The 41662-nt window shown below is 74.5% G+C and carries 29 protein-coding genes and 1 pseudogene; 9 read left to right on the plus strand and 21 right to left on the minus strand.

Annotated features, from left to right (window positions below; all coding sequences use genetic code 11):
• The 6 genes and pseudogenes from C3486_RS37445 to C3486_RS25610 all read left to right on the plus strand — a co-directional run.
• A pseudogene (locus C3486_RS37445) lies at positions 1-616 on the plus strand (hypothetical protein); the annotation flags it as partial.
• 81 nt (positions 617-697) lie between these two features.
• Positions 698-4012, plus strand: a complete 3315-nt coding sequence (locus tag C3486_RS25590; RefSeq protein ID WP_103835122.1) for a non-ribosomal peptide synthetase — start codon at positions 698-700, stop codon at positions 4010-4012.
• Positions 4009-5406, plus strand: a complete 1398-nt coding sequence (glyA, locus tag C3486_RS25595; RefSeq protein WP_103835123.1) for a serine hydroxymethyltransferase — start codon at positions 4009-4011, stop codon at positions 5404-5406. Before C3486_RS25590 ends, glyA begins: the two co-directional genes overlap by 4 nt.
• Positions 5403-6092, plus strand: coding sequence for a DUF2461 domain-containing protein (locus C3486_RS25600; protein WP_103835124.1), 690 nt, complete (start codon positions 5403-5405; stop codon positions 6090-6092). The genes glyA and C3486_RS25600 overlap by 4 nt, the downstream gene beginning before the upstream one ends.
• Positions 6089-7198, plus strand: coding sequence for a low specificity L-threonine aldolase (locus tag C3486_RS25605; RefSeq protein ID WP_258052988.1), 1110 nt, complete (start codon positions 6089-6091; stop codon positions 7196-7198). The genes C3486_RS25600 and C3486_RS25605 overlap by 4 nt, the downstream gene beginning before the upstream one ends.
• Positions 7195-7776: a GNAT family N-acetyltransferase gene (locus tag C3486_RS25610; protein WP_103835125.1), complete on the plus strand. Its 582-nt coding sequence runs from the start codon at positions 7195-7197 to the stop codon at positions 7774-7776. Before C3486_RS25605 ends, C3486_RS25610 begins: the two co-directional genes overlap by 4 nt.
• Positions 7777-7849: 73 nt before the next feature.
• Here the strand turns inward: C3486_RS25610 and C3486_RS25615 are convergent, their stop codons facing one another.
• From C3486_RS25615 to C3486_RS25685, 16 genes are all read right to left on the minus strand, one after another.
• Complete coding sequence (locus tag C3486_RS25615) at positions 7850-9010, minus strand: acyl-CoA dehydrogenase family protein (protein WP_103835126.1); 1161 nt, start codon at positions 9008-9010, stop codon at positions 7850-7852.
• The gene (locus C3486_RS25620) at positions 9007-10197 is read right to left on the minus strand and encodes an acyl-CoA dehydrogenase family protein (RefSeq protein WP_103835127.1); all 1191 of its coding nucleotides are present in this window, start codon (positions 10195-10197) and stop codon (positions 9007-9009) included. Before C3486_RS25620 ends, C3486_RS25615 begins: the two co-directional genes overlap by 4 nt.
• Positions 10198-10206: 9 nt before the next feature.
• Positions 10207-11661, minus strand: coding sequence for a condensation domain-containing protein (locus C3486_RS25625; RefSeq protein ID WP_103835128.1), 1455 nt, complete (start codon positions 11659-11661; stop codon positions 10207-10209).
• A complete protein-coding gene (locus C3486_RS25630) occupies positions 11661-14693 on the minus strand; it encodes a non-ribosomal peptide synthetase (RefSeq protein ID WP_107501224.1) in 3033 nt (1010 codons plus the stop codon). The genes C3486_RS25625 and C3486_RS25630 overlap by 1 nt, the downstream gene beginning before the upstream one ends.
• Positions 14597-15016, minus strand: a complete 420-nt coding sequence (locus C3486_RS36810) for a hypothetical protein (RefSeq protein WP_107501225.1) — start codon at positions 15014-15016, stop codon at positions 14597-14599. Before C3486_RS36810 ends, C3486_RS25630 begins: the two co-directional genes overlap by 97 nt.
• On the minus strand, positions 15009-19133 hold the full coding sequence (locus C3486_RS25635) for a non-ribosomal peptide synthetase (RefSeq protein ID WP_103835130.1): 4125 nt from the start codon (positions 19131-19133) through the stop codon (positions 15009-15011). The genes C3486_RS36810 and C3486_RS25635 overlap by 8 nt, the downstream gene beginning before the upstream one ends.
• A 184-nt stretch (positions 19134-19317) precedes the next feature.
• Positions 19318-20619, minus strand: coding sequence for an MFS transporter (locus C3486_RS25640; RefSeq protein WP_103835131.1), 1302 nt, complete (start codon positions 20617-20619; stop codon positions 19318-19320).
• 107 nt (positions 20620-20726) lie between these two features.
• Positions 20727-21770 (minus strand): winged helix DNA-binding domain-containing protein, encoded by a 1044-nt coding sequence (locus C3486_RS25645; RefSeq protein ID WP_103835132.1) that lies wholly within the window; start codon positions 21768-21770, stop codon positions 20727-20729.
• 13 nt (positions 21771-21783) lie between these two features.
• Complete coding sequence (locus C3486_RS25650; protein WP_103835133.1) at positions 21784-22428, minus strand: 4'-phosphopantetheinyl transferase superfamily protein; 645 nt, start codon at positions 22426-22428, stop codon at positions 21784-21786.
• Complete coding sequence (locus C3486_RS25655; protein WP_181138691.1) at positions 22428-26375, minus strand: non-ribosomal peptide synthetase; 3948 nt, start codon at positions 26373-26375, stop codon at positions 22428-22430. Before C3486_RS25655 ends, C3486_RS25650 begins: the two co-directional genes overlap by 1 nt.
• Positions 26372-27598: a cytochrome P450 gene (locus C3486_RS25660; RefSeq protein WP_103835135.1), complete on the minus strand. Its 1227-nt coding sequence runs from the start codon at positions 27596-27598 to the stop codon at positions 26372-26374. Before C3486_RS25660 ends, C3486_RS25655 begins: the two co-directional genes overlap by 4 nt.
• Before the next feature lies 1 nt (position 27599).
• Positions 27600-27872, minus strand: coding sequence for an MbtH family protein (locus C3486_RS25665; protein WP_103835136.1), 273 nt, complete (start codon positions 27870-27872; stop codon positions 27600-27602).
• 33 nt (positions 27873-27905) lie between these two features.
• Complete coding sequence (locus C3486_RS25670; RefSeq protein WP_103835137.1) at positions 27906-28655, minus strand: thioesterase II family protein; 750 nt, start codon at positions 28653-28655, stop codon at positions 27906-27908.
• Between the two features lie 4 nt (positions 28656-28659).
• Positions 28660-30435: a non-ribosomal peptide synthetase gene (locus C3486_RS25675; protein ID WP_103835138.1), complete on the minus strand. Its 1776-nt coding sequence runs from the start codon at positions 30433-30435 to the stop codon at positions 28660-28662.
• On the minus strand, positions 30432-31943 hold the full coding sequence (locus C3486_RS25680) for an aldehyde dehydrogenase family protein (RefSeq protein ID WP_103835147.1): 1512 nt from the start codon (positions 31941-31943) through the stop codon (positions 30432-30434). Before C3486_RS25680 ends, C3486_RS25675 begins: the two co-directional genes overlap by 4 nt.
• A 111-nt stretch (positions 31944-32054) precedes the next feature.
• Positions 32055-33065 (minus strand): BTAD domain-containing putative transcriptional regulator, encoded by a 1011-nt coding sequence (locus tag C3486_RS25685; RefSeq protein WP_103835139.1) that lies wholly within the window; start codon positions 33063-33065, stop codon positions 32055-32057.
• Between the two features lie 181 nt (positions 33066-33246).
• On the opposite strand from C3486_RS25685, the gene C3486_RS25690 reads away from it, so the two are divergent.
• The 3 genes from C3486_RS25690 (at position 33247) to C3486_RS25700 (ending at position 36833) form a co-directional block, all read left to right on the plus strand.
• Complete coding sequence (locus C3486_RS25690; RefSeq protein ID WP_103835140.1) at positions 33247-34851, plus strand: tryptophan halogenase family protein; 1605 nt, start codon at positions 33247-33249, stop codon at positions 34849-34851.
• Positions 34852-34963: 112 nt separating this feature from the next.
• Complete coding sequence (locus tag C3486_RS25695) at positions 34964-35566, plus strand: flavin reductase family protein (RefSeq protein ID WP_103835141.1); 603 nt, start codon at positions 34964-34966, stop codon at positions 35564-35566.
• The gene (locus tag C3486_RS25700) at positions 35553-36833 is read left to right on the plus strand and encodes a cation:proton antiporter (RefSeq protein WP_181138692.1); all 1281 of its coding nucleotides are present in this window, start codon (positions 35553-35555) and stop codon (positions 36831-36833) included. Before C3486_RS25695 ends, C3486_RS25700 begins: the two co-directional genes overlap by 14 nt.
• On the opposite strand, the gene C3486_RS25705 is transcribed toward C3486_RS25700, so the two are convergent.
• From C3486_RS25705 to C3486_RS25725, 5 genes are all read right to left on the minus strand, one after another.
• Positions 36830-38389 carry an MFS transporter gene (locus tag C3486_RS25705; RefSeq protein ID WP_103835142.1) on the minus strand — a complete coding sequence of 520 codons (1560 nt, stop codon included), beginning with the start codon at positions 38387-38389 and terminating at the stop codon, positions 36830-36832. The two genes, C3486_RS25700 and C3486_RS25705, sit on opposite strands and share 4 nt — an antisense overlap.
• A gap of 48 nt (positions 38390-38437) precedes the next feature.
• The gene (locus tag C3486_RS25710) at positions 38438-39145 is read right to left on the minus strand and encodes a tRNA-dependent cyclodipeptide synthase (RefSeq protein ID WP_103835143.1); all 708 of its coding nucleotides are present in this window, start codon (positions 39143-39145) and stop codon (positions 38438-38440) included.
• A 7-nt stretch (positions 39146-39152) separates the two neighbouring features.
• A complete protein-coding gene (locus C3486_RS25715) occupies positions 39153-39935 on the minus strand; it encodes a 2OG-Fe(II) oxygenase (protein WP_103835144.1) in 783 nt (260 codons plus the stop codon).
• 295 nt (positions 39936-40230) lie between these two features.
• Positions 40231-40515 carry a chaplin gene (locus C3486_RS25720; protein WP_103835145.1) on the minus strand — a complete coding sequence of 95 codons (285 nt, stop codon included), beginning with the start codon at positions 40513-40515 and terminating at the stop codon, positions 40231-40233.
• A gap of 178 nt (positions 40516-40693) precedes the next feature.
• Positions 40694-41662: aldehyde dehydrogenase family protein (locus C3486_RS25725; protein ID WP_146075057.1), on the minus strand; the 969-nt coding region annotated here is incomplete at its 5' end.

Below are 41662 nucleotides of genomic sequence, written 5' to 3' on the forward strand. Positions count from 1 at the left end.
GCTGATCACCGGCCGTACCGCACTGCCTTCCGTGGGCGGCGCGCACACCGTCGCGCTGGACCCGCTGGACTCCCGCTCCTCGCTCGAACTGCTCGCCTCGGCCGCGGGCCCGGACCGGATCGCCGCCGCGCCCGGCGCCGCCGCCGCGATCGTGGAGCACTGCGCCGGGCTGCCGCTGGCGCTGCGCATCGCCGGCATCCGGATCGCGGCACGGCCGCACTACGCGCCGGACCGGCTGGCCCGGCGGCTCGCCGACCCCGCGACCCGGCTGCGCGAGCTGCACTCGGGCGAGCTGGACGTGCACACGGCGCTGCAGGCGTCCTGGCGGGCGCTGGAGCCGGGTGTGCGGGACGCCTTCCCCGCGCTGGCCGCGCTCGGGGCCGCGCCGTTCCCCGCACGGGACGCCGCCCGCTCGCTGGCGGTGCCGGAGGCGGACGCCGAACGGCTGCTGGAAGCGCTCGCCGACGCGGCGCTGCTGGAGGTCAGCGGCGCCGACGAGTGGGGGCAGCCCTGCTACCTCTTCCACCCCCTCGTCCGGCTGTTCGCGCTGTCCCTGCCGGACCGGCCCGCGGCCCCGGCGCCGATGCCCGCCTCCCGGCACGTAACCGGCGGCTAACCGGCGCCTCCTAGCCTCGCCGCGCCCGCCGGCCTGCCGCCCGGACCGGAACCCCCTGAGACCCGTGAGTGGAGTTGGACCATGACCGACCTCTTGCAGACGCCCGAGGGCCGCTTGCAGCCCCGCGAGGGCAGCGCCGCGCCCTTTCCCATGACCGAGACGCAGCAGGCGCTGATGATCGGGCGCGGCGAAGGCGTGGAGCTGGGCAGCATCGGCTGCTACGGCTACTTCGAGTGGGAGCGCGCGGGGCTGGACCCGGAGCGCCTGGCCACCGCGTGGCGCCGGGTCGTGGCCCGCCACGACATGCTCCGCGCGATCGCGAGCCCGGACGGCACCCAGCACGTACCGGACGAGGAGCGTCCGTACGGCATACCGGTGCTGGACCTGCGTGCGCACACTCCGGAGGAGGCGGCGGAGCGGCTCGCCGCGCTGCGCGAGGAGATGAGCCATGTGGTCTTCCCGGTCGGCAGCTGGCCGCTGTTCGACCTGCGGATCGTCCTGCTGCCGGGCGAGGGGGACGTGGGCCGGGTGCACTTGGGCATCGACCTCCAGGTGCTGGACGCTTCCAGCGCCTTCCAGGTGCTCTTCCCCGACCTGATCGACCTGTACGAGGACCCGGACGCGGTGCTGCCCGAGCCGGGGATCACGTTCGCCGAGTACGCGCGCTGGCGCGCCGAGGTGCTGCCCGGTACCGAGGAGTTCCGTACGGCCCGTGAGTACTGGCTGGCGCGCGTCCCGGACCTGCCGCCGGCCCCGGCCCTGCCGGCGGGCGGCCCGCAGGACGGCGGGGTCCGCTTCGACCGGCGGGAGCACCGCCTCTCCCCCGCCGACCGTGAGCGGTTCGCGGACCGGGCTCGGGAGGCCGGGGTGACGCCGTCGGTGCTGCTCACCGCGGCCTTCGCCGAGGTGGTCCGGTGCTGGGCCGAGGAGCCGGACTTCACCCTCAACTACCCGGTGTTCCAGCGGCCCCCGGTGCACGAGGGCATCGGCGGGGTGCTCGGGGACTTCACCAACGCGGTGCTGCTGGCCGCCGACGGCTCGGGCAGGACCTTCCTGGACCGGGCGCACGCGCTCCGCGACCAGCTGGCCAGGGACATGGCGCACGGCGCGTTCAACGGCGTACGGGTGCTGCGCGAGCTGACCCGGCAGCACGGCACGGGCGCGCGGTCCGCCATGCCCGTCGTGGTCACCAGCCTGCTCGACCACGAGGTGCGCAGGCCGGTGACCGACCTGGGCCGGGAGGTGTACTCGATCTCGCAGACGCCGCAGGTCTCGCTGGACGTCCAGCTCCGCGAGCTGGACGGGGAGCTGCGGGTCATCTGGGACTTCGTGGACGGTGCGTTCGCGCCCGGCTTCATCGACGCCGCTTTCGGCGCGTACGTCTCGCTGCTCCAGCGGCTCGTGGCCGGTCCGGAGGCGCTGCGCGCCGAGCGCTTCGACCTGATCCCGCCGGCCGAGCGGGAGCTGCGCCGCCGGGTCAACGACACGGGCGCGCAGATCCCGTACGTGACGCTGCACGAGCTGTTCGCCGAGCAGGCGGCGCGCACCCCGGACGCGGAGGCCGTGGTGGCCGCAGGGCGTCGGCTGACCTACGCCGAACTGGCCGCCTACGCCTGGCGGATCGGCCGCACGCTGCGGCAGCACGGCGCGGCGCCGGGCGAGCTGGTCGCCGTCGTCATGGAGAAGGGCTGGGAACAGTACGCGGCGGTGTACGGCATCCTCGCCGCGGGCGCCGCCTACCTGCCGCTGGACCCGTCCGTGCCGCCGGAGCGGCTGCGCCGGCTGCTGGCGGAGGCGAAGGTGGACAAGATCCTCACCCAGTCGCACCTGGAGCCCCGGCTCGGCTGGCCGCCGAGCGCCCACCGCTACCGGGTGGACCTGGACTTCGAGATCGGCAGCGCCGAGCGCCCCGCCACCGCGCAGAGCCCGGCGGACCTCGCGTACACCATCTTCACCTCGGGCTCGACCGGCGAGCCCAAGGGCGTGATGGTCGACCACATCGGCGTGGTCAACCTGATCCGCGACGTCGCCGAGCGGTTCGGGGTCGGCGCCGGGGACCGGCTGCTGGCCATCTCCGGGCTGCACTTCGATGCCTCGATCTACGACGTGTTCGGCGTGCTGACGCAGGGCGGCACCGTGGTGGTCCCGCCGCCGTTCGCGCACGCCGAACCGGACGTGTGGGCCGACCTGGTCGCCGCCGAGCGGGTCACGCTGTGGAACTCCGTACCGGTCCTGATGGAGCTGCTGGTCGGCGAGGCGGAGGTGCGGGAGCGGCGCGGCGGCGGCCGGCCGCTGGAGTCGCTGCGGCTGTCCGTACTCTCCGGCGACTGGATTCCGCTGACGCTGCCGGACCGGCTGCGCGCGCAGGCGCCGGGGATCGAAGTGGTGGGCTCGGGCGGGCCGACGGAGACGATCTGCTGGTCGCTGTTCCAGCCGATCGGCGAGGTCGACCCGGCCTGGCAGAGCATCCCGTACGGCAAGCCGATCACCAACCAGAAGTACTACGTCGTCGACGCCCGGGCGTACGAGCGGCCGCTCGGCGTGGTCGGCGAGATGGCGGTGGCCAGCGACGTGGGGCTGGCGCGCGGCTACTGGAACGACGAGGAGCGCACCCGCAGCCGCTTCGTCCACCTGCCGGAGACCGGCGAACGCGCCTACCTCACCGGTGACCTGGGCCGTTACCTGCCGGACGGCAGCATCGAGATCCTCGGCCGGGACGACTTCCAGGTGAAGATCCAGGGCCACCGGGTCGAGCTGGGCGAGATCGAGGCGGTGCTGCGCCGGGACGAGCGCGTCGAGGCGGCCGTGGTGGTGGCCCCGGCCAGTGCGCACGGCGTCCGCCGGCTGCACGCCTTCGTCGTCGCGGACGGCCCGGAGGCGGCGGAGCCCGTGCTGGCCCGGCTCGCCGAGCAGCTGCCCGCTTACCTGGTCCCGTCCGGGCTCACCGTGCTCGACCGGCTGCCGCTCACCCGCAACGGCAAGGTCGACCGGCTGCGGCTCACCGCCGACGCCGGACACCAGCAGCCCGCCGGGGACGCCGAGCGGCAGGACGGGGACGAGGAGCCGGGCAGTGCGCTGGAGCTGGTGCTCTGCGCGGCCGTCGCCGACGTCCTCGGCCTGGACCGGGTGGGCCCCGGTGACAACTTCTTCAAGCTGGGCGGCGATTCGCTCAGCGGCACCCGGCTGGCGGGGCTGCTCAAGGACCTGCTGGGCGTGCCGGTGCCGGTCAAGACCGTGTTCGAGAACCCGCTGCTCCGGGACCTGGCCGCGAAGACCGCGGCGGACGAGCGGTACGGCGCCGAAGCCGTCGCGGCCGCCGAGGCGCTCACCGCGCTGGAGGCGGACGAGGAGGACACCGCGAGCACCACGGACGAGTCCGAGAAGGGACAGTCATGAGCCTCACCCTGCCCCCGCCCGTCACCGGGCCCGCCGGGGCCGCCCCGGCGCCCGCCGCCGGCCCCGCGCCCGGCCCGGATCTGATCGGCTTCGCCGGCCGGGCCGCGACCGGGCTGCGGGACGCCGACCCCGCCCTGTACGCGCTGCTGACCCGGGAGACGGCCCGCCAGAACGACACGCTCATGATGGTCGCGGCCTCCAGCGTGGCCGACCCGTCCGTACTGGCCTGCGGCGGCAGCGCGCTGGGCAACCTCACCGCCGAGGGCTTCCCCGGCGCCCGCTACCACGCGGGCTGCGGGGTGGCCGACGAGATCGAGCGGCTGGCGATCGACCGGGCGTGCGCGGCCTTCGGCGCGCGGGACGCGATCGTGCAGCCGCACTCGGGCTCCTCGGCGAACCTCGCCGTCATCACCGCACTGCTGAACCCGGGTGACACCCTGCTCGGCCTCGACCTGGACTGCGGCGGCCACCTCACCCACGGCTCCCCCGCCTCGGTGACCGGCCGCCACTACCGGGCCAGGGGCTACCGGGTGACGCCGGACGGCTTCCTCGACTACGACCGCATCCGCGAACTGGCCCTCGCGCACCGGCCGAAGCTCATCGTCTGCGGGGCGAGCGCCTACCCGCGCACCATCGACTTCGCGCGCTTCCGGGAGATCGCCGACGAGGCCAACGCGTATCTGCTCGCCGACATCTCCCACATCGCGGGGCTGGTCGCGGCCGGGCTGCACCCCAGCCCCGTCGACCACGCCCATGTGACCACCACCAGCACCTACAAGCAGCTCTACGGGCCGCGCGGCGGGCTCATCCTGCTCGGCCGCGACGCGCGCATGCCGGGGCCCGAGCGCGGCACCCTCGCCGCGACCCTGCGCCGCGCCGTGTTCCCCTTCACCCAGGGGACACCCGACCTGGCGTCGGTGGCGGCCAAGGCCCGTGCGCTGGACTTCGTGGCGGGCCCCGGCTTCGCCGAACTGGCCAAGCGGCTCCAGGACGGCGCCCAGGCGATGGCCGAGCGGCTGTCCGAGCGCGGGCTGCGCCTGGTCACCGGCGGCACCGACACCCACATGGTCCTGCTCGACCTGCGCGGCACCGGCGTGACCGGGGACGCCGCCGAGACGGCCCTGGAGTCCTGCGGCATCGTCGTCAACCGCAACCGGGTCCCCGGCGACACCACCCCGGCCCGGGTGACGGGCGGCCTGCGGCTGGGCAGCAACACCCTGGCGGCGCGCGGCATGGACCGCACGGCCACCGCAGAGTGCGCGGGCCTGGTCGCCGACGTCCTGGACGCGCTGCGCGTACACGGCGGCACGCTGCCGGACGCGGTGCGCGACCGGGTACGGGCCCGGGTGTCCGCGCTGTGTGCCCGCCATCCCCTGCCGGGGTACCCGTCGTGACCTTCACCGGCTTTCCGCCCGCGGCGCTGCGCCTGTACGCCGACCTCGCGGCCGACAACACCAAGGAGGCGTGGCGGCTGCGCCACCGCGCGGTGTACGAGCGGGACGTACGGGCGCCGATGGACGCGCTGGCCGGCGAACTCTCCGCAGCCTTCGGGGAGTTCGCCGGGCCGGACGGGGTGCGGGTGCTGGGCCCGGTCCGCGACACCCGGATGTCCCACGACAAGTCCCCGTACAAGACCTACCAGGGCGCCTACCTCGACGTGCTGCCCTGCCTGGGGTTCTGGCTGCATCTCGACCGGGACGGGCTGTACGTCTCCGGGCGGTACTACCCGTACGCCGGCGCCGAGGTCGCCCGGTACCGCGCCGCCGTCGAGGAACCGGACGGCGGCGCCGAACTAGCAGTCATCGTCCGCGATTTGGAGGCGCGGGGCTTCGTGATCGGCGGCGACCGGCTGAAGTCGCGGCCGCGCGGGGTACCGGCCGACCACCCCCGGCTGGACCTGCTCCGGCACCGCAAGATCGACGCTGGCCGCCGCTACGGGCCCGGCCCCGACGTCCACACCGCACGCGCCGCCGAGGTGGTGCGGGAGACCTGGGAGCTGGTCCGGCCGCTGCTGGACTGGGTGGCGGACCGCAAGCTCACCCCCGAGCCCCGCGACCAAGGAGCTGACGCACCGTCATGACCAGCACCGGCATGACCAGTGGCATCGTCGACCTGCGCAGCGACACGGTGACCCGGCCGACCGCCGGCATGCGGACGGCGATGGCGTACGCGGAGGTCGGGGACGCCCTGTTCGGCGAGGACCCCACCGTGCGCGCGCTGGAGGAGCGGCTGGCCGGCATGTTCGGCTTCTCCGGCGCGCTGTTCGTGCCGTCCGGGGTGATGGCCAACCAGATCGGCCTGCGGCTGCTGGCCGGCCGCGGCGAGGAGCTGGTGTGCGACGCCGAAGCACACATCCTGGCGCACGAGGAGGCCGCGCCCGCCCGGTACGGCGGCATCCAGACCCGCACCGTGCCGGCCGGGCGCGGCATCGTCACGCCCGAGGCGCTGGCCGGGGTCCTGCGGGCCGGGAACGCGTACACCCTCGGCACCCGCGCGGTCGAGGTGGAGCAGACCCACACCCGCGCGGGCGGCACGGTCCAGCCGCTGGAGACGCTGCGCGCGGTGCGGGCGATGACCGCGGAGGCGGGCGTCGCCGTGCACATCGACGGCGCGCGGATCTGGAACGCCGGGGCCGCGACCGGGACGCCGTGGGCCGAGTACGGGGCCGCGGTGGCCGACTCGCTGTCCGTCTGCCTGTCCAAGGGGCTGGGCGCGCCGGTCGGTTCCGTCCTGCTGCTGCCCGCCGAACGGCTGCCCGCTGCGCGGAAGCTGGCGCACGGGCTGGGCGGCGGCATGCGGCAGGCGGGCGTCCTCGCGGCCGCGGGGCTGTACGCGCTGGACCACCACGTGGCGCGGATCGCCGAGGACCACGAGAACGCCGCGCTGCTGGCCGCGGGGCTGCGGGACGCCGGGTACGCCGTGCGCCCGCCGGAGACCAACATCGTCCTCGTCGAGGCGCCCGGCGCCGGGGACGTCGTGGCACGGGCGGCCCGGGAGGGGGTGCTGGTGACCGCGCCCGGTCCCGGAACGGTCCGGCTGGTCACCCATCTGGACGCAGGACGACAGGCGTGCCGGCAGGCCGTCGGCGTCCTGGTGGCGGCGCTGCGAGCGGCCGGCACCGGGGCGCGACGGACCGCCGGCACGGAACACACCGCGACACCGGAAGAGAGCACAGAAGCGGCATGACTGTAGAAGTACGACCCGCCACGGCGGAGCGCTGGGACGACCTCCGGGCCGTCCTGCAGCCCAAGAAGAGCGCGCACACCTGCTGGTGCATGGCCTGGCGGCTGACGACCGGCGACTACGGGCGGATGTCGGCGGACGAGCGGGGCGCGCACCTGCGCTCCCTGGTGGAGTCCGCCGACCCGCCGCCCGGGGTGCTGGGCTACGTGGACGGCGAGGTGGCCGGCTGGTGCAACGTCGCGCCGCGCAAGCACCTGGACCGGCTCGCGTCCTCGAAGACGATCACCCCGGTGGACGAGGTGCCGGTGTGGTCGGTGACCTGCTTCGTCGTACGGAAGGACTTCCGCGGCAAGGGCGTGGCGACGGCCCTGCTGGAGGGCGCGGTCGAGCACGCGCGGGCACACGGCGCGCCGGCCGTCGAGGGGTATCCGGTCGACCCTGAAGGGGACCGGGTCAATCCGACGCTCGCGTACGTCGGGACGATGGAGATGTTCGAGCGGGCCGGCTTCCGGCGGGTGAAGAGGACCGAGGCCAAGAGCGACAAGCGGCACCGCTGGGTGCTCCGCCGCGACCTGGTCTGACGGGTCCGGCGCCGGGCACGGCAGGAGGGGGAGGGACGTCCGCACCGCGGGCGCCCCTCCCCCTCCGTGGTGTTCAGGCGGTGTGCGCCGCGGTCTCCCACAGGTGCGCCGGCCGGCCGCAGCGCAGCGCCTCCCAGGCGGCCCGGCGGTAGCACCCGGCGACCAGTCCGTCGCGCACCAGCCCGGACGCGCCGTGCAGGTGGATCGCGTCGCGCGTCACGTCGAGGGCGGTCTCCGCCGTCAGCGCGATCAGTCCGGCCGCCTCGCCCGGGGTGAGCCGGTCCTTGTCCAGGTCCCGGGCCGCGTCGCCGACCGCCCAGCGCACCGCGTCGAGCCGGGCGAGCAGCCCGGCCACCCGCAGCCGCGGCGCCTGGTGCTTGACCAGCGGCTGGCCGAACTGGCGGCGGCCACGGATGCGGTCCACCACTGCGGTGAGCGCCGCGGCCGTGAGGCCGGCCAGCAGCGCGGCCTGGTGGACAGCGGCCCGCAGCCCCACCCGGGCCAGCGCCTGCTCGGCGGCGAGCCCGCGCAGCAGCACCGCTTCGGCGGGCAGCCGGGTCTCCTCGAAGACGGCGCCGGAGACCGCTCCCCCGCCGTGGTCGCGCAGCGGCCGTACCTCGACGCCGGCGGCCGGCAGGTCCACCAGCGCGGCGCACGGGCCGTCCGGTCCGCTCGCCAGGACCAGCAGCGCCCCGGCGCCCACTCCGGCGGCGAACGGGCCGCCGGTGCCGGTGAGGACGATGCCGCCGGTGCTGCCGTCGGGCTTCCAGGTGACGCCGGGCGGCACGGTGCCGCGCGGGTCCGGCAGCCGGCCCGGTACGGCCAGCGGGTGCTCGCCCGCGCGCACCCGGTCCAGCAGCGCGTCGGCCGCCTCCGGCGCCGCGGGCCCGAGACCGGCGAGCAGGTCCACGGCGAGCAGGGTGTCGGCGAGCGGTACGGGCTGCATGGTGTTGCCGGCCTCCTCGCACACCATCGCGAGGACGGCCTGGCCGAGGTCGAGGCCGTCCTTGTCGATGGGCAGCGCGAACTCCCAGGCGCCGACCTGGGTCAGCGCCTCCCAGGCACCGGCGGGCGTGTCGCCGCCGGCCTCCAGGCCCTGCCGCACGGTGAGCCGCAGCTGCCGGAAGAGCGCGTCCTCGTCCTCGCGCTCCCGCCAGCGCTCGGCCGCCCCTCCGCCCGGCGTCGTGGTGTGCTGTGGTGCCGCGTCGTGTGCCGCGGCCTCCGGTGTCGTCACGGCCGTACCTCCGCCCCTGAGTCGAGACGCAGCCGGGCCAGCGTCTCCAGCATCATTTCCGCGGTGCCGCCGGAGATCCGCATCCCGGGTGCTTCGCGCAGCGCCGCGTCGAGTGGGTGTGCCACCCCGTCGACCCGCGGGTCGTCGAGGGTCATGCTGCGGTCGCCGTCGAGTTCGGCGGCCCACCAGGCCACCTCGGCGGCGAGTTCGGTGGTGTACCACTTGGCGGCCGCGGCCTCGTCCTCGTTGAGTTCGCCCCGGTCGAGGCGGGTGAGGACGCGGCGGACCAGGGTGCCGGCGGCGAGCAGCCGGGCGTTGAGCTTGGCGAGCCCGATCTGGTCGTGCTGGCCCGCCTCCAGGCGGTCGCCGTGGCCCTCCAGCCGTTCGACGGCGGCGCGGTACCAGCGCAGGGCCTTGACGTAGTAGTCGAGGCCGGTGCGTTCGAAGGCCAGCGTCTTGACGACGATGGCCCAGCCCTGGCCCGGCTCGCCGACCACGTCGTCGGCGGTGACGGCCACGCCGTCCAGGGTGACTTCGTGGAAGGCGTCGTCGCCGATGCCGGGGATCGGCCGGATGGTGACGCCGGGCTGCGCGAGCGGCACCAGGAACAGGCTGAAGGCGTCGTTCTCGCCGCGCGCGAGGCAGAGTCCGTAGTCGGCGAGCCCGGCGAAGAGCGAGTGCACCTTGGTGCCGTACAGCTTGTGGCCGCCGTTGCCGTCGGCCACGGCGCGGGTGGAGAGGATGTTGAGGTCGGAACCGGCCTGCGGCTCGCTGAAGAGCACGCAGCCGAAGGCCGTGCCGGCGGCGAAGCCCGGCAGGTGCCGGGCCTTCATCTCCGGGCTCGCGACGTTGAGCAGGGTGGAGCCGACGATCTGAACGGTGAGGGTGTGCAGCAGGTCCGGCACGTCGTGCATGGCCAGCTCCTCGACCAGCACGGCGGCGGCCACCTGGCTGACGCCCCGGCCCCCGTACTCCTCGGGCCACTGGGGCGCGAGCAGGCCGGCCCGGCCCAGGGCCAGGTGGACGGGCCGGGGGTCGCGGGTGCGCCGGGCCTCGGCGACCGGTGCGGAGACGAGGACGTCGTGCACCTCTTCCCGCAGGGCGCGCATCGGCGTGCGGGGCACGTCCGGGCCGGATCTGACGAGGCCGCAGTCCGCCGGCGCGCGGTAGAACTCGGTGGTGAGCACGGCAACTCCCTAGTGCCGGGTGCGGACGGGGGCGGCGGGCTCGGCGACCGCCCGGTCCAGCACCGCTTCGATTCCGGTGAGCAGTCCGCGTACGTCCTCGGGCGCGGCGGCCCGCCGGTTGTACTCGGCTGTGCCGCCGATCTCGCCGTCCCGCTCGGTCAGGCCGATGCAGGCGAGCGCGGCGGCGGGGTCCGGGCTGTAGAGCTCCAGGTGGCGCGCCGGCGGTCCGGGCAGCTGGCGCACCTCGATCCCGGGCAGGCCGAACGGGACGGCCGGGTAGTTGTGGAGGGCGAACAGGACCCGGTACGGGGGAGGCGTCCCGGTGCCGAACAGCGCGTCGACCGGCAGCCGTTGGTGGCCGAGCGCCTCGGCGACGGCGGCGCGGGTGCGGTGCAGCAGCGCGGGGAAGGACGGGCCGCCGGACAGGTCGATGCGGATCGGTACGACGGTGGTGAACTGGCCCACCGCGCCTTCCAGTTCGGTGGCGAAGCGGCCGGCCGCCGGAGTGCCGATCACCGCTTCGTCGCGCCCTTCGTACCGGGCGAGGACCACGGCGAGCGCGGTGAGCAGCGTCATGAACGGGGTGGCTCCCTCGGCGGCGCCGAGTGCGAGCCCGGCCTCGACGACCGGCCGGCCGAGCCGGACCGGGAAGTGCCCCCGTGCGAACCCGCCGGGCGCGCGCGGCGCCGCCGGGAGGTCGGCGAACGCGGCGCGCCGGTCCGCGAGTTCGGCGCTGCCCTCCGGCCCGGCCAGCCAGCGGCTCTGCCAGTCGGCGTAGTCGGTGAGCTGGAGCGGCGGCGGGGTGAGGCCGCCGGTGCCGTCGCGGTACCCGGCCGCGAGGTCGGTGAGGAACACCCCGGAGGACCAGCCGTCGAAGACGGCCAGGTGGGAGGCGAGGAGCAGCACGTGGTCGCCGGGCCCGAGCCGCAGCAGCCGGAAGCGGGTGGTGCGTCCGGACTCCAGGTCGAGGCCCGCGGCGGCGCCTTCGGCGATCTCCCGCCGGACGTGTGCGGTGCGGGCCTCCTCACCGTACCCGGAGAGGTCGGCGCGGGTGAGGCGCAGGTCCGGCTCCTGTGCCACGTGCAGCTCCACGGCCCCGGTGCCGGTCGCGGCCAGCCGGGTGCGCAGTGCTTCGTGGCGGCGCAGTACGCCGGTGAGCGCGTCCCGCAGCCGGTCCTCGTCCAGGTGGCCGGTGAGGCGTACGGCGTGCGCACCGGTGCCCGGTGCGTCCGGTGTGCCGTCCGCTCCCCGCTCGGCCGCGCCGCGTTCCCGGTGCCACAGCCGGGTCTGCAGCGCGGTGGCCGGGACCGGCCCCGCGCCGGAGCGCGGGGCCGGCCGGGCGGGCACGGGGCGGCGGGCGGCGAGCAGCAGCCGGGCGAGTTCGCGGCGGGACTCGGGCAGGGCAGCGAGCGCCGCCTCGACGCCCGCGTCTCCGGGCGGCGCGGAGCCGGCCGGTCCGGTCATCACTGGCCGTCCGGCGTCTGCAGGGAGCCGAGGAGCGCGGCGGCCTCCTCGTCGCTCAGGTTCTCGATCTGCTCGAAGACCGCGAGCAGCCGGTCCTGTTCGCCGGCCTCCTCGGCCTTCGCGGCGCGCACCAGGTCGGCGAGGCCCGCGACGGTGGGCCGGCCGAAGAAGTCGGCGAGCGCGATGTCGATGCCGAACACGGCGCGCACCCGCGACACCACGATGGTGGCCTGGAGGGAGCTGCCGCCCAGTGCGAAGAAGTCGCCCTCCACGTCCGGCTCCGACCACTCCAGCATCGGGGTGAGGATGTCCCGGCAGATCTGCTCCTCGATGGCGTCGCGGGGCGGAGTGCCGCCCTGGGCCGCCTGGTCGGCGGGGAGCGGGAGCGCGGCGGTGTCGACCTTGCCGTGCGGGGTGAGCGGCAGTTCGGGCAGGACCACGACGACCGGCACCATGTAGCCGGGCAGCCGGGCCGCTGCGTACGCGCGCAGGCCCTCGGCGTCGGCGACCTCGGAGGCGTACGCGCCGACCTGCTCGACCGTGACGTAGGCGACGAGCATCCGTTCGCCGCCGGCGGCGGGCCGGCCGACGGCGACCGCCTGCTGCACGGAGGGGTGGCCGGTGAGGACGGCCTCCACCTCGCCCGGCTCGATGCGGTGGCCGCGCAGCTTGAGCTGGCGGTCGGTGCGGCCGAGGAAGTCCAGGTTGCCGCCGGGCAGCCAGCGCACCAGGTCGCCGGTGCGGTAGAGGCGTGCGGTCTCGGGGCCGTCGGCGAAGGGGTTGTCGACGAACCGCTCGGCGGTCAGCTCGGGCCGGCCGAGGTAGCCGCGGGCCACGCCGGGCCCTGCCACGCAGAGTTCGCCGGGCACGCCGGGCGGCACCGGGCGCAGCAGCGCGTCCAGGACGAACGCCTGGTGGCCGGGCATCGGGCGGCCGATGGGCGGGTTGCGGTCGTAGCTGCCGGTGCAGTCCATCAGGGTGACCGCGACGGTGGCCTCGGTGGGGCCGTAGCCGTTGACGAAGCGCCGTTCCCCCTGCGTCCATTCGGCGACGAGCCGGCCGGGGAACGCCTCACCGCCGACCGACACCAGCCGCAGGTCCGGCAGCCGGGCCTGGTCCAGCAGCGGCAGCAGGGCCGGCGGCAGCTCGGCGACGGTCACCGCGTCGGCGCGCATCCGGGCCTCCAGCAGGGCCGGGTCGCGGCGCTCCTCGTCGGTGGCGACGACGAGTTCGCCGCCGGCCAGCAGGGTGGCGAACACCTCGAAGACGGAGACGTCGAAGGTGAGCGGCGCGAACTGCAGGACGCGGTCGCCGGCGCCCATCTCGTACGCCGTGGCGATGGTGCGGGCGAAGTGGGTGACGGAGCGGTGCTCGATCATCACGCCCTTGGGCGTGCCGCTGCTGCCGGAGGTGTAGAGCACGTACGCCAGGTCGCCGGGGGTGGCCGTCGGGGCGAGCGAGGGCACCTCGCGGACCGGTGCGGCCGAGCCCGCCTGGACCCGCTCCAGCGGTACGGGCAGTTCGGTGTCGTCGTCGACGAGGGCGTGCCGCACCCCGGCGTCGGTGAGGACGGTCCTGGTCCGCTCGGCGGGCGCGGCGGGGTCCACGGGGACGTAGTGGGCGCCGGCCTTGAGGATGCCGAGGAGTCCGGCGACGGCCGCCGGGCCGCGGCCGACGCGGATCGCCACCGGGTCGCCGTGCCGTACGCCCCGGTCGCGCAGCCGGTGGGCGATCGCCTCCGACCAGCGGTCGAGCGCGGCGTAGTCGAGCCGGGTGCTGCCGTGCCGGACGGCGACCGCGTCCGGGGCGATGGTGGCCCGCTCGCGGAACGCGCGGTCCAGGGTGGTGGTCCAGGCGGCCTCGTCGACCGGGCCGCCGCGGGAGAGTTCCCTGGCGTGCCGGGAGGCGGCGGGCTCCTCGACCAGGGACAGCTCGCCGACCGGTACGTCGGGGTCGTGGGCGACCTGTTCCAGGATGCGCTGGAAGCCGGCGAGGAGGGCAGCGGCGGTGCCGTGCCGGTAGAGGGAGGTGTTGTACTCCAGCGACAGCTCCAGGCCGTCGTTCTCGCCGACCAGGAAGCTCATGTCGAACTTGGCGGCGCCGTCGTGCAGCTGGTCCATCGCGAACTCCACCCCGGCGGCCTCGGCGCGGTGGGTGCCCCAGCGGCCGAGCGAGGTGAACTCGATCTGGAAGAGCGGGTGCCGCAGCGGGTCGCGTACCGGCCGGACGGCCTCCACGACCTGCTCGAAGGGCAGCTCGCTGAGGGTGAAGGCGTCCATGACGGTGCTCGCGGTGCGGCCGACCAGCTCGCGGAAGGTGAGCCCGTCGGTGACCTCGGTGCGCAGCGTGATCATCTGCACGAAGCAGCCGATGACGCGTTCCAGGTCGGGGTGCGGCCGGGAGGCGCTGGCGGTGCCGACGACGATGTCCTCGCTGCGGGTCCAGTGCCGCAGGGTGGCGTTGAAGGCGGCGAGCAGGGTGGTGAAGACGGTGGTGCTGCTGCTCTCGGCGACCTCGGTCAGCCGGTCGAGCAGCTCCTGCGGCAGGTTGATCTTCAGGCCGCGCCCGTCGGCGCGGGTCTCGGGGCTGCGCGGGTGGTCGGGCATGACCTCGGTGGCCTGCGAACCGGCCAGCAGCTGCCGCCACTTGTCGGCCAGCGCCCTGCCGTGTTCCTCGTTCTCCAGCTTGGCGCGCTGCCAGGCAGCGAAGTCGGCGTATTCAACGGCGAGTTCGGGGCATTGGGGACGGCGGCCGGCGGCCGCCTCGGCGTAACGCGCCGTCAGCTCCTCGGTGAAGATCCGGGTGGAGCCCGGGTCCCAGACCACGTGGTGGACGACCCACAGCAGGACGTGCCGGTCGTCGGCCAGCCGCACCAGGTGGGCCCGTACGGGCGGGGCCGCGGCCAGGTCGAAGGGGGCGGCGGCGCAGCTCTCGGTCAGCTCGCGCAGCTCCCGGTCGGGGTCGTCGCTGCCGGAGAGGTCGGTGGTGAGGACGCCGAGGACGAAGCCGGGTACGGGCTCCTGCCAGGGCACCCCGTGACCTCGACGAGTCTGCTGTGCAGCACCTGGTGCCCGGCGACCACGGCGTTCAGCGCCTCGTGCAGCGCGGCCCGGTCCAGCTGTCCGGCCAGCCGCACCGCGAGGGCGATGTTGTTGCGTGCCTTGCCGGCGCCGAGCCGGTCGACGAACCACATCTGCTCCTGCTGGAAGGAGGTGCGGGAGCGCGGCCCGTGGTCGGCGCGCGTGAGCTCGATGCGGCGGCCGACGCCGGCGGTCATCTGGTTGCGCATCCGGCCGAGGAGGCGGGAGCGCTGGCCCTGGGGGAGCCGGCCGAGCCGTTCGGCGAGATCAGACATGGGTTCCTCCGTTGCTGTGCAGGTCGGCGAGTAGTGCGGCGAGCCGGTCCGGCAGGTGTTTGGCGAAGTAGTGGCGGCCGCCGGGGAGTACGGCGAGCCGCAGGTCGGCGGCGTACCGGCCCCAGGCGCGATGCCCCTGCTCGAATCCCTCGGTGGCGTCGTCGGCGTCACCGATGACGCAGGTGAGCGGGGTGGCCAGCGGCGGGTCGAAGCCGTCCGGGGTACGCGCGAAGAAGCGGGCGGCCTCGGTCATGTCGTGCCGGACCATCCGGAGTACGGCGCCGAGGTCGCGGTCGTCGAGCACGCCGTCGAAGCCGTCCATGGCGGTCAGGTAGGAGACGAGGTCGTCGTCGCTGGAGACGCGTTCCATCTCCAGCGCGTACTGCGGGTCCTCCTCGGGCAGCGCTGCCGCGAGGTGGAGGGCGACGGGCCGCTCGCCCCGCCGCTCCAGGACGCGGGTGGTCTCCAGCGCGGTGACCACGCCGGCGCAGTGGCCGTACACCGCGTACGGTCCGCCGACGGTCCGGGCGATCTCGGCGGCGGCCAGTTCGGCGAACTCCGCCACCGGCAGCATCGGTCCGGGCCGCAGCGGGTCGTGGCCGGGCGGGGAGACCGCGAGCAGTTCGATGTGCGGGGGCAGGTGGGCGGCGAGCGGCTGGTAGGCAATGGCGTCGCCGCCACCGTGCGGGAAGCAGACCAGGGTGAGCGTGGTGGTGCCGGCGGGGCGCTCGGGCGTGAGCCGGTGCAGCAGCCGCTGCGGTACCGGGCCGTCCCCGGCGGTGCCCGCGAGTTCGGCGGCGCGGGCGGCGAGCCCGGCCGGGGTGGGATTGCTGAAGAGGTCCACGACGCGCAGGCCGGCGGCACCGTCCTGCGGAAGCGCGGCGGCGACGGCCCGTACCGCGCGCACGGCCGCGAACGAGTCCCCGCCGAGGGCGAAGAAGTCGTCGTCGGGGCCGACGCCCGGGACACCGAGCACCTCCGCCCAGACGGCGGCGATCCGCTGCGCCGGCCCGGCGGGCGGCGCCGTCGTCGCGGGGCGATGGCCGTCAGCGGCCTCCGTGACCGGCCGTGCAGGCGCGGCGGGGCCGGGCTGCGGCGCTGCGGCCGTCAGTGCGGTGCGGTCCACCTTGCCGTTGGGGCTGAGCGGCAGCCGGTCCCGTACCACCAGCTCGGCGGGCACGCAGTGCGGCGGCAGAACGGCGGCCAGCGCGGTCCGCAGTGCGGGCAGGTCCAGCTCGGCGCCGTCGTGCGGGACGAGGTGGCCGACGAGCCGCGCCGCGTCGGCCGTCCGCCGGGCGACGACCACGGCCTCGCGGACGCCGGGCTGCTCGCGCAGGGCGCTCTCGACCTCGCCGGGCTCGATGCGCAGCCCGTTGAGCTTGATCCGGAAGTCGGTGCGGCCGAGGAGTTCGATGGTGCCGTCGGCGCCGTAGCGGGCCAGGTCGCCGGTGCGGTACAGCCGCTCCGTACGGCCGGGCTCCAGTTCGACGTGGACGAACTTCTCGTCGGTCAGCTCCGGCCTGTTCAGGTAGCCGCGGGCCAGGCCGACGCCGCCGAGGTGCAGCTCGCCGGGGACGCCGGCCGGGACGATCCGGTCGTGCGGGTCGAGGACGAAGGCCAGCTGGTTGGCCATGGGCCGGCCGTACGGCAGCTTGGTCCAGCCGGGGTCGACGCGGCCGACCCGGTACTCGACCGAGTGGATGGACGCCTCGGTGGCGCCGCCCAGCGCGACGAACGTCAGCTCCGGCGCGAAGGCGCGGATCCGGTCCGGCTGCGCGACGGGTATCCAGTCGCCGCCGAGGAAGGCGGTGCGCAGCTTCGGCAGCGCGGGCCCCTGCGCGTGTTCGAGCTGGTCGACGAGGAGGCCGAGCAGCGCGGGTGCGGAGTTCCACACGGTGACGCCGTGGCGTACGAGGAGGTCGGCCCAGTGTGCGGGGTCCTTCGCCGCGGCCGGGTCGGGCAGGACGAGGGTGCCGCCGGCCGCGAGCATGCCCAGCGTCTCGTAGACGCTCATGTCGAAGCTCGGCGAGGACAGCGCGAGCACCGCGTCGCCGGGCCCGATGCCGTACGACCTGTTGAGGTCCAGCAGGTTGTTGACCACGCCCCGGTGTTCGAGCGCGATGCCCTTGGGGGTGCCCGTGGAGCCCGAGGTGAAGATGACGTACGCCAGGTCGCGGGAGGTGACGGGCGCGGCGGGCCGGGTGGCGGGGTACTCGGCGAGCGCGGCGCGGTCGGCGTCGAGCAGGACCGTGGTGGTGTGCGGACCGGCCGGGAGCCGGCCGGTCAGTTCGGCGTCGGTGACGACGATGGGCGGTGCGGCGTCGCGCAGCAGCAGGGCCAGCCGCTCGGCCGGGTAGTCGGGGTCCAGTGGGACGTAGGCGCCGCCCGCCTTGAGCACGGCGAGGATCGCGGTGACCAGCCCCGGGCCGCGGCGCAGGCAGAGCGCGACCGTGCGGCCGGGCCCCGCTCCCGCCTCGATGAGCCGGTGCGCGAGCCGGTTGGCGCGCTCCTCGATCTCCCGGTAGGTGACCGCCCAGCCGCCGAGGCCGCCGCAGAGGACGGCCGGCGCGTCGGGCCGCCGGTCGGCGTGCTGCTCGAAGAGGTGGTGCAGGCAGGCGTCCTGCGGGAAGGGGGCGCGGGTGGCGTTCCAGTCGTGCAGGGCGGCGCGGCGCTCCGCCCCGGTGAGCAGCGGCAGTTCGGACAGCGGTGCCGCCGGGCGGGCGACGGCCCCTTGGAGGGTGGTGAGGAAGTGGCCGAGCAGCCGGTCGACGGTCGCCGCGTCGAAGAGGTCGGTGGGGTACTCCACCAGCGCCCGCACCGCCGTGCCGGTGTCGTGGACGCTGATCATGAGGTCGTACTTGGTGGCGCGCGAGGCGAAGTCGATGGGCTCGGTGGTGAGCCCGGTGAGCCCCGGCGCGGTGTCCGGGGTCTCGTCCAGGAGGAACATCACCGAGGTCAGCGGCGGCCGGCTGGGGTCGCGGGGCAGCCCCACTGTGTCGACGATGAGGTCGAACGGCAGCTCCTGGTGGGCGTAGGCCTGGAGCGTGGTGCGTCGGGTGGCGCGGACCAGCTCGGCGAAGCCCGGGTCGCCGCCGGTCCTGATGCGCAGCGGCAGGGTGTTGACGAAGAAGCCGATCAGTTCACTGAAGGCGGGGTGGTCGCGCCCGGAGACGGAGGTGCCGACGACGATGTCGTCCTGGCCGGTCCAGCGGCGCAGGGTCGCGGCGAAGCCGGCCAGCATCGTCATGTAGAGCGTGGCACCCTCGGCCTTGCCGAACTCCCGCAGTCTGTCGATGAGTTCCGGCGGCAGGTCGAGGTAGCGGGAGGCTCCGGCGTAGCCGAAGACGGGCGGCCGGGGGCGGTCGGTGGGCAGGTCCACCGGTGTCGCGCCGGCCAGCTCCGTGCGCCAGAAGGAGGTGAGCCGGTCCAGCCGGTCGCCACTGATGCGGCGGCGCTGCCAGGCGGCGAAGTCGGCGTACTGAAGGGAGAGTTCCGGCAGCGGCGCGGTGATGGCGCCGGCCCGGGCCGCGTAACCGCGCTCCAGTTCGGTCGCGAGCAGCCGCATCGACCAGCCGTCGGTGACGATGTGGTGCAGGTTCAGCACCAGGACGTGGTCGTCGGGCGCGAGCCGGCCGAGCGAGGCGCGCAGCGGCGCTGCGCCCGCGAGGTCGAAGGGGGCCGCGGCGTCCGAGGCGTAGAACGCTCCGACGGCCGCCTCGTCGGGCAGGTCGGTGACGGGCAGCGGCAGCCGGAAGCCGGCCAGCACCCGGGGCTCCGCCTCCTCGGCACCCGGCCGGTCGGCGTAGACGGTGCGCAGCACTTCGTGCCGGTCGACGATCTCCTGGAGCGCGCCGTGCAGCGCGGCGACGTCGAGGGGGCCGCGAATGCGGGTGGCGACCGGCACGTTGTAGGCGGGAGAGCCGGGCTGGAGCTGGTCGATGAACCACAGCCGGCGCTGGGCGAAGGAGAGCACCGGCGGCTCGGCGGGGTCGCGGCGGGCCGGTTCGGTGTCCTCCCGCGCGGCGGCACCGCTCCCGTTGCGGCCGGCGAGGGCCTGGAACAGTGCCCTGCGGGCCTTCGGCAGTGCGGCTATGCGTTCGGCGAGGGACTCGCTCACCTTGAGCCTCCGTGCGTGTTCGGGAGCGGGACGGTGCGAGGGGATGGCGGTGGGGCGGGGCACGGGGATGCGTGCGGCGGGGCCCGCGCGGGCGGGTGCGGGTGTCCCCGGCGGGGACCTCGCGTACGGGGTGAGCGGGCGCCGGCCGGCACCCACTCCCCCGCGAGCGTCGCGCGACGGGCGGTCAGGCGGTGATCTTGGCGCCGTCCTCGTGGCCGCCCGTGGGGGTGGCCTCCGTGGCGGTGCCCTCGCCGTCGGCCTCGCCGCCGCCGGGCATCTCCTTGATGCGGGCGACGGGCCCGGCCAGCAGGGTCAGGCCGCCCAGGACGGCGACCGCACCGGCCACCGCGAGGCCGGCGGTGAGGCCGACCGCCTCGCCCAGCGCGCCGCCGGCGAAGTAGCCGAGCGACAGGGCGCCGTACACCGCGGAGAGCGCGGACCCGCTGACGCGGCCCATCTGCTCGTTGGGCGTGACGCCTTGGACCAGGCTCAGGACGTGGATGTCGAACATCGGGGAGACGAAGCCGATGACGGCCTGCACCACGATCAGTCCGACGAACCCGGCGGTCGCGCCGCCCGTCGGCACGAGGATGTAGCCGGCGCCGAGCACCACGGCGGTCAGGACCAGGGTGCGGCCGAGCGTGAGCTTCTTGGCGACGACCTCGGAGAGCACCGCGCCGACGATGACGAAGACCGACATCACGGCGAAGGCCGCGCCGACCTGGCCGGGGCTCAGGTTCAGCGTCTTGTACGCGTAGACCACCAGCAGCGCGTCACCCATCGCGGCACCGAGGTTGACCACGACGTTGGCGGTGAACAGGCCGCGCAGGACCGGGTTGCCGAAGAGGGTGCGCAGCCCCTCCTTCAGCTCCGCCTTGGCGGAGGCCGCCCGCTCCTCGGTCCGCTCGCGGGTGTCACGGTGGCGGATGACCAGCAGGGCGACCAGCGAGACCAGGAAGGTGAAGGCGTCCGTGGTGATGGCGCGCGCGGCGCCGAGCAGCTGGATGAGCGCGCCGCCGGCACCGGCGCCGACGGCCTCGGCGACGCTCCGGCTGATCTGCAGCTTGGTGTTGCCCTCGACGAGGTTCTCGGTGCCGATCAGCTGCGGCAGCCAGGACTGGTAGGAGACCTCGAAGAAGGTGGTGAGGCAGCCGGTGACGGCGGCCACGATGTAGACGTGCGTCATGCTGACGGAGTCGAGCGCGAACGCCAGCGGGATCGTGGCCAGGGCGACGAAGCGCCCCAGGTCGGCCACGATCATGACCGTGCGGCGCGAGACCCGGTCCGCCACGAGACCGGCGATCGGCGCCAGCAGCACGAAGGGGAGGAAGCGCAGCGCGCCGAGCACGCCGACTTCGAATGCTCCTCCCCCGAGAACCACGACCGCGAGGGTGGGGAGCGCCAGCAGCGAGATCTTGTCGCCGAAGTTGCTGACGGTCTGCCCGAACCAGAGTCGATTGAAATCGGAATGCCGACCGAGTGCCATGAAGACGCCCTTTTCTGTGGGGGACGGAATTGTCGGACGGCACCGAAACTAGGCAGCGGGGGTTAGCGGCCGGTTATGCATCCGGCGGACTGGAGAACGGTCGTGGACTACGCATGAGAAGCGGTATAGAAACGCGTGATGTCCGCGCTCTCCCGGGCGATGCCGGCGGCCACCGCCGGGTCCCAGGGCGCGTTTCCGGGGAACGGCTCGACGGTCACCGCTCCCCCGCGCCGGTCGCGCGACCAGGTGCCCACGGCCAGCCCGTCGACCATCACGGTGGCCCGGATCTGGCCGCCGCCGGGCCAGACCAGGCGCTCGTGTTCCGCCGGTACCGACAGTTCCCGGCTGCGGTAGCCGACCAGGTAGTTGTCGTACGCGGGCAGCAGCCGCACATCGGGCTCGTCGCCGCTTTCGAGTGCGGGCTGCGGGCTGTCGGGAACAGCGGCCCAGGCCCTCTTGCACGTGCCGGTCTTCAGCCCGGACCAGTGGGCGAAATCCGCTGCGGTCGCGGGTCCGTGAGCGGCACGGTAGCGGCGGGCCAGTTCGATTTCGGCCGCTTCCCCGGTGAATGGGAGGGGGCCGGTGGCGGGCAGCCAGTCGTCGAGCAGGACGAAGGCGGCCTCGCCGTCGCGCTGCGGCCCGTGACAGATCCGGCCGGTCAGCGCGGCGCGGCGGATCAGATGGAAGGCGGCCTGGCCCTTCGGCGGCACGCCGAGGGTGGTGAGCCGGTCGGTGAGCTGCCCGCGGGTCAGCGGACCCTCGCCGTCCAGTGCGTCCGCGATGAGTTTTTCCGCCCGTTTGCACAGCGCCTCGTCCAGACCCAGTTCCCGCAGCCGGCGGGCGCCGAGCGCGAGGAAGACGGGCCCGAGGAGGGCGAGCAGCCAGCGCGCGTCGGCGGCCGGTACGTACTGCAGGGTGCCCCGCATGAACCAGCCGCGTACCAGGGTGCGTTCGGTGTCCGTGGCCCGCTGTACCGCGTCGGCGGTGAGTCCTTCGGCGCGTACCCGCAGGCCGAGGGCCGCCGCGGTGAGGTCCTGGGCCTGGACGGCGAGGACCCGGTCCAGGACGGCGGCGGCCGACGGCTCCCGGTGTCCTCCCCCGATGGCCTGTGCCTGCGCCCTGAGCAGCCGGTCGGTCGTTCCTTGTGCCACGTGTCCCGTTCTTTCAGTCGAGCAGCGTCAGCCGCAGTTCCCCTTGGGCCGCCGCACAGCCGACGACGGCCCCGGCGGCCCAGTCCGTCAGCCGCCACGCGCCCCAGCGGGGCGGTTCCTGTCCGTACACCGGAAGGTCGAGGCGGCTCAGCTCGTCGAGCGTAGCCACCCCGACCTTGACCAGGGCCTCCTTCCGGACCCACTGGCGGAGGAAGGCGCGCTGCGGCCGGTCCTGCCGGCACACCGCCGCCAGTTCCCGCTCCGTGCACGCCCGCTGGGCGAGGCGCCGGTCGAGCGGGCCGCCCGGGTCCGTCTCCACGTCGATGCCGACCGGGCCGGGGGCCGCCGCGGCGGCGACCCAGCCCTTGGTGTGCGCGAGGCTCACGCCGAGGTCCGGTGCCTCGGCGAGCCGGGGCCGGCCGTGCGGCCGGCCGCACTCCCCGCAGCGCTGCACGACGGTGAGGGCGTGTGCCGGGCTGCCGAGCAGCCGCCCGGCGCAGAGCCGGACCAGGGCGTGGGCCGCCACGAAGTCGTCCCGGTCGCCGGGTGACCGGAAGGCGTCGGCCCGCGCCCGTTCGGCCGGGGTCAGCAGCTCCCCTGCCGGGCCCGCCGCCGCGAGCACCGCGGCGGTCGGCCCGGCCAGCGCCACGCCCGCCATCAGGGCTTGCGGCGCAGCACCGCGTAGTAGCCGGGCAGCCGCAGCGCGTCGGCGTCCGACTGCGGGTCGATGGCGTGCAGCTCGATGGCCTCGTCCTCGATCAGCTCCCACTCCGTGTCCGGGAAGGCCTCGGCCAGTTCGGGGCGGGTGAAGCGCTGCGAGTGCCGGACGCCGGCCGCCTCCAGCGGGCCGACCAGGTCCTCGGCGCGGCCGCGCTTGCCGCCGACGAAGCCGAGGTAGCCGAAGGAGTTGCTGGAGTAGTCCGGCTCGTGGACGATCAGTGTCCCGCCGGGGCCGAGCAGCCGCCCCGCGACGTCGGCGAGCCGGGCCCGTGCCGCGCCGTCGAGGACGTGGAAGACGCCGCGTACGAAGATGTTGTACGGGCCCTCGCCCAGCTCGGCGGCCTGGCCGGCGTCGGTCATGTCGAGCGCCAGGTAGCTGACGTTCGCCAGGTCGGCGCCGCGTTCCGCGGCCTCGCGGCGGGCGTGTTCGATGGCGCTCGCGGAGACGTCCACGCCGACGACGCGCGGGTAGTGCGGGGCCAGTTCGCGGCTGTAGCGGCCGTTGCCGCAGCCCAGGTCGATGACCGGGAGGCGGGTGTCGAAGTGGCGTGCGGCCCGGCCGAGCAGCCAGTCGAACTCCGCGCCGCTGTCGGCGTCCCAGATGACGTCGCCGCCCCGCCCGGTCCGCTCGATGCCGGCCCAGTAGCGCTCCCACGCGTCGCCGGTGTCGCGCTCCTCCGCCTGTTCGGCGGCGGGCGCCTCGCCGGGCGGCGGCACGTGCCGCTCCCAGGCGTCCTCCTCGCCCAGCGCCTCCAGGAGGGCCACGAACTCGGCGAACATGGCGTCGATCAGGCCGTCCGGGTGGACGGCGGGCAGGAAGTCCCAGTTGAAGGTGAGTCCGCCGGCCTTCTCGAAGACCTGGAAGTCCAGCGAGACCTGCGGCGTCTGGGAGATGCCGTAGACCGGGACGCCCAGCTCGGTCTCCTCGTGCTGCGGCGGGTGGCCGGCGAGGCTCGTCATGACGACGGGCATGGCGGGCGCGAGGGAGCCGCGCAGCTTGGTCAGCTCGCGCAGCACCTGGACGCCGCTGAAGTAGCGGTGCTCCAGGTCGGCCCAGAGCCGCCGCTGGAGGTCGCGGGCGCGCCCGGCGAAGGTGTGCTCGCGCTGTTCGACGGCGAGCAGCAGCGTGGTGGTGGTGTCCGCGAGCAGCGCGTTGACCTGCGGGTGCAGCGGCAGCCTGTTGAACAGCGGGAAGTTGATGGTGAACCGGGGCTGCCCGGCGGCCCTGCCCAGTACCTCGGCGTAGGCGGCGGCCAGCACGCCGGAGGGCGTCACCTCGCGGGCGTGCGCGCGCTCCTGGATGCGGGCCCACAGTCCGGCGTCCACGACGTGGCTGCGCCGCTCGAAACGGACGGGCAACTCCGGTGCGTCAGCCGGGCGTTCCGGCAGTTGGGGGGCCGGCGGGAGGGTGGCGAGGCGGTCGCGCCAGTACCACTCGGAGCGGCGGTACAGCTCGCTGTCGCGCAGGGAGCTGCCGACGGCGAGCACGTAGTCGCGGAAGGTCAGCTCCAGCGGTTCGGGGTCGGCGTCCGGCTCGGTGTAGAAGGTGACCAGGTCCGGGACGAGCACCTGGAAGTAGCTCCAGGCGTCGGCGACCAGGAAGTCCAGCGAGAGGTGGATGCGGGCGCGGCCGCCGCCGAGCAGGCTGATCCGTACGTCGAACAGCGGCCAGCTGTCGGCGTCCAGCACCTGGTGCGACAGCCGCTCGCGCAGCGCCGCCAGCTCGGCCTCGCGGTCCGCCTCCGGCAGGGTGCCGAGGTCGGTGACCGGGATGTCGTAGGCGGGGATCTCCTCGTACACCTGCTGGGTGCCGTCGGGCAGGATGCGGGTGCGCAGCGCGTCGTGGCGTTCCACGAGGCGGTGCCAGGCGCGCCGGAAGCGGGGGACGTCCAGCCGCTCGCTCTCCCACTCGAAGTAGCCGTGGCAGCCCACGTTGCCCAGCTCGACGAGGCCGCCGCGGCCGATCCACAGGGCCTGCTGGCTCTCGGTGAGCGGGAAGGGCGCGAAGCGGTTCTCCGGGTCGGGGACGATGGCCGGGAGGCCGCCGAAGCCGTCGCGGGCGCCGGTGCGTTCGGCGGTGAGGAGGGTGGCGAGTTCGGCGACGGTGGGGCGGGCCGACAGTTCGGACAGGCTCAGCTCGGTGCCGTACCGCCGGCGGATCTCGTCGATCAGCTGGAAGGCGAGCAGGGAATGCCCGCCCAGCTCGAAGAAGTTGTCGTGGATGCCGATGCCGGTGCTGCGGAAGATCTCGCCCCACAGGCGGGCGAGGGAGTCCTCGACCTCGTTGCGCGGCGCTTCGTACCCGGCGGCGGTGTCCTCGTCGGTGCCTGCGGGCTCGGGCAGCTGCCGGCGGTCGACCTTGCCGTTGGGCAGCCGGGGCAGTGCGGGGAGGACGACGATCGCGCCGGGCACCATGTAGTACGGCAGGGTGCGGGCGACCTCGGCGCGTACGGCACCGGGGTCGGGCTCGGCGCCCTCCTCGGGCGCGACGTAGGCGAGGAGCCGCTTGTCGTTGGGGCCGCGCTCCTGGGTGACGACGACGGCCTCGGCGATGCCGTCGAGGCGCGCCACGTGGGTCTCGACCTCGCCCAGCTCGACCCGGAAGCCGCGGATCTTCACCTGGGAGTCGGAGCGGCCGAGGAGTTCCACGGCGCCGTCCGGGCGACGGCGGGCCAGGTCCCCGGTGTCGTACAGCACCGGGTGCGGGTCGCCGTCGACCACGTTCTCGCGGAACGCCGCCGCGGTCAGCTCGGGCCTGCCGTGGTACCCGGCGGCGAGGCCGGCGCCGGAGACGTGCAGCCGGCCGACCTCGCCGTCGGGCACCGGCCGGTCGTCGGCGTCGAGGAGGTGGACGCGGAGGTTGGCGATCGGCACGCCGACCGGCACCTGGCGGGCGGCGCGCACCTCCTCCGGCGTGGCCTGGCTGGTGAAGTCGATGCCGGCTTCCAGGTCCAGGCAGGTGAGCACGTTGGTGGTCTCGGTGGTGCCGTACGTCATCACCACCCGGAAGGGGGTGTCGGCGGGCGGCCAGCTGTGCACCCGCTCGGCCGTCGTCACCATGATCCGCAGGTCCGCGTCCGCCGGCCAGGCCAGGCCCCAGACGGGTTCGGCGAGCGCGGCCACCAGCATGGTGTGGGTGATCCGCTCGCGGACCAGCCAGTCGCGGATCTGCCCGGGGGTCTGGGCCCGGCCGGCCTCGGGGATGTGGATGGCGGCGCCGGCCGGGAGGTAGGCCAGCCACTCCATGATCTGCACGGCGAAGCCGGGCGTGGACAGCCACGAGGCGCGGTCGCCGGCGCGTACCCCGTAGGCGCGGCGGGTCCAGTGCACCAGGTTGGTGAGCGCACCGTGCCGCTCCAGGACGGCCTTGGGGGTGCCGGTGGAACCGGAGGTGTAGATCAGGTGACTGATGGTGTCCGGGCCCGTGGGCACGCCGGTGGGTGTGGCGGGGCGGCCACGGCCCGCGGTGGCGGCCTCGGCGCACGCCACCCCTTCCGGTATCCGTGCGGTGAGTTCGGCGGGGGTGAGGACCAGCAGCGGCGCTGCGTCGCCGATCATCGCGGCGAGCCGGTCGTCGGGGTTGACCGGGTCCAGGGCGACGATCGCTGCGCCGGTCTTGAGGATGGCGAGCGAGCCGAGCACGTAGTCGGCGGAGCGCGGGTAGCACAGCCCGACGCGCTCGCCGGGCCGCGCGCCCCGTTCGATCAGCGCGTGCGCCAGGCGGTTGGTGGCCGCCTCCAGCTCGGCGTACGTCCAGGAGCGGTCGCCCTGGACGAGGGCGGGCGCGTGCGGGGTGCGGGCGGTCTGCTCGGCGAGCAGTTCCGGGTAGCCGGTGCCGGGGAACGGGGTGTCCGTACGGTTGAAGTCGAGGAGTGCGGTGGTCACAGCGCGGCCCTTTCTGCTCCTGTGAAGGCTCGGCTGCGCAGCAGCCGCACCGGGAGGCTCTTGATGCCCCAGGTGAAGTTGGACGAGTTGAAGACGGCGGGACCGGTGAGCTCGAAGCCGTCGAGCACGGCGAGCAGCTCGGTGAGCAGCGCGCCGAGCTCGAAGCGGGCCAGCCGGGCGCCGAGGCAGAGGTGGCGGCCGTGCCCGAAGGCGAGGTGCCGGTTGGGGTGCCGGTCGACGCGGAAGGTGTGCGGATCGGTGAAGACGTCCTCGTCGCGGTTGGCCGAGACGTTCCACAGGGTCACCCGGTCGCCCGCCGCGACGGGCACTCCGGCGATCTCGGTGTCCCGGACGGCGGTGCGCAGCGCGTGCACGCCGGGTGTGGTCCAGCGCAGGATCTCCTCGACGGCGGGCGCGATGCCGGCGGGGCCGAGGCGGCGCAGCAGCTCCCACTGCCCGGGCTGCTGCGCGAACATGTGCACCGCGCCGGCCGCTGAGTAGCGAGTGGTCTCGTTGGCGCCGGAGAGGACGCCGTTGCAGTTGAAGACGATCTCTTCGTCGCTGAGCGGACGCGCGGTGCCGTCGCCCTCGTCGACGAGGGTGTCGTGCGCGATGTCGCTGATCAGGTCGGTTCCGGGGCGGGCCCGGCGCTCCGCGAGCAGTTCGATGAAGTAGAGGAAGATCTCGGAGTGCGCGGTGCTGCGCACCGCCTCGTCCGGGGAGTCGAAGGCGTCGGTGGTCAGCGCCCCGATCCACGCCCAGTCCGCGCGCGGGATGCCCATCATCGCGCAGACCACCCGGTTGGGGAGCTGCTTGGCGAGGTCGATGAAGTCCAGTTCGCCCGACTCGGCCGCCTCGGTGACCAGTTCGGCGACGACCGTCCGGACCAGGGCCTCCAGCCGGGGCATCCGCTGGGGCCCGAACGCCTGGGAGAGCGCGCGCTTGAGCCGGGTGTGGTGCGGTACGTCGGAGACGATGAGCATGCGCTGGGCGACGGCGGCCACGGCCGCCGGGTCGCTGCCGAGCCGCATGCCGTGCGCCGAGCTGAAGGTGTCGCTGTCCGCGTACACCCGTGTGATGTCGCGGTGCTTGCTGAGCACCCAGAAGCCGTCGCCGCCGGGCTCGGGGTTCCGGTACACGGGTGCGTTGGCCCGCAGCCAGGTGAAGGCGGACCAGAAGTCGTTGCGTGCGAAGGGGGCCGGGTCCAGCAGGTCGATCCGCATGTCAGGCGCCTCCGCCCGGTCTTCCGGCGGGGGCCGCCGGGCGGTGTGGCGCGGCCCGCAGGCTCAGCGGCCGGGTGTCGGTCCAGTGCGCGTCCACGTGGGCGGCGCACTCGTCCTCGGTGCCGGTGAACCCGGCCGGCGTCCAGCCGTCCGGCAGCTCGCGCACCGCCGGGTACAGCGCGTACTGCTCCTCGTGGTTGACCAGGACCTGGTAGGTGGTGGGCACGGTGTCCTCCGGGCTCGGGCGGGTGGAACGGGCGGTGCGGGCGGCCATGACGGTGCGTCAGCCGGGGTTTCTGGCGGTGCGTCAGCCGGTGTGCGGCAGGCCGTCGGCGGTGCCGCCGAGGAGCCCGGCCAGGTGGCGCAGTACGGGCTCGGGGCGGCGCAGTACGGCGTGGTGGCCCCCGGCCGCGGTGTGCCGGTGGAAGCCGGCCGTGGTCACCTCGGCCCAGCCGGCCAGCTCGGCGGCGCTCACCGTCTCGTCGGCGTCCGCGCCCCAGGCGTGCACGGGCACATCCAGGCGGGCGCCGGGCACATGGGTGTAACTCAGCGACAGCCGGGCGTCCTTGCGGAGCATGGCCACCATCAGGGCGCGGGTGTCCTCGTCCAGGAACGCGGGGTCGATGCCCGCCGTGTCGAAGAGCTTGTCGAGCTCGTCGTCGTCCTCGACGATGCCGCGCCCGGCGCCGTGCCAGTGGCCGGGCGCCCGGCAGGCGCTGACCACCAGGGCCCGGGGCCGGACCCGGCGGGCCACTTCGTAGCCGAGCAGTCCGCCGAAGCTGTGGCCGAAGACGACCAGCGGCCGGCCGGGCCCGACGGTGCGGCGCAGCTCGTCCGCCACGGCCTCGACGGCCTCGTCGAAGGTGTCCGGCATCGGCTCGCGCCAGCGGTTCTCGCGGCCCGGCAGCTGGACGCCGTAGACCTGGGCGATGCCCTCCAGCGCGGGCTGCCAGGCGCGGAACTGCTGGCAGCCGGCGCCGGCCGGGGGCAGGCACAGCAGTGCGGGCAGGGTGTGGTCCTCGGGCCCGGTGGGCCAGGTGGAGATCCAGGTGCCCATGGCGTCAGGCTCCTTCCGCTGCGGTGCCGGCCGCCGGCGCTTCCGGTGCCGCGGCGAGCCGGTCGAGTGCGGCGGCGAGCGCTGCCACGGTCGGCTGGGCGAGGAGTTCGCCGAGGGTGACCCGCAGCCCGGTGGCCCGGCGCAGCTCGGCGACGGCGCGGGCCGCGGCCAGCGAGTGGCCGCCCAGCGCGAAGAAGTCGGCCGCCGGGCCGGGCACGTCGCGGCCCAGGACTTCGGCCCAGACGGCCATCACCTGGCGTTCGCGTGCGGTGCCTGCCGCGCTCCCGGGCTGTACGGGCGCCGCGAGTTCGGCGGCCAGCGCCGCGCGGTCCGCCTTGCCGGTGGCCAGGGTGGGCAGCCGGTCGAGGACCCGTACGGTGCCGGGCACCGCCGCCTCCGGCAGCAGGCCGCGGCAGTGCTCGGTGACGCGGGCCGCGAGCGTGCGGGGATCGGCGCCGGGCGCGGCCAGCACGCCGAGGCCGAGGGCCTGGCCGCCGGGCAGCGGGCAGCAGGCAGCGGCGACGACCTCGGGGAGCTCGGCGGCGACCCGCTCGACCTCGCCGAGTTCGACGCGGTGGCCGCGCACCTTCACCTGGTCGTCGCGGCGCCCGCGGTACTCCAGTTCGCCGTTGGGTCTGCGCACCACCAGGTCGCCGGTGCGGTACATCCGGGCGCCGCCGCCCTGGAACGGGTCGGGCAGGAAGCGGGCCGCGGTGAGTCCGGGGCGGCCGCGGTAGCCGCGTGCCACGGCGGGTCCGCCGAGGTACAGCTCGCCCTCCTCCCCCGCCGCCACCGGGCGCAGCGCGTCGTCGAGGACGTAGGCCCGGTAGCCGGGCAGCGGCCGTCCGATGGCGGTCACGTCATCACCTCGCTCGCTGTCGGCCCAGGTCGCCGCGATGGTCACCTCGGTCGGTCCGTACACGTTGAGCAGCCGGCGGCCGTCCGCGAACCGTTCGGCGAGCGCGGCCGGGCAGGCTTCGCCGGCGACCACGACGACCTCGGCGGCGCCGAGCCCCGCACCGTGCGCGGCCAGCAGCGACGGGGTGAGGGAGGCGGTACGCAGCCCGGCGGGGAGGGCCTCGCGGCCCGCTGCTGCGGCCGCGCGGAGCCCGGGGAGTGACAGGTCGGCCAGTGCGACGCCCTGGCCGTGCACGAGGTAGAGCAGCGTGCACCACAGCCAGCCGTCGAAGGCGGGCGAGACGGCGTTGAGGCCGAGGCCGCCCGCGGGCAGGCCCAGTCCGGCGAGCGCGCCGAGGAAGGTGTCCAGGCCACGGTAGGTGACCTCGACCCCCTTGGGGCGTCCGGTGGTTCCGGAGGTGTAGATCAGGTAGGCGCAGCTCTCGGGCGCCGGTGCGGTCACCGCGAGCACTGCTGAGGCGGACGGGCCGCAGTCGGCGGGGGCCAGGGTGCGGAGGCCGGGGAGGGCGAGTCCGGCCGGTGCGCCGTCGGCGAGCAGGACCTCGGCACCGGCGTCCCGCAGCACGTGGCCGAGGCGTTCGACGGGGTGTGCGGGGTCCAGCGGTACGGCGGTGGCACCGAGGCTCCAGACGGCGAGCAGCGCGGGCACGCTGTCGCGGGACCGGCCGAGCAGCAGCCCGACGGGGGTCTCGGGGCCGGTGCCGGCGGCGGCCAGCGCCGTGGCGATCCCGGCGGTGCGTGCGGTGAGTCCGGCGTAGGTCAGGGTGCCGTCGGCGGCGCTGACGGCGGTGGCCGCCGGCTGTTCCCTGGTCCACCGGTCCAGCGCGGCGAACAGGGGCGGGGGCGCGGTCGTCACGGTCATCGGTCGCTTCTCTCCTCCGCCGCGGCGCGTGCGGGCTCGGTGGCGCGCAGCCGCGGCCCCGTCACCTGTCCGCCAGGCCCCTGGGGCAGCTGCATCGACTTGGTCTCCAGGAAGGACGCGAGGCCGGCGGTGCCGCACTCGCGGCCGAGGCCGGACTGCTTGAAGCCGCCGAAGGGCGCGGCGGGGTTGAACTGGCCGCCGTTCACGTCGACCAGGCCGGTGCGGAAGCGGCGCGCGATCCGCTCGGCGCGGCCGGTGTCCGCCGACCAGACGGCGCCGTGCAGCCCGTAGCGGGTGCCGTTGACGATCCGTACGGCCTCGTCCTCGTCGTCGTACGGCATGACGCACAGCACCGGACCGAAGATCTCCTCCTGGCCGAGGACGCCGTGCGGGTCCACGTCGGCGAAGACCGTGGGCCGGACGTAGTACCCGGTGGTCAGCCCGGCGGGGCGGCCGGGGCCGCCGTGCACCAGCCGGCCGGCGCCCTCCTCGGTGCCGCGCCGGAGGTACGCGGTCACCCGGGCGTGCGCGGCGGCGGAGACGAGCGGGCCGAGGTCGGTGTCCGGGGAGCGCGGGTCGCCGGTGACGTAGCCGTCCATCGCCTCGGCCGCGATGCGGACCGCCTCGTCCTGCCGGTCGCGGGGCACCAGCAGCCGGCTCCACTGCAGGCACGTCTGGCCGGTGTTGAAGAGCACCTGGTCGACCGTGGCGCGCACGGCGGCGGCCAGGTCGGCGTCGGCCAGCACGAGGCTGGCGTTCTTGCCGCCCAGCTCCAGGTGGACGCGCTTGATGCCGTCGGCACCCAGCTCGGAGACCGCGCGCCCCGCGCGGGTCGAGCCGGTCAGCGACACCACGTCGACCAGCGGGTGGCCGGCCAGCGCGGCGCCCGCCGTGGGGCCGGTGCCGACGACCGTGTTGAAGACGCCGGGCGGCAGATCGGCCTCGGCGACCGCCTCGGCGAGCAGCCGGGCGTGCAGCGGGGTGAGTTCGCTGGGCTTGTGCACCACGGCGCAGCCCGCCAGGAGCGCGGGCAGCACCTTCTGCACGGTGAGCAGCAGCGGGGTGTTCCACGGGGTGATGCAGGCGGCGACCCCGGCGGCCTCGCGCACCACCAGCGAGTGGCCCACGCGCTCCTCGAAGGCGTAGGAGGCGGCCGTCTCGACGCAGTGCGCCGCCATGCCGAGCGCGAGCCCCACCTGGGTCGCCCGCGCCATCCGCACGGGCGCGCCCACCTCGGCGGTGAGCACCTCGGTGAACCGCTCGGCGCGCCGCTCCAGTTCCGCGACGACCCGGCGCAGCAGCCGGACCCGTTCGCGTACGGGGGTGGCGGCCCAGCGGGGGAACGCGGCGGCCGCGGCGCGTACGGCCCGGTCGGCGTCGTGCGCGGTGCCCGCCGGGACGGTGGCGAGCGGCGTCTCGGTGCTCGGGTCGGTCACCACGAGGCAGCCGTCGGCGTCGGAGGCGGTCCAGCGGCCGCCGATCCACTGGTCGTGGTAGCGGGGCGGCAAGGGGGGCGGGCACGGCCCGGCCCGGTGTGCGCCGGGGTCGTGCGGCGCGGTCAGCACGGTCACGTCGGGGTCCTCACAGGGTCACGGGAGCGCGGTCGCGACGGCGCCGCGTCACGGGTGGACGGGAACGGCCGGCGGCCGGGCGGCCGCGCGGGCGGGGGCGGCGGCCCGGCCGTCCGGCCTGGTGCGCCGCGCGGGGCGGAGCCGGTCGGCGGGCCAACCCGGGAGCGGGACCGGCCAGGCCGGTACGGGTGCGGTGGCCCGCGGGGCGGTGCTCAGCGGGCCACGGGCGGCGGGCGGTGCGGCGGCGGGCCGGGCGGCGGGCAGCAGGGTGCGCAGCAGCAGTTCGGTCTCGCGGCCGGGTGCCACCGCGAGTTCGTCGCGCAGCCGGCGCGCGCACAGCTCGTACCAGCTCCGCACCCGCGCGAGCTCGCCGCGTCTGCCGTGCGCGGCCATCAGCGTGCGGTAGGTCTCCTCGTGGTGCCGGTCGATCTCCAGCGTGCGCCGGCAGACCTCGATCAGCTCGCCGAAGTCCTCGCGGGCCGCGGCGTCGGCGCGCAGGACGGCCAGCGCCCGCAGGGCCAGGGACTTGAGGTATTCGCGCTGCTCGACGACCCAGTCGGCGGTCTCGCCGCGGAGGAAGTCGCCGCCGTAGAGCGCGACGGCGGCCCGCAGCCGGGTGCGCGCCAGCGCCGTCTCCTCCCGTGCGGCGGCGCGCAGCCCGGCGTGCACCAGCTCCTGGAAGCGGTCCACGTCGGACCACAGGTCGGGCACGTCCAGGACGTAGCCGAAGTCGCGGTAGGACAGCCGGATGCCGGAGGGGCCGGGGCGGTCGGGGTGCGCGTCGAGCACCCGGCGCAGCGCGTGCGCCGCGACCTTCAGGGAGCTGCTGCCGGCGGACCGGTCGGCGCCGGGCCAGAGGACTTCGTAGAGCCGCTCGCGGGTGAGGGTGCGGCCGCGGTGGACGACCAGGTACTGGAAGAGGCCGCGGGCCTTGCCGGCCCGCCACTGCCCGACGGGGCTGCCGTTGACGGTCAGGCGGAAGTCGCCCAGGAACCGGATGTGCACCTTCGCCGCGCTCGTGGACACGTCCGTGTGCCGCGCGTCGTCCCCCGTGGTCATCGCTTCCTCCCGGAAGTCGCTCGCAGGCCGTTCTGCCTGCGGCGAGTGTGTTCCGGGCCTCTACAGGCGCCCTATACCGGACGGACGCGGCGCGTGTAGGTCCGGCATAGGGCGGACGGCCACCGTTCTTGGCACGACCACCCCGACCGGCGCCGTATCCGGCCAGAAATGAGGCTGTTCCATGACCAGCACCGACACCCGGCTCAAGAAGGTCGTCATCCTGGGCGGCGGTACGGCCGGCTGGATGACCGCCGCGTACCTCGGCAAGGCGCTCCAGGGCACCGTCGACATCACCGTGCTGGAGGCGCCGGCCATCCCGCGCATCGGTGTCGGCGAGGCCACCGTGCCCAACCTGCAGCGTGCCTTCTTCGACTACCTCGGCATCGCCGAGGACGAGTGGATGCGGGAGTGCAACGCCAGCTTCAAGATGGCCGTGCGCTTCGTGAACTGGCGCACCGACGGGCAGGGCGAGGCCGCGGCGCGCGAGCTGCCGGACGGCCGGCCCGACCACTTCTACCACCCGTTCGGCCTGCTCCCCGACTACGACCAGACGCCGCTGTCGCATTACTGGTACCTGCGCAAGCACGAGGGCCGCACCACCGAGCCGTTCGACTACGCCTGCTTCCGCGAGCCCCCGGTGATGGACGCGATGAAGGCGCCGCGCTGGCTCGACGGCCGCCCCGCCACCCGGTACGCCTGGCACTTCGACGCCCAGCGCGTCGCCGACTTCCTCCGCCGCTTCGCCACCGAGAAGCAGGGCGTGCACCACGTGCAGGACGAGATGACCCGCGTCGAGCAGGACGAGCGCGGGTACGTGACGGCGCTGCACACCAAGGCGGGCCGGGTGCTGGACGCCGACCTCTTCGTGGACTGCTCGGGCTTCCGCGGCCTGCTCATCAACAAGGCGATGGACGAGCCGTTCCTCGACATGAGCGACCACCTGCTGTGCGACAGCGCGGTCGCCACGGCCGTCCCGCACGACGACGAGGAGAACGGCGTCGAGCCGTACACCTCCGCCATCGCCATGTCCTCCGGCTGGGCCTGGAAGATCCCGATGCTGGGCCGGTTCGGCACCGGCTACGTGTACTCCAGCAAGTTCACCGAGCGGGACGAGGCCACCGCCGAGCTGTCGCGGATGTGGGGGCTGGACCCGGAGGAGACGGAGTTCAACCACATCCGCTTCCGGGTCGGCCGCAACCGCCGTGCGTGGGTGAAGAACGTCGTCGGCATCGGCCTGTCGTCCTGCTTCGTCGAGCCGCTGGAGTCGACCGGCATCTACTTCATCACCGCGGCGATCTACCAGCTGGCCAAGCACTTCCCTGACAAGACGTTCAACCAGGGCCTGATCGACAGCTTCAACCACGAGATCGAGGTGATGTTCGACGACACCCGCGACTTCATCCAGGCCCACTTCTACTACGCGCCGCGCAACGACACCCCGTTCTGGCAGGCCAACAAGGAGCTGAAGCTCGCCGACAACATCAAGAAGAAGATCGCCGCGTACAAGGCCGGGCTGCCCATCAACTCGCCGATCACCGACGAGTCGACCTACTACGGGAACTTCGAGGCGGAGTTCCGCAACTTCTGGACGAACGGCAGCTACTACTGCATCTTCGCCGGCCTCGGCCTGGAGCCGGACGCGCCGCTGCCGGCGCTCGCCCACAAGCCCGAGTCCGTGGCCGGTGCCGAGCCGCTCTTCGAGACGGTCAAGCGGCAGCAGCAGAACCTGCTGGAGACCCTGCCCAGCACGTACGACTACCTGCGCCGGCTGCACGGCCAGGCATGACCCCTCGGGCGCGGCAGAGCGCCCCTCCCGGGCCGCCCGGCAGACCGGCTTCCCGCCGGCTGCCGGGCGGTGCTGCACCAGCCGCTGCTCCAGCCACCCACAGGAGTCAGACATGCCCCCTTCCGCGCCGCACCGCGGGGACACCGGGACCCAGCCGGTCGATCCGCGCCCCTTCATGGCCGCCTTCCCCACCGGCGTCTCGGTCGTCACCACCCTCGGCGCCGATGCCGCCCCGCACGGCATGACCTGCAGTTCACTGGCGAGCGTCGCCCTCGATCCGCCCACGCTGGTGGTGTGCATACGGACCGCGAGCCCGACCCTCCAAGCGCTCCTCGCGCACGGCAGGTTCGCGCTGAACCTGCTGCACGAGGGGGCGCGGGCCACCTCGGATCTGTTCGCCTCCGGTGCGCCCGACCGCTTCGACCGCACCGAGTGGCGGCTGCCGCTGGGCGCCGGCGGCCCCCATCTGACCGCCGACGCACACGCGACGGCCGACTGCGCGGTGGCCGGCACCGCCGGGTTCGGCGACCACACCGCCGTCTTCGCCGAGGTCGGCCGGGTGACGGTACGGGAACCGGCGCAGCCGCTGCTGTACGGCCGGCGCCGCTACGCCCGCTGGTCCGACGCCGCCGCGCTGCCGCAGCCCGCGCCCGCCACCGGGGCGGGCCCGCGGCCGGTGCCGCCGCCCGGAGGAGCCGCCCGTGTCCGCGGCTGACCCGCTGCCCGCGCTGCTGATCGCCGTGCCGGCGGTCATCCTGGCCTGTCAGGCGGGCTCGGTGCTCTTCCGCCGGCTCGGCCAGCCGCCGGTGGTCGGCGAGATCGCCCTCGGCATCCTGCTCGGCCCGTCCCTGCTGGGCTGGGTGTGGCCGGGGGCGCAGCACTGGCTGTTCCCGGACGCCGTGCTGCCGTTCACGTCCGTACTCGGCCAGCTCGGGCTGCTCTCGTTCATGTTCCTGGTCGGTCTCGAGCTGGACCTGGGCGCGCTGCGCGGGCACAGCCGCGTCGCGCTCGCCGTCAGCCAGGCGGGCATGGTGCTGCCGCTCGGGCTCGGAGCGCTGCTGGCGCTCGGGATGTACGGCCGGTTCGCGCCGGACGGCGTCGGCCGGCTGCCGTTCGTCCTGTTCGTCGCGGTGGCCATGAGCATCACCGCGTTCCCGGTGCTGGCCCGCATCCTCGTCGACCGGGGCCTGTACGGGACGCCGGTCGGCGCGCTCGCCATGGCCTGTGCCGCGGTGGACGACGTGACCGCCTGGTGCCTGCTGGCGCTGGTCGTGGCGCTCGTCTCGGCCGGCTCCCCGCTGGCCGCCGTGGTCACCGCCGCGCTGGCCGCGGTGTTCGTGCTCGTGATGTTCCGCGTGGTGCGGCCGCTGCTCGTCCGGTGGGCCGCGCGGCTGGGCCGGGCGGGCGACGGGACCGTCCTGGTCGGGCTGTTCAGCGGGCTGAGCCTGTCGGCGCTGGCCACCGACCTGATCGGGGTGCACGCGCTGTTCGGTGCGTTCCTGTTCGGGGTGATCACGCCGCGGGGTACGCCCCGTATCGATGCCTCGGCCGGCCGGCTGCGGGCCGTCGCCGTCCCCGTGCTGCTGCCGCTGTTCTTCGTCCATACGGGGCTGCGCACGGACATCGGCGGGCTGGCGGCCGATCCGGCGCAGTGGGGCTGGGCGGTGGCCGTGCTCGTCGTGGCGATGGCCGGGAAGTGGGGCGGTGCGGCCGGTGCCGCGCGGCTCTGCGGGCGGCCCTGGCGGGAGGCGCTGTCCATCGGGGCGCTGATGAACTGCCGTGGCCTGACCGAACTGGTGGTCCTCACCATCGGCCTGGAGCTGGGGGCCATCGGCCCCGGGCTGTTCACGGTGCTGGTGCTGATGGCCCTGGTCACCACGGCGGTGACGGGCCCGGCAGTCAGTCGCCTCGGCCGGGTGCGGGTGCCCCCGCCGCCGGAGCCGGCCGGCCCCGTGCCCGTCACCACGTCGTCGGGTGTCTAGCGCACCGCCTCCTCCCGCTCCGCGGCTCCGGCGGGTACGGCGTCGGCGGCGCGCGAGCGGCTGCGGCCGAGCAGGGCCAGGGCCAGGAGCGCCGCCAGCGAGGCCGCCGTCACCCACCACATCGCGGCCTGGGTGCCGTGGGTGAACATCTGGTGGAACAGCCGGGTGAGGTCGCCGTCGCCGAGGGAGGTGTGCTGCCGCAGCAGGGTGACCGCGTGCTCGGGGTCGGCGGCCACGTCCCGGACCCACGTGCCGGACGGGACGTGGCGGTCGGCCAGTGCCGCGGTCAGCGCCGCCTCGGCCTGCCACCGGTACAGCACGATGCCGGCCGCGAGGCCGATGGCCCCGCCGAGGTTGTGGAAGGTCCACGACGAGCCGACGACGTGGCCCGCGCGGCTTTCCGGTACCGAGGACAGCGCGGACACGGTGGCCGGGCCGAGGATGCACGCCCAGCCGACGCCCATCGCCACCAGCGCGGTGCACAGCAGGGCCAGGGAGCTGCCGGCGCTCAGCTGCGCGAAGAGCACGCCGGCCACGGTGAACGCGGTGAAGCCGACGGCGAGGAGCCGCCGCGGGCCGTACCGGTCGGTCAGCCGCCCGACGAACGGGGACAGCGCGGCCATGACGGCGGTGCACGGCAGCAGCAGCGCGCCGGTCGCGTAGCCGCCGTAGCCCCGGACGTCGCTCAGGTACAGCGGCAGCAGGAAGAGCACGGTGGCGTAGAAGGCCGCGAGCGCGAAGTCGGAGACGATCGCACCGAGGAACGCGCGGTGCCGGAAGAGCCCGAAGTCGATGATGGGGTCGGCGGCCCGGCGTTCCACCGCGTAGAAGGCGGCCAGGGCCAGTACCGCGAACGCCAGCAGTCCGAGGGTGCGGGGGCCGGTCCAGCCCCAGGTGCCGCCGAGAGTGAAGGCGAGGACGACGGCCGGGATGGCGAGGCTGATCAGGACCAGGCCCGGCCAGTCAACGCCGGGACCGCGCTCCTCGGCCCGCGACTCCCGCACGCTGACGGCACAGATGCCCAGCGCGATCACGACGAGCGGCACGTTCAGCCAGAACACCCAGGGCCAGCCCAGTGCGGAGACGATGACACCGCCGAGCAGCGGGCCGATGGCCAGCCCGAAGCCGTTGACCGCGTAGAGGGCGCCGATCGCCCGGCCGCGCTGGGACTCGGGGAAGGCGTTCTGCACGATCGCACCGGTGGAGGTGTACAGCACCGCGCCCGCCGCGCCCTGGACGAAGCGCGCGGCGATCAGCCAGCCCGTGCTGGGGGCCAGCCCGGCCGCGAGGGAGGCCAGGCCGAAGACGGCGGTGCCGGCGAAGAGGACACGACGGCGGCCGTGGGTGTCGGCGAGCCGGCCCATCGTCACCATGAACATCGACAGCGCGACGAGGAAGATGTTGACGATCAGCTGGAGGTCGGTCACCGAGGCGCCCAGGTCGGCCTGGATGCGGGGCGCCGCGGTGTTGACGATCGTCAGATCGATACAGCCGAGGAAGCTGATCAGGCCGACGCCGGTGAACGCCCACCATGTGCGGTTGTTGTCTGTGGTCACGCCTACGTGTCCTCTGCGCTGGTCTTGACGGGGATTACTGAGGGGTGGTCAGGCGGCGGGTTCGGGGACGCCGGCCCGCTTCTTGAACCGCAGGGAGAGCCATCCCCCCTTGCCGGGATATTCCTCGGTGACGAACAGCCGCTGCGTTTCGGCCATGGCGGCGGTCATCGGCTGCGGATAGATGATGTAGTCGTAACCGCGGTGCGCCCACAGCGGCATGATGACGGGGCATTCCTCGATGAGGTAGGAAAGGCACTTGCCGAAGGCCAGCTCGACGTCGGCCGACGGGTCCCGGGCGGTGAGCCGGTCGATGAATTTCCCGATGGTGGAATCCACCGCGCGCCGGTATCCGGGATTGTTCTCGTAGGCGTGCTCGATGCGCCGGCGGAAGGCGAAGTATTCGGGGTCGTGCAGCGCCTGGCCCCAGCGGAGCACGTCGTGCGGGACGGTGAGCCGGCCCAGGATCTTCTCGTTCCGCTCCAGCCATTCGTCGCCCTCGCGCAGCGCCCTGACATAGCCTTCCTCGGCGCTGAGGTCGAGGTAATTGGTGCGCTGGAGGGTGTCGGCGACGGCAATGGTCAGGTGGCCGAATCCGCTGCGGTTGACCAGGTCCACGGTGGCCCGGAGCTTGTCGCCCTCGTGGTAGCGCTGGCCGACGCTGACGAGGAGGACGGCGCGCTTTCCGGCCAGGGTGAGCTGCTTGGCGGCCTGCCCGAAGTTCGCCTTCGTACGGCCGTCGAGGGTGTGGGTGTCCATGGCGGCCTCAGCTCCACAGCGCCAGCGGGCGCTCGGGGCCGTAGTAGCCGAGGAAGTGCCCGAGGGTGATGCGGGGCTCGTCCCCGGAGGGCCGTACCGCGTGGATCTGGCGCGGGTTGAGCAGCAGCAGGTCACCGGCGGACGGCTTGATGACCTCGGCCGGCGGGCCGATCCGGTCGCGGTCGATGCCCCAGGTGCGGTCGCCCTTCAGCCCGTTGTAGGCGTCCTCCCCCGGCTCGGTCCCCCACAGTTCCAGCTCGCCGCCCCGCTCCGGGATGTTGAGGTAGATGTTGACGGAGAGCTGGGCCAGGAGGCCGGCGGAGTGGCCGGGCGGGAGGTTCCGCTCCAGCGCGTCGGTGTGCGGATTGAGGTCCACGTCCTTGTTCTGGTAGCGGCAGATGCCGATGAACGCCTTCCGGCCGTCGAGGTGCAGCAGGTTCGCGCCGGGATTCCAGGTTTCTTCCAGGAGCAGCCGGAGGACGTCGCTGGGCGAGGCGTACGGCGCGAACACGTCCCGCAGCCGGTGGATGTTGTCGCGGGCCTCGGCGTGATAGCGGTCCCGGGAGGCCTCGTCGCTGATTTCGGAGTAGGCGAATCCGAGGCGCTTGAATTCCTCCGCCTGGCTCAGGCCGCCCCGGTCCGGATGGTCCAGGAGCTGGGCGCGGGCGGCGGCGAGGGATTCCTTGTGCACGAAGCCGGGTATGTGCACGGCCAGGTGTCTGCCGTCGACCACCCCCAGAATGTCGTCGTGGGACAGTTCTCGTGCGGTGGTCCGCTGTATCGCGGTCATGTCGCTCCCCCTCTGCGGGTCATGAACTACCGCCGTTGGTCGGGCGGTTGCCGGTAGTACACGGGAGGCGCCGGGAGCCGGACAAGGTCTTTCATTGCGCGTTCATACAGTCCATATGCGGGTTCACACAGTTCACAATCCGTGGCGTGAAATGCGCGTCGCCCGGCCGGGAATCGGCGGTCGGCGGGACGCCGGAGACGCGTGCCGCGGCGGGAAGGCCGTACGGAAACGGCGTCCGCCGCCGGGTGCGGGACCCGGCGGCGGACGCCGTCGTGCGAGGGGTGGTGCGGGCCGGTCAGCTCCGGCCGTGGTTCCAGTGGTGGTGGTGCCCGTGGTGGTGGCCCGAGATGTTCGCGCAGCTGTTGCCGGCGGCCGGGTTCAGCAGGCCGATGACGTTGATGCTGTCGCCGCAGACGTTGGCCGCGACCTCCACCGGGACCTGGACGACGTTGCCGGAGAGGACGCCCGGGCTGCCGTAGGCCTCGCCTTCCGCTGTGGTGTCGGCGGAGGCGGCGGTGGCGCCGCCGAGCACGGTCGCGGCGGCCAGGGCGGTTGCCGCGAGGACGGTACGGATGGACATGTTTTCTCCCGTGACGAGGGGGCCTGTCGCAGGGAGAGTCACCCCTCGCACTCCGTTCGCCACCTGAAGGGCGCCGGGACCGCCTGTTCGCAGTAGTGGATCGGGCCGAACGGAGCAACCGGGGCCGCCGCTGCGGCCGTACCGCCCCGGTCGCGCGCCCCGGCCGCCCCGTCCGCCGTCACGCCGGAATGGCCAGATACTTGATCTCCAGGAACTCCTCGATGCCGGCCCGGCCGCCCTCGCGGCCGAGCCCCGACTGCTTGATGCCGCCGAAGGGCGCCGCCGGGTTGGAGACCAGCCCGGTGTTGACGCCGACCATGCCGGTCTCCAGCTTCTCGCCCACCCGCAGCGCGCGGTCCAGGTTCTCGGTGAAGAGGTAGCCGACCAGTCCCCATTCGGTGTCGTTGGCGGCGCGTACGGCCTCGTCCTCGTCGTCGAAGGTGAGGATGGCGGCGACCGGGCCGAAGATCTCGGTGGACATCAGCGCCGAGTCGGGGTGCACGTCGGTGAGGACGGTGGGCGGGTAGAAGTAGCCGGCACCGTCCGGGGCCTCCCCGCCGATCACCGCCTTGGCGCCGCGCCGTACGGCGTCCCGCACCAGCTCCGCGGCCTTGTCACGCCCTGCGGAATCGATCAGCGGGCCGACGTCCGTGCCGTCCTGCGTGCCGGGGCCGACGGTGAGGGCGCCCATCCGCTCGGCGAGCCGGGTGGCGAACTCGTCGGCGACCGAGCGGTGCACGAAGAAGCGGTTGGCCGCGGTGCACGCCTCGCCCATGTTCCGCATCTTGGCGACCATCGCGCCGTCCACCGCCTTGTCCAGGTCGGCGTCGGCGAAGACCAGGAACGGCGCGTTGCCGCCCAGCTCCATCGAGGTCCGTACGACGGTGTCGGCGCACTGGGCCAGGAGGATGCGGCCGACCTGGGTGGAGCCGGTGAAGGACAGCTTGCGCACGTCACCGCTGCGCAGCAGGGGTTCCACGACACCGGCCGCGTCGGTGGTGGTGACGACGTTGAGGACGCCGGGCGGCAGCCCCGCCTCGGTCATGATGGCGGCCAGCGCCAGGCTGGAGAGCGGGGTCTGCGGCGCGGGCTTGAGGACCATGGTGCAGCCGGCCGCGACCGCCGGGCCGATCTTGCGGGTGCCCAT

The sequence above is a fragment of the Streptomyces sp. Ru73 genome (assembly GCF_002920575.1).
Lineage (GTDB): Bacteria > Actinomycetota > Actinomycetes > Streptomycetales > Streptomycetaceae > Streptomyces.

Coding starts and splice junctions, on each gene's coding strand:
- C3486_RS25590 (WP_103835122.1), top strand. CDS start 698: ATGACCGACCTCTTGCAGACGCCCGAGGGCCGCTTGCAGCCCCGCGAG.
- glyA (WP_103835123.1), top strand. CDS start 4,009: ATGAGCCTCACCCTGCCCCCGCCCGTCACCGGGCCCGCCGGGGCCGCC.
- C3486_RS25605 (WP_258052988.1), top strand. CDS start 6,089: ATGACCAGCACCGGCATGACCAGTGGCATCGTCGACCTGCGCAGCGAC.
- C3486_RS25610 (WP_103835125.1), top strand. CDS start 7,195: ATGACTGTAGAAGTACGACCCGCCACGGCGGAGCGCTGGGACGACCTC.
- C3486_RS25625 (WP_103835128.1), bottom strand. CDS start 11,661: ATGACCGGACCGGCCGGCTCCGCGCCGCCCGGAGACGCGGGCGTCGAG.
- C3486_RS36810 (WP_107501225.1), bottom strand. CDS start 15,016: ATGTCTGATCTCGCCGAACGGCTCGGCCGGCTCCCCCAGGGCCAGCGC.
- C3486_RS25640 (WP_103835131.1), bottom strand. CDS start 20,619: ATGGCACTCGGTCGGCATTCCGATTTCAATCGACTCTGGTTCGGGCAG.
- C3486_RS25650 (WP_103835133.1), bottom strand. CDS start 22,428: ATGGCGGGCGTGGCGCTGGCCGGGCCGACCGCCGCGGTGCTCGCGGCG.
- C3486_RS25660 (WP_103835135.1), bottom strand. CDS start 27,598: ATGCGGATCGACCTGCTGGACCCGGCCCCCTTCGCACGCAACGACTTC.
- C3486_RS25665 (WP_103835136.1), bottom strand. CDS start 27,872: ATGGCCGCCCGCACCGCCCGTTCCACCCGCCCGAGCCCGGAGGACACC.
- C3486_RS25670 (WP_103835137.1), bottom strand. CDS start 28,655: ATGGGCACCTGGATCTCCACCTGGCCCACCGGGCCCGAGGACCACACC.
- C3486_RS25675 (WP_103835138.1), bottom strand. CDS start 30,435: ATGACCGTGACGACCGCGCCCCCGCCCCTGTTCGCCGCGCTGGACCGG.
- C3486_RS25685 (WP_103835139.1), bottom strand. CDS start 33,065: ATGACCACGGGGGACGACGCGCGGCACACGGACGTGTCCACGAGCGCG.
- C3486_RS25690 (WP_103835140.1), top strand. CDS start 33,247: ATGACCAGCACCGACACCCGGCTCAAGAAGGTCGTCATCCTGGGCGGC.
- C3486_RS25695 (WP_103835141.1), top strand. CDS start 34,964: ATGCCCCCTTCCGCGCCGCACCGCGGGGACACCGGGACCCAGCCGGTC.
- C3486_RS25710 (WP_103835143.1), bottom strand. CDS start 39,145: ATGGACACCCACACCCTCGACGGCCGTACGAAGGCGAACTTCGGGCAG.
- C3486_RS25715 (WP_103835144.1), bottom strand. CDS start 39,935: ATGACCGCGATACAGCGGACCACCGCACGAGAACTGTCCCACGACGAC.
- C3486_RS25720 (WP_103835145.1), bottom strand. CDS start 40,515: ATGTCCATCCGTACCGTCCTCGCGGCAACCGCCCTGGCCGCCGCGACC.